Genomic DNA, 57,671 nt, shown 5'->3' with positions numbered 1-57,671 from the left:
TACAGACTGACTGACTCAGCCCTGATTGGGTACAAGCGTTATTTCCACGCGACGATTCTGAGCACGACCGGATTCGGTAGCATTGCTGGCCACCGGATTTTGCTCGCCCCCTCCCTGAATATTCAGGCGGTTATACGCCACACCATCCTGAGCCAGATAATTGCCCACTGCCTGGGCACGTTGCTGTGACAGACGCTGATTGTAGGATTCAGCACCAGTGGAGTCGGTATAACCAATAATGTTGATATTGGTATCGCCATATTCCTTGAGTACTTGCGAGACACCGCTCAAGGCATTGTTGATCTGAGGCGTCAACTGAGTCGAATCCGATGCAAAGGTGATGCTGCCCGGCATGTTCAGAACGATCTGATCGCCGACACGCGAGACGCTGACGCCGGTACCCTGCATTTTTTGACGCAACTGGGCTTCCTGACGGTCCATGTAATAGCCAATGCCGCCGCCAGCCGCAGCGCCCAGAGCGGCGCCGATCAGTGCCTTGTCGGTACGGTGATGTCCGCTTTTGGTGGCGCCGGCAACAGCCCCGACGGCCGCGCCAATTCCTGCCCCCTTGGCCAGACTGGATGTCTGCTGTTCGTTGGTATACGGGTTATAGGTAGAACACCCTGCCAGCGCAATAGCGGCACTCAGCGGCAGCACCATCCACATTGTCTTTTTCATAGTCACTCCATCAAATCCTTGACGCTGCTCAGGCGATATCACATAACGCCAGAACATCATTTAGAAACAGCAATCCCTTGTCATTCACCTGAATACGGGAGCTCTCACTACTCAGTAAGCCGCGCTGTCGGGCAGGCAAAAGATGCGCTTGAAGTTGCTCCGATGACAGCCCGGTACGTTCATACCATAACGAGGATGGCACGCCTTCAACAAGGCGCAACGCGTTCATCAAGAATTCGAGCGGCAACTCTTCGGCGTCGATGGTTCGTTGCCCGGCCAGAAAACCTCTGGGGTCGACCCGCCGTCGCAGATACGCCTCAGGCTGGCGCGTTTTCCAGTAGCGTGAAACCGTCAGCTCTCCGTCATGCCCTCGATGGGTTATCTTTCCGTGCGCTCCGGCCCCGATGCCGAGGTAGTCTCCAAAAGTCCAGTAATTCAGGTTATGGCGTGATTGACGGCCGCCGCGTGCATAGGCCGAGATTTCATAACGCGCATACCCGACAGACTCCAGCCACCGATGCCCGGATTCCTGAATATCCACCAGCGTATCTTCGTCTGGCAGATCAGGTGGCCGGGAATAAAAGGCCGTATTCGGCTCAAGGGTCAACTGATACCAGGACAGATGCTCCGGGCCCAGTGCCTCTGCCGTTTTCAGATCATCCATGGCAGAGGCGACCGTCTGGCCCGGCAGGCCATGCATCAAATCGATATTGATGTTGTCAAAGCCTGCTGATCGCGCATGGGCAAAGGCAGAAAGGGCCTCTTCACGACCATGAATGCGGCCCAGAATCCTCAGCGCCGTTTCATCAAGACTTTGTACCCCCAGAGATAATCGGTTGATACCTGCCTCACGGTATCCTTCAAGATAGCGACGCTCGGCTGTCCCGGGGTTGGCTTCCATCGTGATTTCCGCATGATCGTCAAAGGCAGCATTGGCGCGCAGCGCCTCGAAAAGGCGAGCATAACCACGATCGGAGAACAGGCTGGGGGTTCCGCCACCGATGAAGACAGCACTGATGGCTCGGCCCTGAAGCATCGGAGCATCTGCCTTGAAATCATCGATCAGGGCATCGATATATGCCGCTTCATCCATACCCGCGCCAGCATCTGCCTGATGTGAATTGAAATCACAGTAGGGACACTTTTTGATACACCACGGCACATGTATATAGAGTGCAATTGAAGGTAGGATCATGTTCTGGACAAAAGGCCGATCAAATCTCGCACGGCACGGCCCCGATGGCTGTTGTGATTCTTGTCTTCCTTTGACAGCTCGGCTGCCGTGCACCGATGATCAGGTAGATAAAAAAGCGGGTCATAGCCGAACCCGCCTGCTCCCCGGGGCGACGTCAGTATTTCTCCCTGCCAGTCTCGTTGAACAATCAGAGGCACCGGATCGTCGGCATGGGTCAGATACACCAGCACACACCAGTAGCGGGCCTGACGGTGGCCGGAGGGCACATCTTCGAGGGCCTGCAATAGCCGGGTATTGTTATCGGTATCCGTTGAATCGGGGCCTGCATAGCGTGCGGAGTAGATACCGGGCGCGCCGGATAATGCATCAACAGCCAGACCCGAGTCGTCGGCAATCGCAGGGAGACCCGTCTGTCGTGATGCGTGTCGAGCCTTGAGCAGAGCGTTTTCAACGAATGTCAGGCCGGTTTCTTCAGCGCCTGACACGCCAAATTCAGACTGAGAGCAAATCGTCAGTCCCAGCGGCAACAGCAGCTGGCTGAACTCAGCGAGCTTGCCTGCGTTGCCACTTGCCAGTACCAGTGAGGGCATGGAGTAATCACCTTGGTGGAATAGGGGGCAAGTGTAATCCGGTTGGCATCACGCCACCATGAGCCTGAAGAGCGCCATTGACGTCACATGATGGCGCCTGGTCCCATTTGTTACTTGATTCATCCTTTAGCTAACGGCTGAATAGGCCGTAATACCAGGATGAAGCACGAGGCAGACCCGACATCGAAGGCTGCATCCAGCATTAGCGTTAAGGATATCAGGGCCGAAAATACAGGCCGGTAAAAATATGCTCATATGTGAAAACCGTTACCTTAAGTTACAAAAAGGGCGTATAGTTACTCAGGCTTGTCGCTGGTTTTCTACCGAACCACCTGACGACTCCCTAGCGCCTACAGCATCCAGGAGGCTGTGTGGAAATTGAAACCAGTGTCACGGTCGTACTCGTGACTGAAATAAATCCTCAAAGCGAGCTGTTCGTACAGTACGTCAGAGACAAGCTCAGCTGCGAGGTTGAAGCTCTGGGGCCCAGAGACAACGTGCCCGATGATAATGACAGGCACTTTGTTGTCTTGCTTGATGCTGACCATGTCAATGAAAAGGATATGCATCAGTGGGAGGAGTGCGCCGCCAGTGATCAAAACAACATGACCATGGCAGCGTTCAACCTGGCTGACGAGAATCAGGCAATCACACTGGCAACAACATTTCGCCTCCAGGGCGTATTTTATCGTCGAGACAGCCTGGCACTGATCTGCAAGGGCATTGCCAAGCTCATCAACAGCGAGCTCTGGATGTCCAGAACCCTGATGACGCGACTTATCAAGTTCTACCGGCGTCAACAGGTAAACGCCTACCGCCCGGCCTGTGGATTGACACACCGCGAGCTTGAAATTCTGCGTTTGCTGGGTACCGGCGCATCAAATACCGAGATCGCAAACCAGCTGTTCGTCAGCGAACATACTGTCAAGTCTCATCTCTATAATATCTTTCGCAAGCTCAAGGTCAAAAACCGGATACAGGCCATGAACTGGGTTCGTCAGAATCTGGGCACGCCGTCCATGACACAAGGCCAGTCAAGACAGGCCGACTAGATACCTGTGTATCAAAACGAAAAAGACCGCCGGCAGTGTACGGCGGTCTTTTTTTGTCTGTCGATGCCTTATCAGGCAGCTTTCAGTGGCTTTTCTGCAACGGGGGCAAAGGTGGCGGTGACGCCATTGAAGGCTTTCAGTTCGACCGTAATATTGCGCTCTCGAGAGGAAGCCATGAAGTTATCGATATCCTCGAAAATATCCGGGTCAATGTATCCGGCACTGCCCGCATCGATGATCAGATAGCTGTTTTCAGGTACCAGATCAAGATACTGTCGCAACCGCTCACGACTCAGAAACGAAATATCCTTGTGAATCCGTAACAGACAGTGATGCCCGCTTTTGTTGAAGGACATGACCGAACGATGGTTGGAACGCAGCATGAAGAACAGGCCGCACAGCACACCGACCGCTACTCCCTTGAGCAGATCCGTCATCATGATGACCACTACGGTCGTGGCAAAGGGGGCGAAGCGTTTCAGGCCAGACCTGTACAGGGACACCATCATTCCCGGCCTTGCCAGCTTGAAACCGGTATGGAGCAGAATCGCCGCCAGACACGCCAGTGGAATCCACTCAAGCATGAAGGCAAAAAACATCACACTGACCAGCAGCAGTGCCCCATGAATAAAGCCGGCCAGTCGGGTACGCCCACCTGCCTGTACGTTGGCAGAGCTTCGAACGATCACGGCCGTCAGTGGCAAACCCCCAATCATCCCGCACACCAGGTTGCCAACCCCTTGTGCCTTCAGTTCTCGATGCGGCGGTGAGTGGCGCTTGTAGGGGTCAATCTTGTCAACGGCCTCCAGGCTAAGCAGTGTCTCCAGACTGGCTATCAGAGCAATCGTCAGTGCCGTCATGTATACAGCCGGATCCAGGAGGCCACTCAAGGCAGGGCCCTGCAACTGCCCCAGAAAGGCGGCGGGACCATCCAGGCCGGGCAACTGTACATATTGCTCACTGTTCAGAACCGAAGGCGCTTGCACAAGCACGGACAGTCGATCGATACCGATCGCCACCACAACCGCCATCAAGGCCGCAGGAATACGTCGAAGATACCCCAGCCGCTGCCCGGCCGGACTGTCCCACAGCCAAAGAATCCCCAGAGATACCAGCGTAATGACCATTGCCAGAGGAGAAATCGCCTGAACCCATGCCGCCGGAGACAGACTTTCCGGTAATGCACCGTCCGGTATACCGAATGCCGTCGGCAATTGATTCAAAATCAGGATCAAACCAATTGCCGCCAGCATTCCCTTGATAACTGAAGCGGGAACATATGATCCAATCTTTCCAAGTTTGAGATAGCCAAATACCAGCTGCATTACGCCGGCCAGTACTGTGGCCATCATCATTTTTTCAAAACCGAGCGCATTGATGGCACCAAGGACAATGACAGTCAGACCAGCGGCAGGGCCACTGACACTCAATGCCGAGCCACTCAAGCTGGCGACTACCAGTCCTCCCACGATCCCCGCAATCAACCCCGATACCGGGGGAGCGCCAGAGGCAATGGCAATACCAAGGCACAATGGAATAGCCACCAGAAATACTACTAGCCCTGCCGGAAAATCCTGAGCACTGTATTTAAGCGTAAAGGGAAATGACATTCTGAACTCCTTTCAAAATAGGTTGATGCTGAATATCAGTCCGGTGTAACCCATCGGTCCGGCCCCACATCGTAGGCTGCGATTTCACGCAGCAGCCCTTCTTCCAGTGCATAAACCATTCCATGGAGCCGTATCCCCCTTTCCGTACCGGTTGCTGCCTGTTTTATTGCTTCGAAGCCGGATAGTTTTTCTATCTGGCTTATTACATTAAGTTCGACCAGACGATTTACCCGACTATTGTCATCGGGAAGCTCTTCGAGTTCCTTTTTGTTTTTATCTCTGGTTTCCTTTATTTCAACAAGGTGATTATCAACATGGAAAAGATTTGTTTTCTCTTCTTCCATGGCAGCTTTTACACCACCGCAAAGATGATGGCCGCAGACAACAATATGTTTAATACCAAGGGCATGAACAGCATATTCAATGGCGCTGGCACACCCCGGCTGATCAAGTGAAACAATATTTGCGACATTGCGGAAAATAAATAATTCGCCTGGATCAGCGTTACATAATAATTCTGCAGGTACACGACTATCTGCGCATCCTATCCAGAGGGCGTAAGGAACCTGTTTGATGGCCAAACGTTCAAAAAAGCCGGGGTCCTCTTCCACCTTCCTGCTTGCCCATGCCTGATTTTCAAGAAGAATTCTCTTATTAAAGTCCATCACCTTTCTCCAACCACACCATGAAAATGAGTCATCTTTTCTTCTTAGCCAAAAAACAAGTTCACCACCTTTTCATTAGGCCAAAGCGCCTTTTTTGTGCTCGTTGTGCCATTTCGGTTTAGAGAATTGTTAAAAACTGCGAAATGTAACGTTTTTCTCGTATAATTTGACCCAAATTCAGGATATGAAAAAAAGATATATTTAAATGCACATATAAACCCCGCTTTAGTGCTAGGTCACCGTATAGCAAACAACTTAAACAGGGTTTAAACCCGGCACGCCGGGTGATCAGACAAAATTAATATTTTAAATTTTATTAATAAACGTTATATTTTGTTTTATCCTGAAAGGAAGCTGCACTTTATCTCATTAAACTTAGGCATCACCCCATGGATAGCGCTGTGAAAACGATTATTATGGTAACGCTCGACAATCCACAGAATGAACTCTTCCTCGAATATTTGAGAACAGAGTTGGATTGCAGCGCGTATTCCATGGAGCCAGGTCAACTGGACCTGGAATCGGTGAGTGATACACCTGTACTGGTGTTGCTTGATCAGGACTATGTAGATGACGATATAGCTCGACAGTGGTCGCAGCATGCTCAGCAGAACGAGCAGTTTATTATGGCGGGATTTAATCTCGACACCGAGGAAGATGCCGTCAAGTTAATGATGCGCTTCCCACTTCAGGGTGTTTTCTATCGACGCGACCCCCTGAAGATGATCAGCAAGGGGGTAAATATTTTATTTACCGGCGAGATGTGGCTATCCCGCGCCCTGATGGAAAAACTGCTTTCAGCTTACTGGTATCGCCAGCGCAGCGAGTCTGCACCATTTAAATCGCTGACACGGCGCGAGATGGAAATTCTTCAATTATTGAAGACAGGAGCAAGTAATCATGACATTGCTCAGCAGCTGGCCATCAGTGAGCACACTGTCAAGTCACATCTGTACCATATCTTCAGAAAGCTGAAGGTCAGAAACCGCGCTCAGGCTCTTAATCTGCTGAGGGAGCAGCTTGACGCAGCCTTCTAGACAGAAGGCCACGTCCTTTTTGGTCAGACGAGGTGCAGGTGTTCCTTGATCAGAGACACCAGCGTGATATTGGCATCTTCTGCTGTGGTATCCAGATGAACCAGATGGGCCTGCTCATCGGATGTGAATGGTTCAAGGTTGGCCAGCTGGTGCTCCAGTACCTCCAGGCCTGCATCGGAAACGTTGTCACGCGACCGACTCCGCTTGGTAATTCGCCGTACCAGCGTCGCATGGTCAGCTTCGAAGCTGACCAGCAGCACTGGTAATCCCCGGCATTCGGCCTCATGCCTCAGCAGGGTTCGCTGCGCTTCTCGCAGGCACGTACCATCGACACAGACACTGTGCCCCGCCTGTAGCATCATGCCCGACAGCTCGGCCAATCTTGCATAGGTCCTTTCAGTGGCCACCGCCGTGTAAAGGCCTGATTCGATATCAACCTGTCGGGACGGGCCGAATGGGTTCATGCCATGGAGACGCTTGCGCTCCACATCCGATCGCACCCGAATTCCACCCAGTTGACGTACCGCCTGCTCGGTAAACCGGCTTTTCCCGCTGCCTGAAACTCCTACCGAAATAATCAGATACGGCATGGAGAACTCGCTGTAGCGCTCAGCCAGCGCCAGATAACGCCGAAAATCAGCCAGTACAGCATCCCTGTCGGCAGGATGCAGATCCGGCTGCTGAAACCGGAACATGGCGATCTTGGCGCGCACCATGGCACGATAGGCCTTGTAGAAGGGCAAAAGGCGTACCAGACCATAGTCGCCACTGCGTTCGAGATAGCGATCCAGTACCCGATTGGCAAGCTCCTGCTCACCACGCACTTCCAGATCCATGACCAGAAAGGCCAGCTCGCACCCGACATCATTCCAGCGGAACTGATCGTTGAATTCGATACAGTCAAAGATCAGCGCCCGACCGTTGTGCAGCACGGCGTTGGCCAGGTGAACGTCACCATGATTATTGCGGATAAACCCTTCATCATGCCGACGCTGAAATTCATCATGAAAGCGCTCGAAGGCGTTATCCGTCCATGCCTTCAACGCCACCAGACGCTCGAGATCAGAGGCATCACTTAACAGGGGTTCCAGCTGATCAAAGTTCTCGCGAGCCGGTGCATATACCGCTGCGGCCGTGCCGAACTCGCTGTCGACATCCGCCTGTTCGGTGCCTGCGTGAAAGGCCACCAGCTGATCCACCAGATCATCCATGAGAGTCTGTGTCAGCTGTCCGGTGGCCTGCAGGGTACTGAACAGTCCTTCATTATCGAATTGCTGCATACAGACGGCATATTCGAACGGCTCACCCTCACCATCCAGTTCAGGACGCTCCGGTGTTCCCGTAATTGGCACAACGCGCAGGTAAAGATCGCCTGCGAGGCGTTTATTCAGTCGTACTTCCTCTTCACAGAAATGCCGCCTCTTTTCCAGTGTCGAAAAATCCAGAAAGCCGAAATCAAGTGGCTTCTTGATCTTGTAGGCATATCTTCCGGTCATGATGATCCATGAAATATGCGTCTCACGCACATCAAAAGCATCTACATCATGGTGATAGCAGGCTGCGTCCTGCAATGCGTTAATCAACGTCTGACTCAAAATCATGCCTCCCATGACGATGTCATCGTCATGTCAATCAGTCCGCCAGACCTGTGTCAGAAAGACCTGACGGCAGAATAATGGAATTCAGGATGTCATCTCGGCGAAGACATGTTCGGCCGCGTCCAGGGTATCCTGAAGGTCTTGTTCGCTGTGGGCACTCGACATGAACCCGGCTTCATAATTTGAAGGCGCCATGTAAATACCGCGTGCCAGCATGCCGGTAAAGAACTGCCGAAACGCTTCTACGTTGCAATGTGTCGCAGCATCAAAGTCACTGACGTCGGTAGCGGTAGTAAAGAAAATGCCGAACATCCCGCCGGCACGCTGGGTGATCAGGGGAATACCTGCCGCGCGAGCACGAGCCTCAAGCCCATCACATAGTGTATTGACACGTTGTGTCAGCTCATCATGAAAACCGGGGGTGCGAATCTTGTTCAACAGCGTAATGCCTGCGGCCATGGCCAGCGGATTTCCGGCCAGCGTGCCAGCTTGATACACCGGGCCCAGCGGTGAAATGTACTCCATGATATGACGCTTGCCACCAAAGGCGCCGACCGGCATGCCGCCGCCGACAATCTTGCCCAGGCAGGTCAGATCGGGCGTAACACCGTAATGCGCCTGAGCACCGCCAAGCGCTACCCGAAATCCGGTCATGACTTCATCGAGAATCAGAACGCTGCCGTGAGCATCACAGACTTCGCGAAGGGTTTCCAGAAATCCTGGGGCCGGAGGGATGCAGTTCATGTTGCCTGCAACCGGCTCGACGATGATTGCTGCGACCTGGTCACCTTCGGCGGCAAAGAAATCACGCACGCCATCACTGTCGTTATAGCCAAGCGTGATGGTGTGCTCGGCAAGCGATGCAGGCACGCCGGGCGAGCTCGGCTCACCGTGGGTCAGTGCACCGGACCCGGCCTTGACGAGCAGGGAGTCAACATGGCCGTGATAATTGCCTTCAAACTTGACGATCTTGTCACGCCCGGTAAAGCCACGGGCCAGACGAATGGCAGACATGGTGGCCTCGGTGCCCGAGTTGACCATTCTTACCATGTCCATGGAAGGCATGATCTCGCAGATAAGGTCCGCCATGTCCGTTTCGATCGCGGTCGGCGTGCCAAAGGACAGGCCATTGTCGAGTCGATCACGTACGGCAGAAAGTACATCGTCATCGGCATGCCCGGTAATCATCGGACCCCATGAGCCGACATAGTCAATATAACGCTTGCCTTCGACATCAAACAGGTAGGCCCCCTTGGCCCGCTCGATGAATACCGGCGCCTGATCAAGCCCCTTGAAGGCTCGCACTGGCGAATTGACGCCACCGGGAATATGGCGTTGTGCACGGGAAAAGAGTTCTTCGGAAGTCGCCATGACAGTGTCCTGAATAACAATGGGTAAAAAGGGTTACTACCGGAAAATTGCCAGAGGCAATCCAGCCTTCAGCTGTCGCACACGTTGCCCAGGATCAGGGTACCGGAACACGGCACCCACAACAGCAATCAGGTCAGCTCCGGCGGCGGCTACCTCCGGCGCAGTATCGCTGTCAATACCACCAATCGCGGCGACAGGGCAGCCAAGTTGTCGAGCCTCGCTCAAAACCGATAATGGCGCAGCCACTGCACCGGGCTTGGTACGGGAAGGATAAAAACGACCGAACGCCACGTAGCTGGCGCCATTGTCCAGCGCCTTGCGAGCCAATGCCAGATCACCATGACAGGTAGCACCGATAATGGCGTCTGTACCCAGCATGCTGCGCGCCCAGGCCACATCAGCATCATCGGTGCCTACGTGTACTCCAGCTCCCACGGCGCTGGCCAGCATGACGTCATCGTTGATGATCAGAGGGGTATTTGATGCCTGACACTGCTCGGCCAGCCAGTGGGCCTGACGATACCGAAAGGCATCGTCCGTGGATTTATTACGGTACTGAAGCAGCGCCACTCCCTCGCGGAGTACTGCCCTTATCGCAGACATGAATGTATCTTCATCTGCCAGCAGATCTGCGTCGGTGATGACATATAGCCCGGACTGCCAGGCTTTTGCAGAATCGCGCGCGTCAGTGAAGGCAGCCGTCATGAAGCAGACTCCTGTTCGGTCGGGCATCGGTTGGGAAACGCCTGACCGCCGCCCTGTTGCAGCGATCGATCAAGCGTCTGCCATGTGTAGCGCTGTGCCAGTAGGCAGGATGACACTACCGTTTCGCCACGAGCCAGCCAGACTGCGCAGCTTGCGGCCAGCGTGCAACCCGATCCATGGAACTGGCCGGGCAAGCGAGACCAGACCCAGCTTTCTACCGGGTTACCCCCTGTATAAAGCTGATGCCTGACAACCCTGTCCGCCAACGGCGCGTGATCTGTTCCGGTTACCAGCACATGTTCAGCACCCTGACGATAAATACGGTGAAGCGCGTCATCCACGTCAGGGGTGCCCGCCAGTCTGAAAAGCTCCAGATGATTTGGCGTCAACAGGGTTACCAGCGGCAATAGCCGCTCACGAAAGGCATCAACGAGAGTGTCGGAGGACAGCTCCCGACCACCGCCGGCCTTCAGTACCGGATCGATAACGACAGGCACTTCAGGATGGCGACGGCAGACCTGCTCAATGACGGTGATGGCTTCCAGGCTGGACACCAGCCCTACCTTGATCGCCTGGAGCGACATGTCCTGCTCAATGCAGTGCACCTGCTCCGCCATGACCTGTGGATCGACCGGGTAGACCGCATGCACGTCACGGCTATCCTGTACTGTCAGTGCCGTGGGCACGGTCACCGGCCAGCCCTGCTGAGCTCGAATGGCCTCCACATCAGCAACCATGCCTGCCCCTCCAGTCGGGTCATGACCGCTGAAGACCAGCACGACCGGCAATGTCAAAACGGCTTGACCACCGTCAGGATGACGACCGCCACCAGCACAAGCGTAGGCACCTCATTGAAAAACCGGTAGAAGACGTGACGGCGCGTCTTGCCGCCATTGGCAAAGCGCTTCAAATGAGCCAGACACATGTGATGAAAGCCAATGAGGACAACCACCAGTGCGGCCTTGGTATAAAACCATCCCTGCTGAAGGACAGACGGATTCAACACCACAAGCCACAACCCAAGCACCACAACACAGACCATGGCTGGAACCATGATGCCCCGATAAAGCTTGCGCTCCATCACCTGAAAACGCTGACAACCGGTTTCATCGCCCTCTTCCAGAGCGTAGGCGTGATATACAAATAGACGTGGCAGATAAAACAGCGCGGCAAACCAGGCCACGATGGCAATCAGGTGAAAAGACAGCACCCACGGATACATAACAACTCCTTCACTCAGGCTCACGGCAGGATCGGGCTATCGACGATAGCGATAATAATTTTCGATTGAATCACGGGTAATAATACCGGAAATTTTTTTGATCAGGGGCGCAGTCGTATGTTCAACGTACAGGGCATCAACACCATATTCCGTCAGCTGATCAAAGGCTTCCGACAATGTGGCCTGAAGATCGATTGGGGCCAGCTCAATCCGCTTCGCGGGTATATCCATCAGATTGATGGTATCGATGCCTTCCCACTCGTCATCCAGAAGAACACGAGCAAGATCTGCCGCACTCATGGCCAGTGGCCGCTGATCCTTGTCATCACGATCAATGACAACCCACACCGGCTTGGCCTCGAGAAAACGCTGTGCCCTGGCGCGCTCCAGCCTTTCGGGTGACCGCACAATGGCACGGTCCATCACTGCCGGGACGGCAATACGGGATAACGCCTGCATCAGAGGCTGCTGAAGCGGGTGAAGCCCCTGAGAGGACAGCGTGGACACAAAAAATCCCTGACAGTGCCAGCACTGTCGGCTGGCCAACCCGGAAACCACTACGGCCAGCATGCCATAGATGATGATGCTGGTATTATGAGTCAGCTCTATCAACACCATTATGGCCGCCAGCGGTGCCTGAAGTACGGCTCCCAGCATTGCTGCCATGCCAAGCATGGTATAAAGATCATGATTGGAAGCAATGGCCGGCAACAAGGCCTCTCCCGCTATACCACACAACGCGCCTGCCGTGGCACCGATCACCATGATGGGCCCGATCATGCCGATGGGAATTCCCCAGGCAAAGGTCAGGGCCGTCAGAATCAGCTTGCCCCCCGCCACGACAAGAAGCATGATCAGGCTGGGAGACTGGTTCAACGTGTAATCGACCGTATCGTAGCCAATGCCCTGCACTTCAGGATAAAACCACGCTATCGCCCCCGTCATGCCGCCGATAATCAGTGCCCGCCACCACCAGCCAATATGATTTTGAGTCTGGGCAAGACGCACCAGCCGAATAAATGCACCGGCCATCAAACCAAGTACCAGCGCCATCATGCTGATCCAGGGAAGGTCCGTCAGTTGACCGGTAATGTCATCAGGAATCGTGAAGGCCGGTTCTACACCATACATAAGCTGTGAAACCACAGCGCCCATGGTGGAAGCCAGAATGATCGGCATGAATCCGGTAATGGTGTATTCCATCATCACCACTTCCATGGCAAAGATCACACCCGTGATGGGCGTATTGAACGAAGCTGAAATTCCGGCAGCCGTTCCGCACCCAACAAGCACTCTCAAACTGTTGTGCGGCAACCGAAGCCGTTCTCCCATCCAGCTTGATGCACCAGCGCCTAGATGAATCGCAGGCCCTTCACGGCCCGCCGACAGCCCGCCCATTACTGACAGGATGCCCACCCACCACTGGTTTACCCAGTTGAGCAGTGGCATCTGTCCCTGATGGTAGCTCAGGCGTTCGATCACATGACCCACCCCCATTTTGGTGTGCTTTTGTGACTGCAGGGCCAGCGCGCTCATGATGAGCACCGATGCCGTGATCGGCAGCACCGAGCGCACCCAGGGCAATAGGTGCTCGAAGTCTTCCGAGCGCTGATCCGGCATCAGCATCATGGCACCAAGATCAATCAGCTCACGAAAGCCGATCAGAATGCCTCCCGTCAGCGTACCGGACAGAAACCCCAGCAGGCACAACTGTGGAAGCGCATCGATACTGGCCAGTTGACGTCTGAAATTATCCAGTGAAAATCGGGTGACGCTGGAGCGACGGTAGCGCACGCATTTCTCGCTTCATTGAAGTTAAGGTTCGGCATTGCCGGGCAAGACACAATGCACCTTTATGTGCCCATGTTTGACCCGACACAATGTAGCCAACGATAATGATATCTTCCTTCCATGCGAAAGCAGGAGTCTGCAATGAGCGGGGTTACTTCCTTTGTACCCACCCCTTTGATACTGACAGATCGTGCGGCTTCTCGCGTTAGAATGCTGACCGATGAACAGGGCAATGACGAACTCAAGCTGAGAGTTTACGTAACCGGCGGTGGCTGTTCGGGGTTCCAGTATGGATTTGATCTTGTCGACGAGCTGCAGGAAGACGATACGCTGATTGAAAACGGTAACGTTACCATGGCTATCGATCCATTGAGTTACCAGTATCTGGTCGGCTCGACCGTCGATTTTGAAGAGGGTCTGGCAGGTGCTCGATTCCTGATTCAGAACCCGAACGCCACCACAACCTGTGGCTGTGGTGCATCCTTCATGGTCTGATCAACCGATCAGATCTCTCATTTTACCGCCGTCAGGCGGTATTTTTTTGTTATACACACCCGAATTTGATTTTTTTTGCCTGTGGATAACATTTTTCCTTCATTTGCCCTTCCAGCCTGTCACAGCAGGGCATGCAGAGGATAGCTGCATGCCATTTCACCTATTGATAACCAGGCTTACAGCTACGGTATGCGGGCGTTGATAAATCAGGGATAATCCGCCCTGTGGATGAACGCTCATGTTATCCACATACTGTCAGACCTCCCCACCCAGCTTTTCAACCGTATGTCACTGTAATTGTGAACACGACACTGTTTTGTTCTAAAGCGGGAAAAATGCCTTATCCACAGAAAGTGGCGTACACAATAATCACAACCACTACAAAAATTCTTTAAATAAATTCTTTATATTTAATTAAAGACCTGAAAAGACCAAGGTGTGGAAAACACTGACGGTTACTCACAGGCACGTTATACTGCGCGGAATTCAAAGATCACTTCTTCACCTCCTGACGTAACGAGGTCACGCCGTGAATTATCCGGACCGCTTTGATGTCATCATCATCGGCGGTGGCCATGCTGGAACCGAAGCCGCACTTGCCGCCGCTCGCATGGGATGCCAAACCCTGCTGCTGACACACAACATCGAGACACTTGGTCAGATGTCGTGTAATCCTGCCATTGGCGGGATCGGCAAGAGTCACCTTGTCAAGGAAATTGACGCACTGGGTGGCGCCATGGCACTGGCAACGGACCAGGGTGGTATTCAGTTTCGAGTACTCAACGCTCGCAAGGGGCCTGCTGTACGGGCAACACGGGCACAGGCTGATCGGGTACGCTACAAGGCAGCCATTCGATCCATTCTTGAAAACCAGCCCAATCTGACGTTGTTCCAGCAGGCCGCCGACGATTTGATCGTCGATAACGATACGGTTCGTGGTGTTGTCACAAGCAGCGGTATTCGGTTTTTCGGCGAGACAGTCGTGCTGTGTACCGGTACGTTTCTGGGCGGAATCATTCATATCGGCCTTGAAAAACAGACCGGTGGCAGGGCAGGAGATCCTCCGGCCAATGCGCTGGCACAACGGTTACGTGAGCTGCCTTTCCATGTCGGTCGTCTCAAGACAGGAACACCTCCCAGAATCGATGCCAGAAGCGTTGATTTCTCGGAATTGACGGAACAGCCTGGCGATACACCACTGCCGGTCATGTCCTATCTGGGACACCGCAACATGCATCCTGCTCAGGTGAGCTGCCATATCGCGCATACCAATGAACAAACGCATGACATCATCCGCAATAACCTTGATCGTTCCCCGATGTATTCAGGCGTAATCGATGGTATAGGGCCACGATACTGCCCTTCCATCGAAGACAAGATTCATCGTTTTGCCGACAAGAACAGCCACCAGATATTTCTCGAGCCCGAAGGGCTTGATACTCATGAGCTCTATCCCAACGGCATTTCCACATCATTGCCGTTTGATATCCAGCTCTCCCTGGTTCGTTCCATCAAGGGCCTTGAGAAGGCGCACATAACCCGGCCGGGTTATGCCATTGAGTATGATTTCTTCGATCCCCGAGATCTGAAGCACTCACTGGAAACCAGGTTCATTCATAACCTGTTTTTTGCCGGACAGATCAATGGCACAACAGGGTACGAAGAAGCCGGAGCCCAGGGGCTGCTTGCCGGACTTAACGCTGCTCGTCGTGCCAAATCGCTCGAGAGCTGGTGCCCACGGCGCGATGAAGCCTACATCGGCGTTATGGTGGATGATCTGATCCGAATGGGAACGCAGGAACCCTATCGAATGTTTACCTCGCGCGCGGAATATCGGTTGCTGCTGAGGGAAGACAATGCTGATCTGAGGCTGACTCCTGTAGGGCGCGAACTTGGCGTAGTGGATGACGCTCGCTTCAAGGCATTCGATGAAAAACGCACGATGATGGAGCAGGAAAGTCAGCGGCTGGCATCTACCTGGATACAACCGGGATCACCAGAGGCTGATCGGCTCAAGGACAAGACCGGCCCGCTCGGACGGGAATATCGTTTGCTTGACCTGCTGCGACGCCCGGAACTGACTTATGACGATATAGCGCCTCTTGCAGAAGGCGGGATTGATAATCCAGACGTCATTGAACAGGTACAGATCCAGGCCAAGTATCAGGGCTACATCGAGCGGCAGCAGCAGGATATTGACAAGCTGCGTCGCCACGAAGCAATGGCCCTGCCGGCATCACTTGATTACAGTCGTATAGAGGGGCTGTCGAATGAAATTCGACAGAAGCTGGCAGCCGCACGCCCCGAAACCCTGGCTCAGGCCGGACGAATTTCCGGTGTTACCCCGGCAGCAGTATCGCTTTTGCTGATTTATCTTAAAAAGCATGGTCTTGCCACTCACCTGAAGAGTGCTGATTCGGCATGACACCGCGTTGCGAACAAATTCTTGAAAACGGACTGGCAGCCATGGCGCTGCCACTTTCCAGTACGACGCAACAGCGATTACTGGATTATGTCGCCTTGTTGCACAAGTGGAACAAGGCTTATAACCTCACCGCCGTTCGCGACCCGGAACAGATGGTTTCGCGGCACGTGCTGGACAGTTTAAGTATCATGCCCTGGGTGACTGGCCCTTGCCTGCTTGATATCGGAGCTGGCGCCGGCTTGCCTGGACTGGTGCTGGCCATGGTAAACCCGGAGCTTCAGGTAACTCTGGTGGACAGCAATGGCAAGAAGGTCCGCTTTCAGCAGCATGCCTGCCTGGCGCTGGGTATCGACAACGCCGTGCCGGTGCACACCCGCATCGAGGCCTTCAATCCGCCACGGCCGTTTGAACAGATTGTAAGCCGTGCCTTTTCCTCCCTGACGGATTTTGTAGAGCTGAGTCAGCCATTTCTGGCTCAGGGGGGCGAATGGCTGGCCATGAAGGGGCGGCTTGATACAGAAGACACCACTCTGCCTTCAGGGGTTCAGGCGCACGATAGTGTGCCCCTGAATGTGCCGGGGGAAACCGGGCAACGCCATTTGGTGCGTGTTCGGAAAACAGCTCTCTAGCGCCATGACATGTTTGGCTAAAGGAATGTAATCGTGACCCGGATTATCGCCCTGACCAACCAGAAAGGCGGTGTTGGCAAGACTACCACCGCTGTCAATCTGGCAGCAGGCCTGGCGGGCCTGAAAAAACGCGTATTGCTGGTGGATCTTGACCCTCAGGGCCATGCCACCATGGGCAGCGGCATCGATAAGCATACGCTTGAACAGGGCAGTGTACTGGACGTCCTGCTTGGTGAACGGCGCGCAGAAGAGGTCATGGTCTTCGCGCCGGCGGCAGGCTATACCGTACTGCCTGGCAATGGTGATCTTACCGCGGCCGAAGTTGACCTGCTCGAGCGAGATGGTCGTGAGCGTTGCCTTGATACTGCCCTTGGTGCCGTTGCAGACCAGTTTGATGTCATATTGATTGACTGCCCGCCATCATTGAACATGCTGACCGTCAATGCGCTTACCGCTTCCCATGGTGTGCTTATCCCCCTGCAGTGCGAGTTCTATGCGTTGGAAGGGCTGTCAGCGCTGCTGGATACGGTAGAACAGATCCGTGACAGTGTGAATCCGGACCTTGAGGTCTACGGCATTGTTCGTACCATGTTTGATAATCGCAACAGTCTGACGCGTGATGTCAGTAAGCAGCTGTCCGATTATTTTGGCGATGTGCTGCTTAAAACCGTGATTCCACGCAATGTCCGCGTTGCTGAAGCCCCAAGCCATGGTCTGCCGGTTACAAGCTACGCCAGACTGTCTCGGGGAAGTCATGCCTACAGAGTTTTGGCCAAGGAATTGAGCCGCCGTCTGTCGCTGTAATGTGAGGAAATACCATGACGCGCAAGCGTGCTTTAGGACGAGGATTGGATGCATTGATCGGAGCTGGCGCCAGGCAGCGTTCACAGCTTCAGGCACCCTTGTCACCTGCAGAAAGTGATATTTCGACGCTCGATCCCGTTGAGTCATGCGAGCAACCCGAGTCAGTCGATGAAGCGCTGCTGGCATTGCCACTGCATCAGTTGCGACGCGGCAAGTACCAGCCTCGTCGCGATATGCAACCTGAGCGTCTTGAGGAACTGGCTGGTTCGATCCGTGCTCAGGGAGTCATGCAGCCAATCGTCGTCCGGCCGGTCAGCGACCGCGGTCCGGTTTCCTATGAAATCATTGCTGGCGAGCGCCGTTGGCGCGCTGCCCAGCTGGCGGAGCTGACGACCATTCCTGCCATCGTCCGCACCATGGATGATGAGACGGCACTGGCGATGTCGTTGATCGAAAATATTCAGCGTGAAAATCTTAGCGTCATTGAAGAGGCACTGGCGTTGAAACGCTTGATTGATGAATTTGACCTGACGCAGCAACAGGCCGCCAACGCGGTGGGGCGCTCCAGAGCGCAGGTCGCCAATCTGCTTCGTCTGCTGGCGCTTGATGATGAAGTGCAAACCCTGCTGGAGCGTGGTGATCTCGATATGGGGCATGCGCGTGCGCTGCTGGCGCTTAAAGGCTTGAAGCAGCGTCATACCGCACGAGATGTGGTATCCCGGGAACTGACCGTTCGGCAAACCGAGGAGCTGGTCAAGCGTGTACAGGCAGGGCAGGCCGAAAGCAGCAAGTCATCAATACATTCTGAAAATACCGATGTCGCCCATCTAGAGACTCAACTGGGCGAATTGTTGGGAGCCGCCGTCAAGATTGCACACGGCAAGGCTGGCAAGGGAAGGCTGACCATTCGCTATACCAGTCTGGATGAGCTGGATGGCATTTTGTCGCACATAAAATGATGCGGATTAAGTGCGGTTTAATTGACATTACGCGTTGGCTGTAAATTGCTGCGTAATGTCGGCACTTTAGTGGCAATCAGGTGAAAAATCACGATATTTGACTGCTTTTACATTGAAGCACATGCAGTGCTCTCTTATAATCCGCCGAGCTTTGTCTGCCGGGCAACAGCCCGACAGATGCAAGTAACCTGGGACGTGCGACTGGTAACATGACAAACCATACCCCCGCAGCAATCAAACGCCCTGTTGTCTTTCGTTTGCTGGCAGTACAGGCACTGGTGGTCATGGTCATGATACTGGTCGGCGGATGCCTTCACGGCATCGAGGGTGCGGTATCTTCCCTCAAGGGAGGGATCGTCTGCCTTCTGCCCAATCTGTATTTTGCATGGCGCGCCTTTATCGTTCAGGGAGCACGGCATGCCCAGCAGATCATTACCGGGTTTTACCGGGCTGAAGCCGGAAAGTTTGGTTTGACGGTGGCGTTGTTCCTCGTGATCTTCGTCGCAGTGCCTCCTTCAAACCCAGCTTATTTTTTTGGCGCTTACGTGGCGGCACTGTGCGTTCACTGGCTGAGTCCATTGCTGGTAAAGCGTCCCTAGTCGCCCAAGGAACCGAGGCAGAGTTATGGCAGGCAACACTCCGACTTCATCGGAATATATTCAGCACCACCTTCAAAACCTGACCTTCGGGTACCACCCCGAAAACGGTCTGTCGCTGGCGCATAATGCAGCAGAAGCGGCGGATATGGGGTTCTGGGCGATTCACCTTGATACCATGGGATGGTCCATTGCCTGTGGCGTTCTTTTCCTTTTCGTGTTCAGGAAGGTGGCACGCTCAGCCACTACCGGTGTTCCGAGTGGCCTGCAGAACTTCGTCGAAATGATCGTTGAATTCGTAGACAGCTCCGTCAAGGAAACGTTCCACGGCAAGAGCAAGCTGATCGCCCCGCTGTCGCTGACCATTTTCTGCTGGATCTTCCTGATGAACATGCTGGATCTGGTGCCAGTGGACTGGGTGCCGGAACTTGCCAAGCGCATTGGCGTAGACTTTTTCGGTGCCGACCCGCATCACGTGTTCTTCCGCATCGTGCCGACCACTGACATCAATGCCACCTTTGGCCTGTCGTTGAGCGTTTTTGCGCTGATTCTGTTCTATTCCATCAAAATGAAAGGGTTCTCCGGCTTTATCGGTGAGCTCACGCTCCATCCGTTCTCCAGCTCCAACATGCTGATTCAGGCGATCCTTATCCCGGTCAACCTGTTGCTCGAGCTGGTAACCCTGCTGGCCAAGCCCGTATCACTCGCATTGCGTTTGTTCGGTAACCTGTATGCCGGTGAGCTTATTTTCATTCTGATTGCCCTGCTTGGGCTGTGGCAGCTGCCACTGCACTTCGCCTGGGCGACGTTCCACATCCTGATCATCGTGTTGCAAGCCTTTATCTTCATGATGCTGACGATTGTTTATCTCAGTCAGGCCAGTGAAGATCACTGATGCTGATCGGATACCCTTGACCCTTAACCAACCCTAACCACTACTTGATGCACAATCTGGGAGAGTAACCATGGATCCTTTAATTCTCGGTATGACTGCTATTGCCGTATCCCTGCTGATCGGTCTCGGCGCCCTTGGCACCGCTATCGGTTTTGGTCTGCTGGGCGGCAAGTTCCTTGAAGGCGCGGCACGTCAGCCGGAAATGATCCCGCAGCTGCAGGTCAAAATGTTCATCGTGGCGGGCCTGCTGGATGCCGTTGCCATGATCGGCGTAGGTATCGGTCTGTTCTTCACCTTCGCTAACCCGTTTGTGGGCTAATGTCGCCGAGGCCTGAGGCCATCGGAATGTTAACCACCCCCAAAACGAAGCGAGAGGTACTGGCGTGAATCTGAACCTAACCATTATTGGTCAGTCCATCGCCTTCGCCGTTTTCGTCTGGTTCTGCATGAAGTACGTTTGGCCTCCGGTCATTCAAGCCCTTCATGAGCGTCAGAAGAAAATTGCCGATGGCCTGGATGCAGCCAGCCGCGCTCAGCAGGAGCTGGACGAGGCCAGCCGGCAGGCTGAAAAAACATTGCGTGAAAGTCGCGATGAGTCTGCCCGGCTTCTGGAACAGGCGCGCAGCCGTTCCAATCAGATGATTGAGGAAGCACGTGATGATGCGCGTGCTGAAGGCGAGCGGATGATTGCCAATGCTCGCACCGAGATCGAGCAGGAAGTCAATCGTGCCAAGGAACAACTGCGTGCACAGGTCTCTACACTGGCGATTGTCGGTGCAGAGCGTGTTCTTGAGGCTTCTGTCGACGAACAGGCGCATCGCGAATTGCTGGACAAGCTCGCGGCTGAACTCTGAGGGGAAGCCCCATGGCTGATACGTCACAACTTGCTCGTCCCTATGCCAAGGCCTCCTTTGATCTGGCGCGGGAATCCTCACAGCTTGATCAGTGGTCAGCCATGCTGGCCACTGCGGCCCGTGTGTCTCTGGACAAGCGGATGCGTGAGGTGCTTTCCGACCCGCGCAGGTCTCGCAAGGACAAGGCCACCCTTCTGATCGACGTCTGCGGCGACGCCCTGGACAAGCATGGTCAGAACTTTATCCGTGTACTGGGAGATCAGAATCGTCTGCTCCTGCTGCCGGAAGTGGCTGAGCTGTTCGAGGAAGAACGCGCCGGGTTCGAGAAACGTACGGACGTCGTTATTGTTTCGGCCTATCCGCTGGACGACGAGCAACAGAACACGCTGGCAGACGCACTTAAAAAGCGTCTTGACCGCGAAATCTCTATTACTACTCGGGTGGACAAGTCGCTGCTGGCCGGTGCCGTGATTCATGCAGGAGATACCGTGATCGATGGTTCCCTGCGTGGTCGACTGGCAAAGCTGGCCAGCGCCTTGAATATCTGAGACCGAGGGACATGGCATGCAGCAACTGAATCCTTCTGAAATCAGCGACGTCATCAAGAATCGTATTGAAAAACTTGATGTTGATGCTGAAGCACGTAACGAGGGCACCATCGTCAGTGTGGCCGACGGCATCATTCAGATGCACGGCCTCAACGACGTCATGTTCGGGGAAATGATTGAATTCCCGGGCGATGTTTTTGGCATGGCGCTTAACCTTGAACGCGACAGCGTAGGTGTCGTGGTTCTGGGGAACTATCTGAGCCTTCAGGAAGGCATGACCGGCAAGTGCACCGGCCGTATTCTTGAAGTCCCGGTCGGCAAGGAACTGGTGGGGCGCGTTGTGGATGCCCTGGGTAATCCAGTCGATGGCAAGGGTGACCTTAAAACGACTGAAACCGATGCGGTTGAAAAGGTTGCTCCGGGGGTTATCACCCGTCAGGGCGTTGACCAGCCGGTACAGACCGGGCTCAAGGCGATCGATGCGATGGTGCCTATCGGTCGTGGTCAGCGTGAGCTGATCATCGGTGACCGTCAGATCGGCAAGTCCGCGATCGCCATCGATGCCATTATCAACCAGAAAGGCAAGGGCATTACCTGTGTCTATGTCGCCATAGGCCAGAAACAGTCCACTATTGCCAACATCGTTCGCAAGCTCGAAGAGCATGGTGCGATGGAACATACCATCGTGGTTGTAGCTGGTGCTGCCGATCCTGCTGCCATGCAGTTTCTGGCACCGTATGCCGGTTGCACCATGGGCGAATATTTCCGCGACCGCGGTGAAGACAGCCTGATCGTTTACGATGACCTGACCAAGCAGGCCTGGGCATATCGTCAGATTTCCCTGCTTCTCAAGCGTCCGCCTGGCCGTGAAGCCTATCCGGGTGACGTGTTCTATCTCCACTCCCGTCTGCTTGAGCGTGCTGCACGTGTCAACGAAGACTATGTCGAGAAGTTCACCAATGGTGAAGTGAAGGGTAAAACCGGTTCACTGACGGCACTGCCGATCATTGAAACACAAGGTGGTGACGTTTCCGCATTTGTTCCTACCAACGTGATCTCTATCACTGACGGTCAGATCTTTCTGGAAACCAACCTCTTCAACTCCGGTATCCGTCCTGCCATCAATGCTGGTCTGTCGGTTTCACGTGTAGGTGGTTCTGCGCAGACCAAGATCATCAAGAAGCTGGGCGGCGGTGTTCGTCTTGCCCTGGCACAGTATCGTGAACTGGCAGCCTTCTCCCAGTTTGCATCCGACCTTGATGAAGCAACCCGTAAACAGCTTGAACACGGGCAGCGCGTTACCGAACTGATGAAGCAGAAACAATACTCTCCGATGTCCGTATCAGAGATGGCTGTTTCCCTTTATGCGGCTAACGAAGGCTACCTGAACGACGTTCCGGTCGATAAGGTTCTGGATTTCGAACGTGCCCTCATCGAGTACATGCACTCCGAGCAGTCTGAACTGCTGGCGCGCATTGATGAGAAAGGCGGCTACGATGACGGAATCCAGCAGGGCCTGAAATCAGGCGTCGAAACCTTCAAGTCGACTCAAAGCTATTGATGCCGTGGTAGAGCCTGCTCCGCAGGCTCTACCTTGAGTTGCTCGAACAGGATATCGCTATGGCAGCCGGAAAAGAGATTAAGTCCCAGATCGGGAGCGTCAAGAACACGCAGAAGATTACCAGCGCCATGGAAATGGTGGCTGCATCCAAGATGCGTCGGGCGCAGGACCGCATGGCAGCCAGCCAGCCTTATGCTCGTCAGATTCGCAAGGTAGTCGGACACGTATCCAAGGCCAACCCCGAGTATCGCCATCCTTATATGCAACCGCGTGACGTAAAGCGTGTGGGCTATATTGTCGTCACGTCCGATCGTGGACTGTGCGGTGGCTTGAACGTCAATCTGTTCAAAAGTGTCATGCGTGACGCGAAGCAGTGGCGTGATCAGGGGGCTGAGGTTCGTTTTTGTGCTATCGGTTCCAAGGGCAGCGTTTTCTTCCGTAAATACGGTTCCAGCGAGCTGCTGGCTGCCAAATCCGGAATTGGCGATGCGCCTGTAACCCAGGATCTGATCGGCAGCGTGAAGGTCATGCTGGATGCATTTGATAATGGTGAACTCGACCGCCTTAACGTGGTGTGCAACGAGTTTGTCAACACAATGACTCAAACACCGATCGTCCGTCAGTTGTTGCCTCTTACGGTGGACGAGCCCGCGAAGGATCAGACCACCGATCCGTCGAGCAGTGCTCCGTGGGATTACCTCTACGAGCCGGACGCGAAAGCGTTGCTCGATACACTGCTCGTACGCTATGTCGAATCTCAGGTCTACCAGGCCGTGGTCGAAAACATTGCCTGTGAGCAGGCCGCACGCATGATTGCAATGAAAAATGCGACGGATAATGCCGGCAATATGATCGACGAGCTGCAACTTGAGTATAACAAGGCCCGTCAGGCGGCTATTACTCAGGAAATTTCCGAGATCGTCAGCGGAGCAGCTGCCGTTTAACAGGTTGAGTGAACAGGTTTTTTAGCAGGTTTAAGAGGAAACAGGATGAACGGACGTATCGTACAAATCATCGGTGCGGTGATTGACGTCGAGTTTCCGAGGGACAATGTACCCAAGGTTTATGACGCACTCGAAGTCGTCAACAGCGACACCATTCTGGAAGTACAGCAGCAATTGGGCGACGGCATTGTTCGTACCATTGCGATGGGATCTACCGAGGGCCTCAAGCGGGGTCTCGAGGTTGCCAATACAGGTGCTCCCATTTCAGTGCCGGTCGGCCTGAAAACGCTGGGCCGTATCATGAACGTGCTGGGTCAGCCCATCGACGAAGCCGGCGAAATCGGTGAAGACGAGCGGATGCCGATCCACCGTGCAGCACCCAGCTATGCGGATCAGTCTTCTTCCAGCGAGCTTCTGGAAACAGGGATCAAGGTCATCGATCTGGTCTGCCCGTTTGCCAAGGGTGGCAAGGTCGGCCTGTTCGGCGGCGCCGGTGTAGGCAAGACCGTCAACATGATGGAGCTTATTCGTAACATCGCCATCGAGCACAGCGGTTATTCCGTATTTGCCGGTGTAGGTGAGCGTACTCGTGAAGGTAACGACTTCTATCATGAAATGACCGAGTCCAACGTTATCGACAAGGTATCGCTGGTTTACGGTCAGATGAACGAGCCGCCGGGTAACCGTCTGCGTGTTGCACTGACAGGCCTGACCGTTGCGGAAAAATTCCGTGATGAAGGTCGCGACGTACTGCTGTTCGTTGACAACATCTATCGTTACACCCTGGCGGGTACCGAAGTATCTGCACTGCTTGGCCGTATGCCGTCTGCAGTAGGTTATCAGCCCACTCTGGCAGAGGAAATGGGCCAGCTTCAGGAACGTATTACGTCAACAAAAACCGGATCCATTACCTCCGTACAGGCGGTATATGTTCCGGCAGATGACTTGACCGACCCGTCTCCGGCCACCACGTTTGCCCACCTTGACGCCACTGTCGTTCTGTCGCGTCAGATCGCTGAACTTGGTATTTACCCTGCCGTTGATCCGCTTGATTCCACGTCTCGTCAGCTGGATCCATTGGTAGTAGGCGAAGAGCACTATAATATCGCCCGTCAGGTACAGAACGTACTTCAGCGTTATAAGGAGCTGAAGGACATTATTGCCATCCTGGGGATGGATGAGCTGTCTGACGAAGACAAGCAGCTGGTGGCACGTGCGCGTAAGATTCAGCGCTTTTTGTCACAGCCGTTCTTCGTGGCCGAGGTATTTACCGGTGCGCCAGGCAAGTATGTTTCCCTGAAGGAAACGATTCGTGGCTTCCAGGGCATCCTTGATGGCGACTATGACAGCATGCCTGAGCAGGCGTTCTACATGGTTGGTACTATCGATGAAGCCATCGAGAAAGCCAAAAACATGAAGTAAGCCAGCGCCTGGCGGAGAGGACATCACCATGGCATCGAAGATCCACTGCGATATCGTTAGCGCCGAGAAAAGTATCTTTTCCGGTGAGGTCGAGCTGGTTGTAGCGGCGGGTACTGAAGGCGATCTCGGCATTCGTGCGGGTCACGCGCCACTGTTGACCGCACTGGCGCCGGGTCCTGTACGTATCGTCACTGAAGAAGGCCATGAAGACATTTTTTATGTCTCCGGAGGCTTTCTCGAAATTCAGCCGGATATTGTGTCCCTGCTGGCAGACACTGCTCAGCGCGCTCGTGATATTGATGAAGCTGAAGCCGAGCAGGCACGTCAGGAAGCTCAGCGTGAGCTGGAGCAGCATGAATCGGCCGAGCAGCACTCCATTGCCCTGGCGCAGTTTGCCGAGGCCAGTGCGCGGCTCAGAACGCTTCATCAGCTCAAACGTCGTCGCTAGTAACAGCAGTAGTGTGGCACACAAACTAAAACGGCTTCCCTTGGGAAGCCGTTTTTTCGTATGGGATGATTAATCATCATCATCATTGACGACAAATGCCCGTTTATCATCAGGTACCAGAACGGTATCACCCTTGCCAAGATCCAGCGTCTGTTCATCGGGACCGCTGGCACCGATACCGATTACCTCGGCGATGGAGGTTTTACCATCGGCGCGCTCCAGTACTTTCAAACGTACGTCATGGCCCTTGTAGCGAGTCGTGATGATGCTTCCTGCTTCCGGTGCCTTCTTCAAAAAATATAAATCGTCGTAGTGTTCACGAACGCTTTCCTGCTGGGGGGTATCCCATTGAATCTGGCGTGCAGACATCCCTGTGCTCCTTTGATATTCAATTAAACCATGATGCGCCGATAAGTCAGAAAATTCCTTGAAGACTGATTTATGCGCCTTTGTTTTCTCACCCTGCCAGTATGGTGGATTTTCTCGAGCCTTGCGCTGGCCGCATCTGATTCGGGCCATTGTGATGCTACTGAAGCAGCAGCGCTTGAAGCGCAGATTGCCGTGTGGGATACAGCGTATTATCAGGAAGGCACTCGTCTCGTGAGTGATGGTATCTACGACAGTAGTCGTGCACTACTGGCGCGGTGCCAGGCTAATCATCATCTGTCACCCGCGCCCGCCTACCCGCTGCCAGAGCAACGCCTTCATCATCCCTATCCGCAGCTCGGGCTCAGGAAACTTTCTAGCAGGGAGGAATTACGTCAGTGGCTTTCACGCCTCGACACGCCGAAGTTTCATATTCAGCCCAAGGTGGATGGTGTGGCCGTTACACTGGTATATCGATCAGGCGAGCTTGTACAGGCCATCAGTCGTGGTGATGGGCAGTACGGGCAGGACTGGTCTGAAAAAATAAACGGTATTGCCGGTCTTCCCATGAAGCTTTCCCCGCCCTTTTCGGCAACCGTGGTGGTGCAGGGAGAGTTGTATGCACGTCGAGAAAATCATGTTCAACAGGAAGGAAGCAGAGGTGCTCGTCATGATATCGCAGGATGGATGAATAGGCGTGTCCTTGAAACTGCACTCCGGAGTCGTATCGGTTTTTTTGCCTGGCGCTATGTCAGTGACGAGCTTTTCGATGCACGCCTTGCGCAGCTGGGCAGGTGGGGATTTTCAACCGTGGAACAGTTCAGCCATGTGGTGAACTCGGTGGATGACATCCAGCAATGGCGAGCACAATGGTTTGAATCACCCTTGCCCTTCGCCACGGACGGTGTGGTAATTCACGCGTCTGATCCTCAGGTGGAAGAGCCTGCGGTTGCCTGGAAATATCCGGCTCTGACGGGTGTCAGTCGCGTGATTGATGTCCACTTTTCCATCGGTCGGACCGGTCGTATTACACCGGTTCTGGAAGTTGCCCCCGTAGTAATCGATGATCGTACTGTACGTCGTATTTCCCTTGGTTCCCTCAATACACTGAAGCGTCTTGGGATCATTCCAGGAGATATCGTGCGTATACGCCTTGCCGGTGCGGCTATTCCTGTTATTGACCAGCGTCTGATAGCGGCTACTGGGGCAAGGCCCTTATCGCTGCCTGATCCAGAGGCTTATAACCGGTTGAGTTGCCTTGTATTGACTGATGAATGTCAACAGCAATTCATTGCTCGTCTGGTGTGGATGTCATCCTCCAGCGGGCTCGCCATACGTGGAATAGGACGCCATAGCTGGACACGCCTTGTCCATTCGGGCGTGATTCACCGGCTGGATGACTGGCGACACCTTCGGGAGGATCAATTGCTGGCGGCGGGAATCAGTCCGGGCCTGTCAACATCACTGTCTCAGGCTTTTCGGCAGGCAGAAAAGACAACACTATTGATGTGGTTGAAGGCACTTGGAACCATATCAGCCTCGGAATATAAGTATTTCAGAATGAAGAGCCTGAAAATGAATCGAAAAAACATATTAAAGAATGTTATTAACTACCAGGAAAAAGGTAGTCAAAGCAGCATTTTGAGGGCATTCATGAACGATGGGGAGGGAGAAAGGCTGGTAAATGGCTGGTTGGATTGAGGTTTTTTGTTACAGTACGTTTTCAGGCTTCAGTGTAAATATCCCTGGTCAAAGCTTTTTTCTGGTGGTTCATCCTTGTTTATTGGGATTTTTTTGTTTTCAAGGCATTGATTTTAATGGTTTTATGGATTGTTCTAAGCTAGTGTCATGATGGTTCTGGTACAATGTTACTTTAAGTTAGTACTTTTACCATACTAACGTACAATGTATTTTTATGTATCCGGAGACTAAAGTAGGGCGGTATGTAGTCATGCTTTTGCCATGATAGAGCCATAAGCAGGTAACAAGGGTCGTTAAACCCTTTGGCAAGAATGCCGTTATTCCTGTGTGACAGCTTGCTCCTGGATCAGGCAATGAGGATCTCCTCAGGCGGGGTTGTTCAGCAAGTAACTGGTTCATTTGAACCGAGTGACTGGCAACTTTGATCGAGAAAGCGGTGGCTCCCCTATTCAATAGCCAAACTAGCTGGCTGAGGAGAAATACTATGACATTATTGATCGTTGGCGGCGCCCTTTACGCCCTTCTCATCCTCTTCATGGCAGGTGCCATGATGGTCTCCGGCCGAGCCAGTGAGCGCGAAGAAAAATTGGCATATGCCTTTACGACGTCACAGGATGGCAGTGCAAATGAATTCCAGTTCCCGAACCATCGCGATGCTGCCTGATTCTGTGGAGCTGATATAAAAAACGGGCCAATCGGCCCGTTTTTCATGAACAGCTTTCAGCATGAAGCGTCCCTGAGCGCCTGAACGGCCGGAAGCGTCTTGCCTTCTACGTACTCCAGAAATGCTCCCCCGCCAGTAGAGATATAGGAAATATCATGGGCAACATCGTACTTGTCGATGGCCGCCAGGGTATCACCGCCTCCAGCGATGGAGAATGCATCACTTTCGGCGATTGCGTGTGCCATTGCCTTGGTGCCATTACCAAATTGATCGATTTCGAAAACACCCACCGGTCCGTTCCACAAAATGGTTCCGGCCTGTTTGAGGCTTGCAGCAAAGCTGGCGGCTGTTTTAGGGCCCACATCAAGGATCATGTCATCTGAATTGATGTCTTTGAGTGACTTGACTGTCGCCTCGGCATTTTCCGAAAATTCAGTAGCTACCACCACATCTTCCGGAAGAGGGACATTGACCTTTTCCATCAGGGTTTTGGCCTGATCAACCAGGTCTGCCTCATACAATGACTTGCCTACGTTGTAACCCGCGGCGGCGATGAACGTATTGGCAATTCCGCCACCGACGATCAACTGGTCACACTTTTCTGACAGGGCGTTGAGCACTTCCAGCTTGGTAGAGACCTTGGAGCCACCTACGATGGCCACCAGAGGGCGATCAGGTTTGGAAAGCGCCTTCTCTAGTGCATCCAGTTCGCCGGCCAGCAGAGGCCCTGCGCAGGCCGTTTCAGCATAGCGAGCCACTCCATGGGTTGATGCCTGAGCCCGGTGAGCCGTACCGAAGGCATCCATGACATAAATATCGCACAAGGAAGCGTATGCCCTGGATAGGGACTCGTCGTCTTTCTTTTCACCCTTGTTGAAACGAACATTTTCGAGCAGCACCACTTCGCCGGGCTCGATCTCCAGCATGCGACCGTCCAGATAGTCCTTCTCTACCCGAACGGTAATCCCCAGCAGTTCACTCAAGCGGTTGGCTACTGGCGCCATCGAAAATTCATCGTCCGGTTCACCCTCGACAGGACGACCCAGATGGCTCATCAGCATCAGACGGGCCTTTTGTTCAAGTGCCGCCTTGATGGTTGGCAGGCATGCCCTGATCCTGGCATCCGAGGTTACTCTGCCATCCTTGACAGGAACGTTAAGGTCCTGGCGTACAAGTACTCGCTTATCGGCCAGGTCCAGTTCTGACATGGTACGAACGTTCATAACAGCATGCTCCTTGTAAATTGCATGAAGTCGGATGACTTCGAGGTTATCAAGCCGATAGCCAGCGCCTGGCCACATCGATCATACGATTGGTATAGCCCCATTCATTATCAAACCAGCACACCAGTTTCACGAGATGCCGACCTGCAACACGTGTCTGGGTGGCATCCAGAATGGATGAATGAGAGTCATGATTGAAATCAATGGATACCATGGGATCAGCAGTAAAGCCTAGTTTTCCATCAAGGTGGGTGCGAGCCGCCTCTGCCAGACGGTGATTGACCTGATCCACGGTAACCGGGGTATTCAGTGTCAGTGAAATATCCATCATTGATACATTAATGGTGGGAACGCGAACGTGCAGACATTCAAAGCGGTCTTCAAGATGGGGCATCAATCTTGAAATACCGGTCTTGAGGCTGGTGGTCACGGGAATCATCGAGCTCATGGCAGAGCGAGCCAGGCGAAGGTCGTCCGGATGGGCCGCATCAATTACGGGTTGATCGTTCATGGCCGAGTGCAGGGTGGTAGTAACGCCGTAGGTTACGCCGAATGCGTTATCCAGCTCGGTCAACACTGGTACCAGTGCATTGGTAGTACAGGAGCCTGCCGAAATGATGGTGTACCTGGGATTCAGAGCGTCATGGTTGACACCATCAATGATGGTGGCATCCACATCGTCTCGAGCCGGATGAGAAAACAGAAACCGTGAGGCGCCTGCCTGCAGGTGCTGTTCGGCATAGGCACGTGTGCCGGAATGACCCGAACAATCGAACACCATATCAATCCCCAGACTGGACCATGGGAGTAGCGTGACAGAGGGCTCACGCAACAGCGTGATGGGAGGGTTATCATCGATCAGCAATTGATCTCCCTCGAGATGCACGTTGCCCGGGAAACGGCCATGAGTAGAATCCAGTCGTGTCAGGTAGGCCAGCGTATCTGGCGCAGCAAGGTCATTGATGGCCACGACCTGTAGCTCGTCATTCAATCGACGCTCGGTGATGGCGCGCAATACACAGCGCCCGATACGACCATACCCATTGATGGCAATTCGATAGCTCATGGACTCTACAGTTAAAGGTCATGTGTTCAGGGGCCCATGGTAGCGTAGAAACCATCTCCACTGTCATGAGGAATTCCTGATATTGATGTCAGCCTTATGCTACTTTTGTATAAACTGAAACGGCTGACACGTCCATTGGTCACTCCGGCATGATAGGGTGCCACCGATACCCTATAAGGTATGCGCCATGCTGGAATGCATGGACGTTGCTGGATCAAAAAACTATTAACGAGAGAAGAGGCAGATCCCACGGATCTGTTGGTCATGTCACAACGTGATTTTTCACATGTCACATGTTCCCTGTCATAAACGCCAAGGAGTAGCATAAATGACGGATATTGCGAAGCTGTTGGGTGACGAAGCAGATCATTTGCTGAGCCATACCTGCACCGGGTTCAAAAAAGAGGATCTGTATCTGCCGGGCAGCGATTATGTTGATCGTGTCATGACCGACAGTGATCGTAGTCCGCTTGTACTGCGTAATATGCAGGCGCTGTTTGATAACGGGCGTCTGGGCGGTACCGGCTATGTCAGCATGCTGCCGATTGATCAGGGTATCGAACACTCGGGTGGCGCTTCCTTTGCACCGAATCCGATGTACTTTGATCCCAAGAACATTGTTGAGCTGGCTATTGAAGGTGGCTGCAGTTGCGTAGCTTCCACGCTGGGCGTGCTTTCAAGTGTGGCTCGACGTTATGCGCATCGTATTCCGATGATGGTCAAGCTCAATCACAACGAGACCCTGACGTATCCGGCCATTTATGACCAGACCCTGTTTGCACAGGTAGAGCAGGCGCATCGCATGGGGTGCGTCGCGGTGGGAGCCACCATCTATTACGGCTCGCCGGAAAGTCGTCGTCAGATTACCGAAATCAGCGAAGCCTTCGAGCGTGCGCATCAGCTGGGTATGGTCACGGTGCTGTGGTCCTATCTGCGTAACCCGGCATTCAAGAAAGACGGAACGGACTATCATGTGTCATCCGATCTTTCCAGCCAGGCAGTACACCTTGCCGCGACCATCAAGGCGGATATCGTCAAGCAGAAGCTGCCTGAAAACAATGGTGGCTACAAGGCGATCGGTTTTGGCCATACCCATGACAAGGTATACAGCGAGCTGACATCCGATCATCCGATTGACCTTGCGCGCTATCAGGTTGCCAATGCCTATATGGGGCGTGCGGGATTGATCAATTCCGGTGGTGGTTCCAAGGGCGAATCGGATCTGGCTGAAGCCGTACGCACTGCGGTCATCAACAAGCGTGCTGGTGGCATGGGCCTTATCTCGGGTCGCAAGGCCTTCCAGAAGCCGTTTGCTGAAGGAGTGCAATTGCTGAACTCCATTCAGGACGTCTATCTGTCGAAGGATGTCACGATTGCCTGATGGGTAACGAGTGATAAAAAAGCCCGGCCATTGGCCGGGCTTTTTCGTGAGCAGGAATCAAAGCAGTGCTTCAGCCCGTTCAACGATCTTTTCTGCAGTAAAGCCGAAGTGTTTGAACAGATCTTCAGCCTTGCCTGATTCACCATAGGTCGTCATGCCGATGACATCGCCATCGAGACCGACATACTTGTACCAGGTCGACGGGATGGCTGCTTCTACCGCCAGACGTGCACGCACATTCCTTGGCAGGACGCTGTCGCGATAGGCATTGTCCTGCTCATCAAACAGTGTTGTGCAGGGCATGGAAACAACACGTACCTTATGGCCCTTGTCTTCAAGAACCTGTGCTGCATCCATGGTGATGCCGACTTCCGAACCTGTAGAGATCAGGATCAATTCCGGCTTGCCATTGTCTGCATCCTTGAGGATGTAGCCACCACGACGGAGGTTGGCCAGCTGTTCATCGTTGCGTGCCTGCGGATTCAGGTTCTGACGTGAGAAAATAAGTGCTGTAGGGCCTTTTTCACGCTTGAGCCCTTCTACCCAGGCTGCTGCTGTTTCGGTGGCATCGCAGGGGCGCCAGGTATGGAGGCCCGGCAGGTTGCGCAGATCAGCCAGTTGCTCGACAGGCTGGTGCGTCGGACCATCTTCACCCAGGCCAATCGAGTCGTGTGTGAACACATGGAGAATACGTGTATGAGACAGCGCAGACATGCGGACAGCGTTGTGCATGTACTCCATGAACACCAGGAAGGTAGCATCATAGGGAATAAAGCCGCCATGGGTAGCAATGCCGTTGGCAATGGCACCCATTCCGAACTCACGAACACCATAGTGCAGGTAGTTGCCGCTGAAGTCGTCGCGGGTGATGGCCTTTGAACCGCTCCATAGCGTGAGGTTGGATGGTGCCAGGTCCGCACTGCCGCCCAGCAGCTCGGGAAGGCCCGGGCCCAGATCGTTCAGTACTGCCTGAGAAGCCTTGCGCGAGGCAGTTTTTTCCTGCTTTTCCTGAGCAGACTTGACCAGAGCATCACCATCAAAGTCATCCGGCAGGCGACCACTCTGTCGACGGGAAAGTTCTGCAGCAAGTTCCGGATGTGCCTTTTCATAGGCAGCCATCTGTTCCTTGTGCGCCTGCTCAAGCGCCTTGCCCTGCTCCCTTGCATCCCACGCGGTGTAGATGTCATCAGGAATTTCAAATGGGCCGTATTCCCAGCCGAGTTGTTTGCGGGTAGCAGCTACTTCATCATCACCAAGGGCAGCACCGTGAGACTCTTCCTTGCCGGCCTTGTTGGGCGAGCCGAAACCGATCACGGTCTTGCAGATGACCAGAGTGGGTTTGTCAGTAACCTGCTTGGCATCTTCGATGGCCTGATTGATCTGGTCGCGATCATGTCCGTCGATAGTATCAATGACATGCCATCCATAGGCGCGGAAGCGCCCGGCGGTATCGTCGGTAAACCAGCCTTCAACCTCGCCATCGATCGAAATACCGTTGTCGTCGTAAAATACGACCAGATTGCCCAGACCCAGCGTGCCCGCCAACGAGCAGGCTTCATGGCTGATCCCTTCCATCAGGCAGCCATCACCGGCAAATACCCAGACACGGTGGTCGATGACATTGAAATCATCGCGGTTGAACTGAGCAGCCAGGGTTTTTTCGGCGATGGCCATGCCAATACCGTTGGCCAGTCCCTGTCCCAGCGGACCCGTGGTCGTCTCGATGCCTGGTGTATACCCGTGTTCCGGGTGGCCTGGCGTTTTGGAACCCAGCTGGCGGAAGTTCTTGATCTCCTCGAGGGGGAGGTCATAACCGCTCAAATGCAGCAGGGCGTAGTGCAGCATGGAGCCATGGCCATTGGAAAGAATAAAGCGATCCCGATCTTCCCAGTCAGGGTTGGCCGGGTTGTGCTTCAGGTGATCTCTCCAGAGTACCTCGGCAATATCAGCCATGCCCATGGGCATGCCGGGGTGACCGGAATTGGCCTGCTGCACGGCGTCCATGGACAGCGCACGGAGGGCGTTGGCTAGGTGACGGCGAGATGGCATATCGGTAATGCTCCTGCAGAAGATAGAACGAGGGAAACGTGTCTTCCCGCTTTCGGATGAATCGTGCTGGATCAACAGAATAGCGTCTCATACGGTGTGGAGATAGGTCATTGCTACAATGCGGTGCACGTCAGGGTGGGCAGCGATCAGTATTGTGTAAAAGCGTACCCGGCCTTCTTACACGAACCGAAATTAATTTTTATTAATATGGATTAGTAAACCCTGTAGGATTGGGGCATACATTTAACGGGTCAGACAGCGTTGTTCCAGATACATGACCAGGCAATGGGTTTAGAACGGGAGGCCAGCGATGTCGATTGTCGAAACGTACAGCGCTGATTTTTCAGAGGAGTCCTGTCTTGCACGACTTCTTGACGATGCAGTAGATACACCCTGCACAGATGCCTTCATGGAAGATGTCCTGACACGCCTTATTACCATGGCCGGTCGTGGCATCGGTCATGTCTGGAAGGTTGAAGATAACGGTGAAGCGCTCGTTTCCAGCGATCAGTGGTTCAGTACTGTTGAAATGGTGCCCGGGCAATTCGAAAAATTTTGTAAACATGCGGTCGAAAGTGCTCTGGCAGATCCGCATAGTGCGCCTAACGAAGCCCTGTACTACCGGTATCCGGTAGAAAATGACCTTTCTGAAAAAGAAGCACTGGCCCAGCGAAATCATGTCCTGAACGAGTATGGTATCCATCATGTCACCTGTCTGCCGGTGCTTGTCCGACGCAAGGTTCGACTGATACTGGAGTTTTTCTGGGCCAATCCCGTTCTGCCCGAGTCGGATTATTCCTTTTTCCTGAAGCAGTTTGGCATTCAGCTGGGTTTCATCCTGGAGTGCCGCGAGAATGAACAGCAGCGCACCCGAAGTGAGCAAAAGCTCAAACGGATTCTGGATAGCGCGGGTGACGGATTTATAGGTATGGACAGCGAGGGCTGTGTCACCGCATGGAATATTGCTGCTGCGACATTATTTGGCTGGTCTCGAGAAGAAGCCATGCATCACCCGGTCAGTGAGCTGATTGTACCGCCAAGCTATCGGGAGGCTCACGACGCCGGGATGGCACGGTTTTTACGCACGGGGAAAAGCCTTGTGCTGGGTAAGCAACTGGAAATGCCCGGCCTGCACCGTGATGGCAGAACACTGCAGCTGGAGATGACACTCTGGTCATTGCAGGATAACCAGCAGTGGGAGTTCTACGCCTTTATTCGCGATATTTCAGGACGCAAGCAGCGCCAGAGCGAGCTTGAACGACGTGCGGATTATGATGAACTGACAGGATTGCCACGACGGGGGCTGCTGCTTAAATTACTGGATCAGGTGCTACAGGACCCCCAGTCCACACCCATAGGGCTGATGTTTATTGACCTTGATCGCTTTAAACGCATCAACGATACCTTTGGGCATGAAGCCGGTGACACTGTTTTGTGCACCATGGCAGAACGGCTTCAGAATAATGCAGGGTCGGATAACCTGGTAGCCCGTCTTTCCGGCGACGAATTCGTGGTTCTTTGTCCCGAGCTTACCTGCGAGCGGGAAGCTTCCTATCTTGCGATGCAGCTTCTCAAGAGCTTTGACAGTCCGGTGGATCTTGGCGACGACCATGTTTTCGTCTCGGGCAGCATTGGCGTAGCGCTGTCAACGTGTGAAAGCACTTCCGTTGGTTTGCTCAAATGGGCGGACATGGCCATGTACGAAGCCAAGGGCAAGGGCCGTGGCACGTTCGAAGTATTCAATGATCACATGAATTCCCGGCTGGCTCGGCGCATGATGATGGAGCGTGATCTTCACGAGGCGATTTCCCAAGGACAGCTGGAGCTTTACTATCAGCCATTGATCGCCTGTGGCAGTCGGAGAGTTGTATCTGTCGAGGCCCTGCTGCGATGGAATCATCCTGTACAGGGGCTGATCATGCCGGAGGATTTTATTCCGGTTGCCGAGGAATCCGGATTGATCGTGCCTATTGGCAGCTGGGTCCTCGAACAGGCCTGCCGTCAGGCGCGTCTCTGGTCATCGCTGGGTGATCAGGACAGTCCAATGACATTGTCTGTCAACCTGTCAGGACGTCAGCTGGCGCAAGCCAATCTTCTGGATCATATCGAGCGCATTCTCGACCAGCTGTCCTTTGATCCTCGTGAAATACGGTTTGGCTTTGAAGTGACGGAAACCGTCATGATGCGTGACCCGGCCAGTGCCGCCCATACCCTGGCTCGGCTTCGTGCACTGGGTACTTATCTCTCCATTGATGACTTCGGTACTGGCTATTCTTCCATGGCCTACCTCAAGCACTTCCCGACGGATGCCATCAAGATCGATCGATCCTTTATCAACGATATTGCCCATGACGAGCGAGATCAGGCCATTGTTGGCGCCATCGTCAACCTTGCCATGGGGCTGGGCATTGATGTGGTAGGTGAAGGTGTAGAAACCCAGGCACAGGCCGATATGCTGTGCAGTCTTGGTGTTGATTATATTCAGGGCTTTTTGTATGCCACCCCCATGCCTGTTCCGGCATTCGAGCAGTGGTACCACGACTGGCACGATAGTCAGTCGGCGAGCTAGGCAGTCTTACAGTCAGCGTGTACACTTTTTGCCATTCTACACCCCGCCTGTTCCGTGCCGTCTTCGGACGCAGCGGTCTGTTATTGCATTGATGTGAGGATCAAGGACGTTTCATGAGCGAATACTCACTGTTTACTTCTGAGTCGGTGTCCGAAGGCCACCCTGACAAGATCGCCGATCAAATCTCGGATGCCGTGCTGGACGCACTGATTGCGCGTGACAAGCAGGCCCGCGTGGCTTGTGAAACACTGGTGAAAACCGGTGTTGCCATCGTGGCGGGTGAAATTACAACGAATGCCTGGGTTGATCTGGAAGATCTGGTACGCCGGGTGATTTCCGAGATCGGTTATACGTCATCGGCTGTAGGTTTTGATGGTGCGACCTGTGGTGTACTGAACCTGATCGGCAAGCAGAGCGTAGATATTGCTCAGGGCGTGGACCGTACTCGTCCAGAAGACCAGGGCGCAGGAGATCAGGGGTTGATGTTTGGTTATGCTACCAATGAAACCCCCTCCTATATGCCCGCGCCAATCCATTATGCGCATCGCCTGGTCGAGCGTCAGTCGGAGCTTCGCAAGAATGGCACCCTGCCATGGTTGCGTCCGGATGCCAAAAGCCAGGTTACGTTCCGCTATGGTGATGATGGCAAGCCTGCTGCTATAGATGCCATTGTTCTGTCGACACAGCATGACGAAAATGTTTCTCAGGACGAGCTGCGTCAGGCGGTGGAAGAGTTGATCATCCGTGAAGTGCTGCCGGCTGACTGGATCACCGACAGTACCGAGTTTCACATCAACCCGACCGGGCAGTTCGTTATTGGTGGCCCGGTAGGGGATTGTGGTCTTACCGGTCGCAAGATCATTGTAGATACCTATGGCGGCATGGCGCGTCATGGTGGCGGAGCATTTTCCGGCAAGGATCCATCGAAGGTAGACCGCAGCGCGGCTTACGCGGGACGCTACGTGGCCAAGAACATTGTGGCCGCCGGCCTGGCAGATCGCTGCGAAATTCAGGTGTCCTATGCCATCGGCGTAGCTGAACCAACGTCTGTATCAATCAATACCTTTGGTACCGGCCTGGTCAGCGATGCTCGTATCGTTGAGCTGGTACGCGAGCATTTTGATCTGCGTCCCTATGCCATTACCACCATGCTGGACCTGCTGCATCCCATGTATCAGCTGACAGCATCCTATGGCCATTTCGGGCGTGAGCCGTTTGAACACAGCTATACCTGGACAGACGTCAACGGGCAGCAGCAGACAGAAACCTTTACGGCCTTCCCCTGGGAAAGGATCGATAGAGCGGATGACCTCAAGGCTGCTGCCGGGCTGTAAGCCTGTCAGTCAGTTTGATGGAACCCGGCCACGGCCGGGTTCTTTTGCGTTTATACCTACAAGAGGATAGCGATGTGTCGCTGGTGGAATTTGCCCGACGCAAGCAGGTCGTCCCGAGTCTGTCACTTTATGGCGTTACCTGCCTGAGCCACATGGCGCTGGGGCTCTTTGCCTCACTGATCATTGGTTTGATACTGAAAACCCTGGGGAACTCCCTGGGAGTTGCTCCCCTGGTCGATATGGGACAGACCGCCATGTCCCTGATGGGCGCGGCCATCGGAGTAGCCGTGGCCAATGCGCTGAAGGCACCACCGCTGGTGCTGTACAGCGCGCTGGTATCGGGCACGGTAGGGGCGAGCCTCGGCGGGCCGGCAGGTGCACTGGTGGCTACGCTGGTATCGGTTGAAATCGGCAAGCTGATATCGAAGGAAACAGCACTGGATATCGTGGTGACTCCTCTGGTCACTATCGGCACCGGTTATCTGGTGGCTCAGCTCATTGCTCCCCCCCTGGCTGCCGCTCTGACCGGACTGGGGCAGACCATCAGCTGGGCCACGGAGTTGCGCCCCATCATCATGGGGGTAGTGGTCGCCACGGTCATGGGACTGGCACTCACGGCTCCCATTTCGAGTGCTGCCATCGCCATCATGCTGGATTTGAACGGTCTGGCCGCCGGAGCGGCGACGGTTGGCTGTGCTGCACAGATGATGGGATTTGCAGCCGCCGGCTACCGGGACAATGGCATTGGTCCATCAATCGCCATCGGCCTTGGTACCTCCATGCTGTTGATCGGCAACATTGCTCGCAACCCCTGGATTTTAGTGCCGCCCACCGTTGCCGGAGCGCTTCTGGCTCCTTTGGCCACTGCTGTACTGGTACTGACCAGTAACGCTGCTGGCGCAGGAATGGGCACCAGTGGGCTGGTCGGCCCTGTCATGGTGCTTCAGACCATGGGGCTTTCCGCAACATCGATGGCAGGTACTGCGGTGCTGTGTATTCTGGCACCGGCCATACTGGCGTGGATTATTCATCATTTCATGCAGCGCGGCGGGTTGATCCAGCCCGGTGATCTGCGTCTGTCCGTCGAGTAACGTACATGCTTAATATTGCAGCCTTGTTCATCACGATTACGGCGTTGTTCCTGTGGTTCAACCACAAGGTTATACGATTGCCACCCACGATTGGCGTCATGGTGATCGGGCTGGTGCTGTCGCTGACGCTGGTGGGCCTGAATCATCTGGGGGTTACCGTATTGACCGATCATGCCCAGTACTGGCTGGAGCAGATCAACTTCAACACCCTGTTGATGGACGGCATGCTGTCCTTTCTGTTGTTTGCAGGCGCACTGCACGTGGATATCCACGAGCTCAAGAGTTATCGCTATTCCATCGGGTTTCTGGCGACGTTCGGCGTTATATTATCCACTGTCGCCGTAGGCAGCGCCGCATGGTGGCTGTTTGGCTGGTTCGGCATGGATGTGCCTTATATCTATTGCCTGATCTTTGGTGCCCTGATTGCTCCGACGGATCCCATTGCAGTGCTGGGTATCATGCAAAATGCCGGCGCTCCGAAGGATATGGAGATCAAGATTGTTGGTGAGTCCCTGTTCAACGATGGTGTCGCAGTCGTGGTGTTCACAGCCCTGGTGGGGGCAGCATCCGCCGGTGTTCATACGCTGACACCCTCACACGTTGGCCTTCTGTTTCTGGAAGAGGCCGGTGGTGGTGTCGTTCTGGGAGGAGCGCTGGGGGCGCTGGTGTATTTTCTGATGAAAAGCATCGATCAGTATCAGGTGGAGGTCATGCTCAGTCTGGCACTGGTCATTGGCGGGTATGCACTTGCTTCCACTCTGCACGTCTCCGGCCCCATTGCAATGGTGGTTGCCGGTCTGATCATCGGCAACATGGCACGTGTGGGGGCGATGTCGGATAACACGCGCCGCTATGTTGATGGGTTCTGGGAATTGATCGATGAAATTCTTAATGCCGTGCTGTTTGTATTGATCGGGCTTGAGCTGCTGATCATCCCTTTCAACAGTTATTACATCTGGATCGCAATGCCGTTGATCCTGTTGATTCTGATGTTTCGCTTCATCACGATCGGTGTACCGATTACCCTTCTTCGGAGGTGGTATTCCTTTCGTACCGGGACAACACGTGTGCTGACCTGGGGCGGGCTGCGTGGCGGTATTTCCGTAGCGCTGGCACTGGGCCTGCCGGATACCCCCTACCGAGAATCGCTGGTGGTGATTACCTATATCATTGTCCTGTTTTCGATACTGGTACAGGGGCTTACCATCGGTAAGCTGGTAAGTGCTGTTCTACCAGAGGATGGTTCAGTCAAATCATCAGGTACCACCAGACATCACTCCTAGGTGCAAGGATATGCGGCGTGGTGACAGCGCCGCTGCCCGGTACTTTCCTTGTGTCGTAAACTTCTTGCCGTCCGGGCCGAAGAAGTACAGGAAGGTTCGGTAAATCATTGATCTTCGTTATACTGTTATCTCGTTCCGTTCGGGTAGTAGATGCCTGATTAATGGACGATTTTTTCTGTACCGCTCGAGGGGCGCTGCAGCGGTCAAACCGCGAGGCTCGAGAGGTTCGTCTACCACTGTCAACGGCGCCCATTCGATATGAATGGAGACAAGTATGTGCGCAATGGCGTATGACACGGCATCACAGGGTGACTTCAAGGTTGCTGACATGTCGCTGGCGGACTGGGGACGTCGCGAGATTCGCATCGCCGAAACCGAAATGCCGGCGTTGATGAAGATTCGCGAAAAATACCGTGCCGAACAACCGCTCAAGGATGCCCGGATCGCCGGCTGTATCCATATGACCATCCAGACAGCCGTACTGATTGAAACCCTGATCGAGTTGGGTGCCAGCGTACGCTGGTCTTCCTGCAACATCTTTTCGACTCAGGATCAGGCGGCGGCAGCCATTGCCGCGGCAGGCATTCCTGTCTTTGCCTGGAAAGGCGAAACCGAGGACGAATTCTGGTGGTGCATCGAACAGACCGTGGAAGGCCCGGATGGCTGGAAGCCCAACATGGTGCTGGACGACGGGGGCGATCTGACAGAGCTTCTGCATGACAAGTACCCGCAGCTGCTCGACGATATTCACGGCATCAGTGAAGAAACCACCACGGGCGTTCACCGTCTGATCGATATGATGAAAAAAGGCACGCTCAAGGTGCCGGCCATCAACGTCAATGACTCGGTCACCAAGTCCAAGAATGATAACAAGTACGGCTGCCGTCATTCCCTGAGCGATGCGATCAAACGTGCGCTGGACCATCTGCTCTCCGGCAAGCAGGCGCTGGTGATCGGCTACGGTGATGTAGGCAAGGGCTCTGCGGCAGGGCTTCGTAACGAAGGCATGATCGTCAAGGTCTCCGAAATCGACCCGATCTGTGCCATGCAGGCCTGCATGGACGGCTACGAAGTTGTCTCTCCTTATGTTGACGGCAACAACGATGAGAATGGCGAGTCTGTCGACAAGGCACTGATGGGCAGGATTGATCTGGTGGTCACAACGACCGGCAACGTCAATGTCTGTGATGCCGGCATGCTGAAAGCGCTGAAGAAAGGAGCCGTAGTCTGCAACATCGGCCACTTCGACAACGAAATCGATACGGCCTTCATGCGCGCCAACTGGGGCTGGGAAGAAGTGAAGCCACAGGTCCACAAGATTTATCGTGATGGCTCACAGGATAACTTTGATCCGACCAGTAGCGACTACCTGTTGCTGCTTTCCGAAGGGCGTCTGGTCAACCTGGGCAACGCGACAGGTCATCCGTCTCGTGTCATGGATGGCTCCTTTGCTGACCAGGTACTGGCACAGATTCATCTGTTCGAGCGTAAGTTTGCTGATCTCGAGCAGGGAGCGCGTGCTGAGCGCATCACGGTTGAAGTACTTCCAAAGCAGCTTGATGAGGAAGTGGCGCGCTATATGGTGGAAGGTTTTGGTGGTGTGCTGACCAAAATGACCTCCAAACAGGCAGATTATCTTGGCGTGCCGCAGGAAGGCCCGTTCAAGCCCGATGAGTACCGTTATTGATACCTGCCTTTCATGATGTCTGAATCACAAACAGCATGATGACAATGCCGCCCTTCGGGGCGGCATTTTTCGTTTCGGGCTACAGGTGATGGCGTGCCTTGTAGTGTCGAGTGTACTGATCGACAGCAATCATGGCGCTGACCACCATATCAGGGGTGGGCTCGAACGCGAGGTTGTGGCTGGTCTCGCCTTCCTTGAGCGCAGCAGTAGCAACAGCGGTCAGCGACTCGGTATCGTCGGCACTGAGCGACAGCGCATCCAGGGTCACCGGCAGCCCCAACTCGATATAAAGTGCGAGATATCGTTCAAACTCGCTGTCCGGTGTGCCCAGCAGCATGAGCTGGGACAAGGTGCCGTAGGCCACCTTTTCGCCATGTGTCAGGTGGTGAATGTCGCCCTTGAGCGCCGTGAAGCCGTTATGAATGGCATGTGCGCAGGCCAGGCCGCCGCTTTCAAAGCCGAGGCCGCTTAATAGGGTATTGGCTTCGACAACGGCCTCGAAGGCCGGGGTCACAATGCCCGCCTGATTGGCCTGATAAGCCTGACGTGCATAGGTAAACAAGGTCTTTTCACAGGTTTCGCCGATGGCGGCACCGAGTAAAGTGGAGTGACCGCCAGCCATGGTAATGGCATTGGCAGCGATGGCGGATCGTGCTTCAACCCAGGTAGCCATGGCATCGGCAATGCCGGAGGCCAAAAAGCGAGGAGGCGCCTTGGCAATGATCCCGGTATCGACCAGTACAAGATCGGGGTTCTTGTCATAGAAACGGTAGCGGTCGAATTGCCCTTGATCGTCATAGATCACTGACAATGCACTGGTGGGTGCATCAGTGGATGCGGTAGTCGGAAAGATGGCACAGGCACTGCCGATATCATCGGCCACTGCCTTGGCGGTATCGAGTGTCTTTCCGCCGCCCAGCCCGACAATGACATCGGCATCAAACCGTTCGGCCAGCTTGCCCAGTCGCGTGATTTCTCCAGCGGAAGCCTCACCATTGAATATTTCGTGGTGGGCATGAATATCGGCCTGATCAAGGTGTCTCATCAGAGCGTTACCGGTCATGTTCCAGACAAACTCATCGGCAATGATGAGGTGACGCTGCCCTATTTTCTTGAGGTGGTCAGCGCTGTCGAGGAGAATGCCTGGGCCCTGTACATAGCGTGAAGGGCTGATGAAAACGCGGGGTATCGGCTTGCTCGGTGACATGGTGCCTCCTGGGTTTGAACGTCGGATGCCGTAGTGGGACGTTGTCTTCAGAGCATAGATGCTCGTAACAGGCAGAATCATCATGTCGCCGTGTAAAATTGACGCAGCTACATTGAACAGGAAACAACGAGAACAACCTGTGGCTCAGAGGTTGTTTTCTGCTCTTTGAAGTTGAAACAAAGGACAAGCATTAATGACGTTGAATACCGAATGCGTCGAGACCCTGTTCATTTCCGATTTGCATCTGGGAACGCCGGATTGTCAGGCCTCTCGACTGTTGTCATTGCTGGATATCGTGACGCCGACGCGACTCTTTCTGGTAGGCGATGTGTTTGATCTGATCGCGATGCGCCGGCGGGCAGTACTGACCACTGCCCAGCAGTCGCTGATCTCTCGCATTATTGATATTGCCGGGGGGGACTGTCAGGTCATTTATATTCCAGGCAACCATGACGCGTCCTTCCGACGTTTATGCGGCACTGAAATCTTCAATATCCGTATCGAGCAGGAGTACTTCCATACCCTGAAGGACGGTCGGCCTCTTTTGATCGCTCATGGCGATGAGTTTGATGATCAGATGCATGAGGCCGTAGCCCCCTGGCTGCACCAACTGGGCAGCAGGATGCTGAACGGGCTTCGCGTGATCAATCGCTGGATTACGCAAACCCGTGAGCGGTTCAATCTGCCCTACTGGTCACTCTCGGCGGCGATCAAGCGACGTTCCGAGCGTACCAAACGCTATATCAATGTATTTGAAACGGCGGCGCTTGAGCGAGCCCGAAGCGAGAAAACGTTCGGCTACATGGGCGGTCATATCCACCTTCCCAGCCTGCGTGAGCATGAAGGGTACCTTTATGCGAACTGTGGTGACTGGGTTGAACACTGCACGGGGCTGGTTGAAACGCATGATGGTGAACTTCACTTGATTGATTACGAGTTGAATATACTCGCGACTGCGCCTGTCTTCTCGGGCAGTAAAGCGGTCTGAGACATTGTTCAGGTATCTGTATGAATCGAATTAATGTTGGTGCCCAGAAACATTCATTCGTTTCCTGGCAAGGAGTTAGGCACACTACGCTGACTGACTCGACACTTGTGTCGCCATCCCTGTTTCAAGAGACCGTGCCATGACGACTGCCTCCTCTCACAGTATCAGCTTTGAATTCTTTCCCCCGCGTACGGAATCGGGTGATCAGAAACTGCAGCTGGTGCGGGACAAGCTGGCCGCTCGTTCACCGCACTTCTTCTCCGTGACCTTCGGTGCCGGCGGCTCTACACGAGACAAGACCTTCAATACAGTGGCTTCTGTGCGTCAAAGCGGCATTGACACTGCACCGCATCTGTCCTGCGTTCTGAGTGATCGCAGCGCCGTGCGCGATATGCTGCATCTGTATCGTGAAGAGGGCGTCGAGCGCATCGTGGCCCTGCGAGGTGACATGCCTTCCGGGTCGATGGGCGGCGGAGAATTTCGGTATGCCTCCGATCTGATTTCCTTCATCCGTGAGGAAACCGGCGATCATTTCAAGCTTTCCGTGGCAGCCTACCCAGAGTGTCATCCGCAGGCTGAACATCTTGAGCGTGACATCGGTCATTTTGTCGACAAGGTCAAGGCCGGGGCCGATATGGCCATTACCCAGTATTTCTTCAATGCCGATGCCTATTTTCATTTCGTTGATCGAGTGCGGGCCCACGGGGTAGATATTCCAATCGTGCCTGGCATCATGCCTATCACCAACTACTCCAAACTGGCTCGTTTTTCGGAAATGTGCGGCGCGGATATTCCGCGCTGGATGCGCCGGCAGCTGGCCTCTTATGGTGATGATAGCGCCAGCCTGCAGGCGTTCGGCCATGAGGTCGTTACAGGCCTGTGCCAGCAGTTGATCGATGGCGGTGCACCAGGGCTTCATTTCTATACGCTTAACCAGGCCGAACCCAGCCTGAACATCATTGATGAATTGCGTCTTGAGTCCTGAGTCCTGTGCTCGCGTTTTTTGCTTCTTCTGACTAGCGTTAACGTACGACGTGATACAGGAGAAGAACATGAACAGGGCAAAATGGCTGGGTCTTGCGCTGGCGCTGGGTAGCCTGCCGGCGCTGGCTGACGTCAGCGTTGACATGAACAGACTAACGGATCAGGGCACTTCAGAGGCGGTCGGAGCGGTCACGTTCAAGGATACTGACTATGGGCTTCTGATCACTCCTGATATTCACGGGCTTCCTGCAGGCTCGATGCACGGCTTTCATCTACATCAGAACCCCAGTTGCCAGCCATCGGTCTCGGAAGGCAAGACCACCCCGGGCGGTGCCGCAGGGGGTCACTTTGATCCGGCAGGCAATGGGCTTCACGCCGGACCTTATGTGAAGGAAAGTCATCTTGGGGATCTGCCGGTACTGATGGCAGATGCCAGGGGCAATGCAGCAACGCCTGTGCTGGCGCCGCGGCTAAGGGAAAGTGATCTGTCGGGACACGCCCTCATCATTCATGAAGGGGGAGATACCTACGGTGAGCCACCAAAGCTTGGGGGCGGGGGAGCCCGCTGGGCATGTGGTGTCGTCAGATGACCCATGATGCCCCTTGAAAAAACGGCGCCTCGGAATTGATCCGGGCGCCGTTTTTTTATTCACCGGCTGAACTTGTCCACACCCGGTTGTTCAGCGGTCGGGCGGGGTGATGATCCTGACGGTCTGGATCGTGTCATCAGCCGGCGTTTCCCGGGGTTGATTGACGCGTGTCTCCATTTCCGGGCTACTGGTATCTTCCACAGGCAGTTGCTCGAAGAAGTCGCAGCTGACGCATTCCCGATATAGCACACCCTCATTTTCCCAGCTGCGTATTCGATCCATTGCGGCGCAGCGAGGACAGATGGCGCCGGCAATGAACCGTTTGGGCGTTGCAGTCATACGGTCTCCAGAAAGTCAGCAAGCGGGCCTGACAGATCGGCCCGTGCAAGGTGTCATGCCGCGTCGCGCGGGGTAATACCCGTATGACGCAGCAGTGCGTCTATGCTGGGTGGCCGACCCCGGAATGCCTCAAACAGCTCGGCTGCATCGCGTGAACCACCCATTTCCAGAATATTTTCCTTGAAACGACGGCCGGTGTCCGCATCAAAGATGCCGGCTTCTTCAAATGCGGCAAATGCATCTGCCGACAGCACTTCGGCCCATTTATAGCTGTAGTAACCGGCCGCATAGCCGCCAGCGAAGATATGGCTGAAGCTGTGCTGGAAGCGATTGAAGTCCACCCGTGGCGTTACGCTGACCTGATCGCGAACATGATCAAGCAGTGCCTGGATGCCCTCGGCAGACGGTGCATCGTGCTCATGATGCAGTTGCAGATCAAACAACGAAAATTCCAGCTGGCGAGCCATTTGCATGGCTGACTGGAAGTTGCGTGCGGCCTGCAGCTTATCGAACAGATCGTCTGGAAGCGGTTCGCCGGTATCGACATGAGAGGCAATCATGTCCAGCCCTTCACGTTCCCAGCAGAAGTTTTCCATGAACTGACTGGGAAGTTCGACAGCATCCCAGGCCACACCGTTGATGCCTGACACATCGGCCACATTCTGGCGAGTCAGCATGTGATGTAACCCATGGCCAAACTCATGGAACAGGGTCAGTACTTCGTCATGGGTCAGCAGGGCCGGTTTGCTACCTACCGGCCGGGTAAAGTTGCAGGTCAGATAGGCCACGGGCAATTGCAGGCTGCCATCAGCCAGGGTGCGTCGTACACGGCATTCACCCATCCAGGCGCCACCACGCTTGCCTTCCCGGGCGTAAAGGTCCAAATAGAAACCGGCAATCGGCTGGTCGTTTTCCAGAATGTCGAAATACCGTACATCGGGGTGCCAGATGGGAACATCGTCGCGCTTGCTGAAACTCAGCCCGTACAGTTTTTCCGTGACCCTGAAAAGGCCCGCTACCGCCTGGGGGGCCGGAAAGTAAGGGCGAAGCTCTTCCTGGGAAATGGCATACCGGTCCTGGCGCAGCTTTTCACTGACATACCCGACATCCCAGGGTTGCAGATGTTCGATATTCAATTCATCCAGAGCGTACTGACGCAGCGTGGCCATGTCTTCCTGGGCCTGGGGGATTGCCTTCTCGGCCAGATCCAGCAGGAAATCCATTACCTGGCGTGGGGAGTCAGCCATCTTGGTGTAGAGGGAATAATCTGCGTAGGTATCAAACCCGAGCATGCCAGCCAGCTCCTGACGCAGGCGGACGATATCGCTCATGATGGCCGAGTTATCGAACTCGCCGGCATTCGGGCCAAGCTCGGAGGCACGTGTAGTGAATGCGGTATATACGGTTTCGCGCAGGTCCCGGTCATCAGCGTAGGTAATGACCGGGTAAAAGCTCGGAAAATCCAGAGTGATTCGGTAACCGGTTCTTTCCTTGGCTTCAGCATTGGCTCGAAGTGCATCCAGTCCGCTTTCCGGTATACCGGAAAGCCTTGATGCATCTTCAAGGTCCATCGACCAGGCCTGAGTGGCATCAAGCACGTGGTTGGAAAAGGTGTTGGCCAGTTCGGCGAGTCGTGCCTGAATATCGCCAAAGCGCTGTTTTTCAGCGGAAGGAAGATCAACACCGGCCAGTCTGAAGTCGCGCAGCGTATGATTGATGGCTGTCTGTTGTGCCTGGCTTAGCCGGGTAAATTCGTCGCTGTCCTTCAGGGCTTGATAGGCCTTAAACAGCCCTTCATGCTGGCCGATCCAGGTGCCGTATGCCGATAGTTTTGACAGGCAGCCCTGGTAGGCCTCGCGCAGTGCAGTAGAGTTCATCGTGGCATTCAGGTGCGATACCGGTGACCAGGCCTGAGACAGTCGGTCACCCAGTGCCTCAAGTGGTTGCGCCAGCCCGTCCCAGCTGTAATCGCCCTGTTCGACCAGCCGTTCGATCTCTGCCTTGTTCTCCTGGATCAATGTATCCACGGCGGGTTCGATATGTTCCGGCTCGATCGATTTGAACGGCGGAAGGACATGGGGTTCCAGCAATGGATTGTCGGACATGAAAGACCTCGTTGCCTGCGAAAAGATATACTGATAGACAATGAGGGTAGCGGGTGATGGTTTCAATCGCTGCCGGAATTTAATACCTGCGCCGACCGCGCGGCGGGCAAGGAAGACATTCAATGAGTGAAGTGGCTGAACGCTGGGGATCACGGCGCGCCTTTATCATGGCCATGACCGGGGCGGCTGTAGGGCTTGGTAATATCTGGCGGTTTCCATACATGACCGGTGAGAACGGCGGCTCGGCCTTTCTGATGCTGTACGTGATATTTGTGCTGCTGTTGGGATTGCCGGTCATGATGGCTGAAATTCTGGTCGGGCGCGCCGGTCGGCGTACACCGATGCAGGCGCTGAGCCATCTGGCCCTGGAAAATGGCCACTCCAGGCACTGGCGGTTGATAGGTCTGATGGGCGCGGCCACCGTCTTCTTCATTCTGTCCTTTTATTCGGTGGTCTCCGGGTGGTCCTTCGAGTACATGTTTGATGCGCTTGGCGGGAATTTCACCGGTATGTCACCGGCAGAGATTGGCGGATCCTTCAATACCTTCCTGGCAGACCCGTTCAAGGTCATTTTCAATCATACGCTGTTCATGCTTCTGACCATGTCCGTGGTCGCTGCGGGCATCGGCAGCGGGCTTGAAAAGCTCAATAACCTGTTGATGCCGCTGTTGTATCTGTTGCTGTTCGTTCTGGTGGGCTACGGGGCTACCACGAGTGGCTTTACCACGGCACTGTCCTGGCTGTTTACGCCCAACCCTGCCGCGATCGATATAACCGTGGTTCTCAATGCCATGGGGCATGCGTTTTTCACTCTGGCTATCGGGGCGTGTGCACTGATGGCGTATGGCGCCTACATGCCGGACCGTCAGAGCCTGCCGACGGCAGTCATCGCTGTTGCATGTCTGGATATTCTAGTGGCATTGCTGTCGGGAATTGCCATTTTTTCCATCGTGTTTTCCCAGGGCATGGATCCAGCCTCGGGTCCGGGCCTGATGTTCGTTACCCTGCCTATTGCGCTGGCGGATTTACCGGGGGGCAATATCTGGCTGGGTGGCTTCTTTCTGCTGCTGGCCATGGCAACCTGGACATCCTCGATCAATCTGGCCGAACCGATGGTTGCGATGCTTCAGTCCGCCGGGCTCAAGCGTGGGGTGGCAGCCCTGCTGATCGGGGTCGGCGTCTGGCTGATGGGTCTGCCTTCGGCACTGTCCTTTTCAAGCCTGGCCGACTGGACGCCTCTTGAAGGCAAGACGTTTTTTGATCTGGTGACATCGATCCCGACGGATATCTTCCTGCCGTTGGGCGGTGTACTGATTGCCATCTTTGCGACCTGGATCATGGATCGGCAGCGAGCCTTTGATGCGCTGGGGGCGAGTACTACACTGTGCCGCGGGTGGCTTTGGGTGACGCGATGGATTTCCATTCCCCTGGTGATCATCGTGTTGATCAGTTCCTTGTGGCATCAGGGGTGATGCTGTCTGAACATGAACAGGGAGAGTGGTATGACCATACGCAGTTTCAAGGGCACAACGCCGGTATGCGGTGAACGCGTATTCATCGACGAGGCCAGCGTCGTGATCGGTGATGTAACGCTGGGCGATGATACATCGGTCTGGCCGACAGCCGTGATTCGTGGCGACATGCATCATATTCGTATCGGAGCGCGCACCAGTATTCAGGATGGCGCCGTGCTGCATATTACCCATGCCAGCGATTACAACCCGGACGGTTATCCTCTGTTGATCGGCAGTGACGTGACTGTCGGGCATCGGGCCGTGCTGCATGGCTGCACCATTCATGACCGGGTACTGGTCGGCATGGGGGCTGTTGTGCTCGACGGCGTGGTGGTTGAAAGCGATGTACTGATTGCAGCGGGAGCAATGGTTCCTCCCGGCAAGCGTCTGGAAAGCGGTTATGTCTATGCCGGCAATCCGGTCAGGGCATTGAGACCTCTGAAGGAGGCTGAATATGCCTTCTTTGACTACTCCGCCGGCAATTATGTCAGGCTCAAGGATGATTTCCTCGCCGAAACGGATCACTAACCCGTCAAATGCAGTGCCAACCTATTGTTGGCACTGCATTTTTTGCGTCATACTTGTGTTTTTATCCAGTATGGCGACGGCATGGCCAATTTCAATACGCATCTCGGAGTAGCAACGGTAGCCGGTGTCGTGACAGCGGGACTCGGTTATCAGGCCGCCCTGTGGCCCTGGACCAGCGCCTTTACCGTGGCAGGTCTGGTGGCGTTGGGTGGCATTCTGCCGGACATTGACGCCGATAATTCCCATGCGGTGAGGTTGATGTTCACTGTGCTGGCCATTCTGTGTGTGGTAATCATGGTGGTGATGTATCAGCCCCACCTGCAAACATCGTGGCTGCTCGGCGCTGCCGTGCTGACCTTTGTCGGAGTACGCTATCTGGCAAGCCGTGTCTTCAAGCGCTTTTCGGTACATCGCGGGATCTGGCACTCATTGCTTGCCGGTGGCGTCAGCGGTTGCAGTGTGGCCGCGCTGAGTTTTCAGCTTTTTGCCCAGCCGCCAGCTCAATCCTGGTGTTATGGTCTGGCCCTGTTTATCGGCGTGTGCGTGCACCTTCTGCTGGATGAGTGCTACAGCATCGACCTGGTAGGCAGCCGCGTGAAGCGGTCTTTTGGTACAGCCTTCAAGCTGTTTGACTATTCCAAGCCGGCATCGGCCGTACTGATGCTACTGGCCTTTGCTGCCCTTGTACCCTGGCTGCCTCCCTGGCAGGCTCTTCTTGCACTGGTTCAGCACACCATCAGCCTTTAGGTCGCGATATACCGCCCTGGGCGCGTCGCATGGCGCGCTGAGCGCGGGTGTCCGCCCGCTCCATTTCCAGCAGGTTTTCCTCCACAAATACCAGATGCTCATGGGCGCAGGTCCGAGCATCCTCGGCGCGGCCCTCCAGAATGGCATCCAGCAGTTGCTTGTGTTGTCTGATTAAAAAGTCTCGGTTGCCAGGCTTGTCAAACAGGTATGCCAGATTGGCGGTGATGCTTTTTTCCAGCAGGTGAAAGATGCCCCGAATGTTATGCAACACCAGCACATTGTGGGCGGCTTCCGCGATGGCCAGGTGGAAGGAGGCATCCGCGCGCGCTTCTTCCTGGGAGCCTTCCGGCGCCGGGTGATGGTAGCTGTGCTCCAGTGCCTCGAAACACGCCCTGAGCTTGTCACGGTCAGCGGGAGTAGAGCGCAGGGCGGCGTAGTACGCCGAGATACCTTCCATGGCGTCACGAAATTCCAGCAGGTCCAGATGAAATTCCTCGTGACGTGACAGCATCTCGAGAAGGGGATCATCGTAGCGGCTGTTCAACCGGTCGCTGACATAGGTGCCTCCCCCCTGGCGGCTGGTCAGCAGGCCTCGGGCTGCCAGCTTCTGGATGGCTTCCCTCAGCGATGGTCTGGAGACCCCGAACTGCTCCGCCAGCTCTCGTTCAGGGGGCAGTTTCTGGCCGGGACTCAGGCTGCCCTCGAGCATCATGGCTTCCAGTCGTTCGGTAATGACATCCGCCAGCCGAGGCTGACGTACGGGGCGATACTCCATGGGGGCCTCTCGAGCGCAGCGCAATGGGAAGTCAGGAACGCTATTGTGTCAAATACCCTCTTTCCCGGGAAATATAAATTGGTAAAACCAATTTATATTTATTTCCTGTTATCAATACCTTCCATCTTCAGGATATTTAAAACACCTCGAATACCGTATTTAGCCGATACTAAAGAATGAATCTGCCAGCATTGACCCTCTGCGGTAAATCGCCCTACTGTGGGTAATCCTGTTAAGTAAATTGGTAATACCAATATTGTCGGCGAATGCAAACAAGCGTTCGTCGTGATCAGGGCTTTGACCGTACTGCGGCACTACAAGCGTCGTATGCCTCAATGACAACAATAAATGCCGGATTGCCGACTACCCATCTCGACTGCGTCAACAACGACAACTTGAGCGCTTGAATGCGCCTTCGACAAGGGATCATCCTCATGGGGAATGGTTTTATTCATGCCATTGCATTTACGCCATTGCTGCTGGCGGGCGTACTGTTGCTGGGGCTCAACTGGCCGGCACGACGTGCCATGCCGCTGGTACTGGCCGTCACCATCGCCATTGCCTTGTTCATCTGGCAGATGAGTGCATTACGAATAGCTGCATCCGTGATACAGGGGCTGCTGCTGACGGCGTCGATTCTCTGGATTATTTTCGGCGCCATTCTACTGTTGAACACCCTCAAGCATTCCGGTGCCATTGCTGCCATTCGCGGCGGCTTCTCCACCATTTCACCGGACCCGCGTATTCAGGTCATCATCGTGGCCTGGCTGTTTGGCTGTTTCATTGAAGGTGCTTCCGGCTTCGGGACGACCGCTGCCGTCGCTGCTCCCTTGCTGGTCGCGCTTGGTTTTCCGGGAATGGCTGCCGTGGTCATGGGCATGATGATTCAGTCGACCCCGGTTTCCTTTGGTGCCGTGGGTACGCCCATCGTGGTGGGTGTCAGTGGCGGGCTGGATCAGGTGGCCATCAGTGCCCGGCTTGAAGCGCAAGGGTCCAGCTGGGAGGTGTTTTATCACCTCATCACTTCAGGCGTTGCCCTGACCCATGCCGTGGTCGGTTTGTTCATGCCACTTCTGATGAGCATGATGCTGACCCGATTCTTCGGAAAAAACCGTCGTTGGCGTGAAGGACTTGAGGTGGCTCCCTTTGCACTGTTTGCCGGCGCCAGCTTTGTGATTCCCTACGCGCTGGCCGGAGTATTTCTCGGGCCTGAATTTCCGACGCTGATTGGTTCACTGGTCGGTCTGGTCATCAGCGTAGCGGCCGCCAGACGCGGCATGTTGATGCCAAAGACGACCTGGCAGTTTCCAGCGATGGCGGACTGGCCCACGGCCTGGCAGGGCAACATCGAGATTCGCTATGACGATGTGGCCAGTCGTCCCATGCCTCTGTGGCTGGCCTGGCTGCCGTACCTGCTGCTGGCGATGGCGCTCGTCGTGACGCGCGTGTTTCCCGACATCAAGGCCTGGTTTGTCAGTACGCTGTCGATGGGATGGACCAATATTCTGGGCGTCGAAGGTATCTCCAGTACCATTTCTCCTCTCTATCTGCCCGGCGGAGTGATGGTGCTGGTCGTACTGGCAACGCTGGGATTGCACCGAATGCGCTGGCACCAGTGCAGGGCTGCACTGGCGGAGTCTTCCAGTACGTTGCTGGGCGCGGGATTTGTGCTGATCTTTACGGTGCCGATGGTGCGGATCCTGATCAACTCCGGCGTCAATGCGGCGGACATGGTATCGATGCCGGTGGCCATGGCAGATCTGGTTGCGGGTGGGGTGGGAGAAATCTATCCGTTCTTTGCTTCGTCCGTCGGCGCTCTTGGGGCCTTTATTGCCGGGTCCAATACGGTATCCAACCTGATGCTGTCCCAGTTCCAGTTCAGCATCGGTGAGCTGTTGGGCGTCTCTGGGCTGTTGACCATCGTAATGCAGGCAGTGGGTGCTGCTGCAGGCAACATGATCGCCATTCACAATGTGGTGGCTGCCGCGGCCACGGTGGGATTGCTGGACCGCGAAGGCCAGATTCTACGCAAGACCATTATACCTACCCTTTACTACCTGGTGGCATCCGGTGTGCTGGCAATGGTCTTTACAGGCCTGGCCATGCGCTGGGATCCACTGGTAACCCATTTGTCCTGAGGAGTGATCTTTCATCATGGCTCATGCTGTCGATGCCGTTATTGAAGCCCTGTCCGGAGTCATTGATTCATCCCGGCTGATTACCGATCCGCTACGGCGTCTGGCCTATGGCACGGATGCCAGCTTTTATCGGCTGATTCCGCAGCTGGTCGTGCGGGTGGATAACGAACGGGAGCTGCAGGCGGTATTGGCAGCCTGTACGACGCATGAGGTTTCGGTAACCTTTCGTGCGGCGGGTACTTCTCTTTCCGGCCAGGCGATCACTGATAGCGTGCTGATCCAGCTGGGCAGGGCGTGGCAGCAACACCGTATTCTGGATGATGGCCGAGCCATTACGTTGCAGCCAGGGGTGATCGGTGCACGTGCCAATCAGTTGCTGTTGCCTTTCCAGCGCAAGATCGGCCCGGATCCGGCTTCGATCGACAGTTGCATGATTGGCGGTATTGCTGCCAACAATGCCTCCGGCATGTGTTGCGGTACGGCCAATAATACCTACCAGACCGTTCAGGATATGCGGATGGTGCTGGCCGATGGCACTGTGCTGGATACTGCCGACAGCGCCAGCGTTGCTGATTTTCGACGCCGCCATGGCCCGCTTCTTGCCAGACTGGAGGCGCTGGGGGAGCGTACTCGAGCCAATACGGCACTGGCTGACCGTATTCGGCACAAGTACCGGCTCAAGAACACCATGGGTTACAGCCTGAACAGTCTTGTGGATTTCAGTGACGGCATCAGTATCCTCAAACACCTTATGGTCGGCTCGGAAGGTACGCTGGGCTTTATAAGCAGTATTACTTATCGAACGATCGTTGATGAGCCCTTGAAGGCAGCAGCATTGGCTTTCTTTCCCGATATGGCTACTACCTGTCGGGCAACGCTGGCGTTGAAGTCTACGGCTGTATCCGCAGTGGAGCTGATGGATCGCGCCGCCTTGCGCAGCGTCGAGGATCAGCCGGGATTGCCGGAAAGCCTCAAACGCCTCCCTGAGGGGGCCGCAGCACTTCTTGTTGATGTACGTGGCAACGATGAGGTCGAGCTTGATAAGCGGCTGGGTGACGCAATGGCAGCTCTGGAAGGTCTGCCGACCTGCGAACCCATTGAGTTTACCCGGGATGTGTCCACTTACAGCATGTACTGGAAGATCCGCAAGGGGATGTTTCCTGCGGTAGGTGCGGTGCGTGACAAGGGCACAACGGTGGTGATCGAGGATGTGGCTTTCCCGATCGAGCACCTTGAGGAAGGTGTGCGGCAGTTGACCGATGTTTTTGCACGCCACGGGTATCAGGATGCCATCCTGTTTGGGCATGCACTGGAAGGCAATCTGCATTTTGTCTTCCCCCAGGGCTTCGAGCGTGCAGGAGAGATCGAGCGCTATGAGGCTCTGATGGAGGACGTGGTTCAGCTGGTTGGCGAACGTTATGACGGCTCGCTGAAAGCCGAGCACGGTACGGGGCGTAACATGGCGCCTTTTGTCGAACGGGAGTGGGGTGCCGACGCCTATCAGCTGATGTGGGAAATCAAGGCGCTTCTTGATCCGCGTAATTTGCTGAACCCGGACGTGATTCTGACCCGGAAGGCGACGCTCCATCTTGAAAACCTCAAGCCGTTGCCGGCAGCAGATAACCTGATTGACCATTGCATAGAATGCGGGTTCTGTGAGCCGGTATGTCCTTCACGCCATCTGACGTTAACGCCACGGCAGCGCATTGTGGTTCGGCGCGAAATGGCACGGCTGGAGCAGGAGGGGCGCCACGAAGAGCGAAATGCTCTTGATAAAGGCTGGCAGTACGACGGCCTTGATACCTGCGCGGCGGATGGCATGTGTCAGACACGCTGTCCGGTAGGCATTAATACCGGAGATCTGATCCGGGCATGGCGTCATGAGCAGCACGGTGCAGATCAACGCCTGAGTGCACCGCTAAGCCGCCATTTTGGCGCGGCCACGCGCATGGCGCGCTGGGGGCTGGGAGCAGTAAACGGTGTACACCGCCTGATTGGTACCCCACGCATGAGTAGACTGGCTTTCAAGGCTCGCCATCTGAGTCATGAACAGCTCCCCCTGTGGACTCCGGCCATGCCACGACCGGCTGAGACCACATTGCCGTCAGCGTCGTCGGGCAGGATGCGGCGGGTGGTTTATCTTCCTTCCTGTGCCACACGCATGTTTGGCCCGGCAGAAGGGCAGCAGGAATTATCGGTCATGGCGTTGACGCTCAAGGTGCTTGAACGTGCCGGGATGGAGGTTATTGTTCCTGAGCCTTTCAATCAGCTGTGCTGTGGTATGGCCTTTCAGTCAAAGGGCCATCTTGATGAAGCCAACGCCAAGGCTGATGAGGTCAACAAGGCGCTGCTGGTCGCCACCGAAAACGGACGCTGGCCGGTAGTGTGTGATACCTCGCCCTGTGTCTCGCGCATGAATGAGCGTCTGGATGGCAAGTTATCCCTGTTCGAACCTGTTGCCTTCATTCATGCCCATGTACTGGACTACCTCTCCATCGAACCTGTAGATGAAAGCATCGCTCTGCACGTGACCTGTTCAAGTCGACGCATGGGACTGACTGATACCTTCAAGGCAGTTGCACAGGCCTGTGCACGTGAGGTGGTCATGCCGGCAGGCATGGAATGCTGCGGCTTTGCCGGAGACAAGGGGTTTCAGGTACCCGAGCTCAATGCCTCGGCACTTGAAGGGCTTGAACAGGCGGTGGCCGGCTGCAAGCGAGGGTATTCCAATTCTCGTACCTGCGAGATCGGGCTGAGTCAGCACAGCGGCATACCCTACTATTCCATCCTGTCACTGGTAGAACGAGCCAGCCGAAAGGGTGCTCGAAAACCGGTTTCAAACTAATTTCATTCGAGGGGTTGTGTTCGAGGCGGTGCGAGCGTAAAGTACGCATCCGCTGCCGGGGACGTCGCAAACGGCCAGGCAGCTGAAGTAGCGCAACCTACTGATTTGGTTTTGATTTTCAGGATTGATCGAAAAGAAAAACATTGACAGGTCAGCAGGATTCGGTAGAATGCAGCGCACTTCATCGGACGTCGCTTCCGGGGGTTGAGAGCAGCACATCGCTTTCACGTCAGAACAGGTTGTTCTGGTCATCGCCGAAAAATGAAGCTTGACAGTTCGGACCGGATACGTATAATACGCATCCACTCGCTACACGGCACAGCCGGTAATGAGACGCTCTTTAACAAGTCGATCAGGTAATTTGTGTGGGCGCTTGGCTCGGGGTGATGATCACATCACCAAA

The 57,671-nt window shown here is 54.6% G+C and carries 51 protein-coding genes and 1 riboswitch; of the genes, 32 read left to right on the top strand and 19 right to left on the bottom strand.

Annotation, left to right across the window (positions count from 1 at the left end; genetic code table 11):
* Nucleotides 1-15: 15 nt before the first annotated feature.
* Genes OQ287_RS06810 through rdgB form a run of 3 tightly spaced genes read right to left on the bottom strand, consistent with a single transcriptional unit; the run spans nt 16 to nt 2,463 of the window.
* A complete protein-coding gene (locus OQ287_RS06810; protein WP_250934723.1) occupies nt 16-678 on the bottom strand; it encodes an OmpA family protein in 663 nt (220 codons plus the stop codon).
* A gap of 28 nt (nt 679-706) precedes the next feature.
* On the bottom strand, nt 707-1,873 hold the full coding sequence (hemW, locus tag OQ287_RS06805) for a radical SAM family heme chaperone HemW (protein ID WP_265895944.1): 1,167 nt from the start codon (nt 1,871-1,873) through the stop codon (nt 707-709).
* Nucleotides 1,870-2,463: an RdgB/HAM1 family non-canonical purine NTP pyrophosphatase gene (gene rdgB / locus OQ287_RS06800; RefSeq protein ID WP_265895943.1), complete on the bottom strand. Its 594-nt coding sequence runs from the start codon at nt 2,461-2,463 to the stop codon at nt 1,870-1,872. The genes hemW and rdgB overlap by 4 nt, the downstream gene beginning before the upstream one ends.
* Nucleotides 2,464-2,834: 371 nt before the next feature.
* On the opposite strand from rdgB, the gene OQ287_RS06795 reads away from it, so the two are divergent.
* Nucleotides 2,835-3,515: a LuxR C-terminal-related transcriptional regulator gene (locus OQ287_RS06795; RefSeq protein WP_322974104.1), complete on the top strand. Its 681-nt coding sequence runs from the start codon at nt 2,835-2,837 to the stop codon at nt 3,513-3,515.
* 71 nt (nt 3,516-3,586) lie between these two features.
* Here OQ287_RS06795 and OQ287_RS06790 read toward each other — a convergent pair whose 3' ends face one another.
* Together OQ287_RS06790 and OQ287_RS06785 are read right to left on the bottom strand one after the other, a co-directional pair.
* Nucleotides 3,587-5,125 (bottom strand): SulP family inorganic anion transporter, encoded by a 1,539-nt coding sequence (locus OQ287_RS06790; protein WP_265895942.1) that lies wholly within the window; start codon nt 5,123-5,125, stop codon nt 3,587-3,589.
* A gap of 35 nt (nt 5,126-5,160) precedes the next feature.
* Nucleotides 5,161-5,790, bottom strand: coding sequence for a carbonic anhydrase (locus tag OQ287_RS06785; RefSeq protein ID WP_250934717.1), 630 nt, complete (start codon nt 5,788-5,790; stop codon nt 5,161-5,163).
* Nucleotides 5,791-6,191: 401 nt separating this feature from the next.
* On the opposite strand from OQ287_RS06785, the gene OQ287_RS06780 reads away from it, so the two are divergent.
* A complete protein-coding gene (locus OQ287_RS06780; RefSeq protein WP_250934716.1) occupies nt 6,192-6,827 on the top strand; it encodes a response regulator transcription factor in 636 nt (211 codons plus the stop codon).
* A 23-nt stretch (nt 6,828-6,850) separates the two neighbouring features.
* Here OQ287_RS06780 and OQ287_RS06775 read toward each other — a convergent pair whose 3' ends face one another.
* The 6 genes from OQ287_RS06775 to OQ287_RS06750 all read right to left on the bottom strand — a co-directional run bounded on the left by OQ287_RS06775 (nt 6,851) and on the right by OQ287_RS06750 (nt 13,517).
* On the bottom strand, nt 6,851-8,437 hold the full coding sequence (locus OQ287_RS06775) for a bifunctional aminoglycoside phosphotransferase/ATP-binding protein (protein ID WP_265895940.1): 1,587 nt from the start codon (nt 8,435-8,437) through the stop codon (nt 6,851-6,853).
* 72 nt (nt 8,438-8,509) lie between these two features.
* Nucleotides 8,510-9,796, bottom strand: a complete 1,287-nt coding sequence (hemL, locus tag OQ287_RS06770) for a glutamate-1-semialdehyde 2,1-aminomutase (protein WP_250934714.1) — start codon at nt 9,794-9,796, stop codon at nt 8,510-8,512.
* 36 nt (nt 9,797-9,832) lie between these two features.
* The gene (gene thiE / locus OQ287_RS06765) at nt 9,833-10,501 is read right to left on the bottom strand and encodes a thiamine phosphate synthase (protein ID WP_265895939.1); all 669 of its coding nucleotides are present in this window, start codon (nt 10,499-10,501) and stop codon (nt 9,833-9,835) included.
* Entirely contained in the window at nt 10,498-11,280 is a 783-nt protein-coding gene (gene thiD, locus OQ287_RS06760) for a bifunctional hydroxymethylpyrimidine kinase/phosphomethylpyrimidine kinase (protein WP_265896336.1), read from the bottom strand. Before thiD ends, thiE begins: the two co-directional genes overlap by 4 nt.
* A gap of 11 nt (nt 11,281-11,291) precedes the next feature.
* Complete coding sequence (gene hemJ / locus OQ287_RS06755; protein WP_250934710.1) at nt 11,292-11,723, bottom strand: protoporphyrinogen oxidase HemJ; 432 nt, start codon at nt 11,721-11,723, stop codon at nt 11,292-11,294.
* 36 nt (nt 11,724-11,759) lie between these two features.
* Nucleotides 11,760-13,517, bottom strand: coding sequence for a chloride channel protein (locus OQ287_RS06750; protein ID WP_265895938.1), 1,758 nt, complete (start codon nt 13,515-13,517; stop codon nt 11,760-11,762).
* Between the two features lie 138 nt (nt 13,518-13,655).
* On the opposite strand from OQ287_RS06750, the gene erpA reads away from it, so the two are divergent.
* From erpA to OQ287_RS06680, 14 genes are all read left to right on the top strand, one after another.
* Nucleotides 13,656-14,009 (top strand): iron-sulfur cluster insertion protein ErpA, encoded by a 354-nt coding sequence (gene erpA, locus OQ287_RS06745; RefSeq protein ID WP_250934706.1) that lies wholly within the window; start codon nt 13,656-13,658, stop codon nt 14,007-14,009.
* 529 nt (nt 14,010-14,538) lie between these two features.
* Nucleotides 14,539-16,434, top strand: a complete 1,896-nt coding sequence (mnmG, locus tag OQ287_RS06740) for a tRNA uridine-5-carboxymethylaminomethyl(34) synthesis enzyme MnmG (protein ID WP_250934705.1) — start codon at nt 14,539-14,541, stop codon at nt 16,432-16,434.
* Entirely contained in the window at nt 16,431-17,063 is a 633-nt protein-coding gene (gene rsmG, locus OQ287_RS06735; RefSeq protein WP_250934704.1) for a 16S rRNA (guanine(527)-N(7))-methyltransferase RsmG, read from the top strand. Before mnmG ends, rsmG begins: the two co-directional genes overlap by 4 nt.
* Before the next feature lie 33 nt (nt 17,064-17,096).
* Nucleotides 17,097-17,867, top strand: coding sequence for a ParA family protein (locus OQ287_RS06730; protein WP_265895937.1), 771 nt, complete (start codon nt 17,097-17,099; stop codon nt 17,865-17,867).
* A gap of 14 nt (nt 17,868-17,881) precedes the next feature.
* Nucleotides 17,882-18,826: a ParB/RepB/Spo0J family partition protein gene (locus tag OQ287_RS06725; protein WP_265895935.1), complete on the top strand. Its 945-nt coding sequence runs from the start codon at nt 17,882-17,884 to the stop codon at nt 18,824-18,826.
* A gap of 209 nt (nt 18,827-19,035) precedes the next feature.
* Nucleotides 19,036-19,425 carry an ATP synthase subunit I gene (locus OQ287_RS06720; protein WP_265895934.1) on the top strand — a complete coding sequence of 130 codons (390 nt, stop codon included), beginning with the start codon at nt 19,036-19,038 and terminating at the stop codon, nt 19,423-19,425.
* Between the two features lie 25 nt (nt 19,426-19,450).
* Complete coding sequence (gene atpB, locus OQ287_RS06715; protein ID WP_250934700.1) at nt 19,451-20,317, top strand: F0F1 ATP synthase subunit A; 867 nt, start codon at nt 19,451-19,453, stop codon at nt 20,315-20,317.
* A gap of 70 nt (nt 20,318-20,387) precedes the next feature.
* Nucleotides 20,388-20,636, top strand: a complete 249-nt coding sequence (gene atpE / locus OQ287_RS06710; RefSeq protein ID WP_250934698.1) for a F0F1 ATP synthase subunit C — start codon at nt 20,388-20,390, stop codon at nt 20,634-20,636.
* Nucleotides 20,637-20,700: 64 nt separating this feature from the next.
* Complete coding sequence (locus OQ287_RS06705) at nt 20,701-21,171, top strand: F0F1 ATP synthase subunit B (protein WP_250934696.1); 471 nt, start codon at nt 20,701-20,703, stop codon at nt 21,169-21,171.
* Between the two features lie 11 nt (nt 21,172-21,182).
* On the top strand, nt 21,183-21,719 hold the full coding sequence (locus OQ287_RS06700) for a F0F1 ATP synthase subunit delta (protein WP_250934693.1): 537 nt from the start codon (nt 21,183-21,185) through the stop codon (nt 21,717-21,719).
* 16 nt (nt 21,720-21,735) lie between these two features.
* Nucleotides 21,736-23,280 (top strand): F0F1 ATP synthase subunit alpha, encoded by a 1,545-nt coding sequence (gene atpA, locus OQ287_RS06695; protein WP_250934690.1) that lies wholly within the window; start codon nt 21,736-21,738, stop codon nt 23,278-23,280.
* 59 nt (nt 23,281-23,339) lie between these two features.
* Nucleotides 23,340-24,224 (top strand): F0F1 ATP synthase subunit gamma, encoded by an 885-nt coding sequence (atpG, locus tag OQ287_RS06690; RefSeq protein WP_250937925.1) that lies wholly within the window; start codon nt 23,340-23,342, stop codon nt 24,222-24,224.
* Between the two features lie 45 nt (nt 24,225-24,269).
* Nucleotides 24,270-25,646 carry a F0F1 ATP synthase subunit beta gene (gene atpD / locus OQ287_RS06685; protein WP_250934687.1) on the top strand — a complete coding sequence of 459 codons (1,377 nt, stop codon included), beginning with the start codon at nt 24,270-24,272 and terminating at the stop codon, nt 25,644-25,646.
* Nucleotides 25,647-25,674: 28 nt separating this feature from the next.
* Complete coding sequence (locus OQ287_RS06680; RefSeq protein ID WP_250934685.1) at nt 25,675-26,094, top strand: F0F1 ATP synthase subunit epsilon; 420 nt, start codon at nt 25,675-25,677, stop codon at nt 26,092-26,094.
* A 69-nt stretch (nt 26,095-26,163) separates the two neighbouring features.
* Here OQ287_RS06680 and OQ287_RS06675 read toward each other — a convergent pair whose 3' ends face one another.
* On the bottom strand, nt 26,164-26,463 hold the full coding sequence (locus OQ287_RS06675) for a hypothetical protein (RefSeq protein ID WP_265895930.1): 300 nt from the start codon (nt 26,461-26,463) through the stop codon (nt 26,164-26,166).
* A 72-nt stretch (nt 26,464-26,535) separates the two neighbouring features.
* Here OQ287_RS06675 and OQ287_RS06670 point away from each other — a divergent pair, with 72 nt between their 5' ends.
* On the top strand, nt 26,536-28,161 hold the full coding sequence (locus OQ287_RS06670) for a DNA ligase B (RefSeq protein WP_265895929.1): 1,626 nt from the start codon (nt 26,536-26,538) through the stop codon (nt 28,159-28,161).
* Nucleotides 28,162-28,645: 484 nt separating this feature from the next.
* Nucleotides 28,646-28,825 carry a hypothetical protein gene (locus OQ287_RS06665; protein ID WP_250934679.1) on the top strand — a complete coding sequence of 60 codons (180 nt, stop codon included), beginning with the start codon at nt 28,646-28,648 and terminating at the stop codon, nt 28,823-28,825.
* 56 nt (nt 28,826-28,881) lie between these two features.
* Here OQ287_RS06665 and OQ287_RS06660 read toward each other — a convergent pair whose 3' ends face one another.
* Nucleotides 28,882-30,048, bottom strand: coding sequence for a phosphoglycerate kinase (locus OQ287_RS06660; RefSeq protein ID WP_250934677.1), 1,167 nt, complete (start codon nt 30,046-30,048; stop codon nt 28,882-28,884).
* A 49-nt stretch (nt 30,049-30,097) separates the two neighbouring features.
* Nucleotides 30,098-31,114, bottom strand: coding sequence for a type I glyceraldehyde-3-phosphate dehydrogenase (locus tag OQ287_RS06655; RefSeq protein WP_265895927.1), 1,017 nt, complete (start codon nt 31,112-31,114; stop codon nt 30,098-30,100).
* Between the two features lie 328 nt (nt 31,115-31,442).
* Here OQ287_RS06655 and OQ287_RS06650 point away from each other — a divergent pair, with 328 nt between their 5' ends.
* Nucleotides 31,443-32,495, top strand: a complete 1,053-nt coding sequence (locus OQ287_RS06650; RefSeq protein ID WP_250934675.1) for a class I fructose-bisphosphate aldolase — start codon at nt 31,443-31,445, stop codon at nt 32,493-32,495.
* A 57-nt stretch (nt 32,496-32,552) separates the two neighbouring features.
* On the opposite strand, the gene tkt is transcribed toward OQ287_RS06650, so the two are convergent.
* Nucleotides 32,553-34,544, bottom strand: coding sequence for a transketolase (gene tkt, locus OQ287_RS06645; RefSeq protein WP_250934674.1), 1,992 nt, complete (start codon nt 34,542-34,544; stop codon nt 32,553-32,555).
* Nucleotides 34,545-34,854: 310 nt separating this feature from the next.
* Here tkt and OQ287_RS06640 point away from each other — a divergent pair, with 310 nt between their 5' ends.
* The 5 genes from OQ287_RS06640 (at nt 34,855) to ahcY (ending at nt 42,508) form a co-directional block, all read left to right on the top strand.
* Nucleotides 34,855-37,113 carry a putative bifunctional diguanylate cyclase/phosphodiesterase gene (locus OQ287_RS06640; protein WP_250934673.1) on the top strand — a complete coding sequence of 753 codons (2,259 nt, stop codon included), beginning with the start codon at nt 34,855-34,857 and terminating at the stop codon, nt 37,111-37,113.
* Between the two features lie 113 nt (nt 37,114-37,226).
* Entirely contained in the window at nt 37,227-38,447 is a 1,221-nt protein-coding gene (metK, locus tag OQ287_RS06635) for a methionine adenosyltransferase (RefSeq protein WP_265895926.1), read from the top strand.
* Between the two features lie 74 nt (nt 38,448-38,521).
* Nucleotides 38,522-39,538, top strand: coding sequence for a PTS transporter subunit IIC (locus OQ287_RS06630; RefSeq protein WP_265895925.1), 1,017 nt, complete (start codon nt 38,522-38,524; stop codon nt 39,536-39,538).
* 5 nt (nt 39,539-39,543) lie between these two features.
* Nucleotides 39,544-40,821 (top strand): cation:proton antiporter, encoded by a 1,278-nt coding sequence (locus tag OQ287_RS06625; RefSeq protein ID WP_265895924.1) that lies wholly within the window; start codon nt 39,544-39,546, stop codon nt 40,819-40,821.
* Nucleotides 40,822-41,001: 180 nt separating this feature from the next.
* Nucleotides 41,002-41,079, top strand: a riboswitch (S-adenosyl-L-homocysteine riboswitch).
* A 16-nt stretch (nt 41,080-41,095) separates the two neighbouring features.
* Entirely contained in the window at nt 41,096-42,508 is a 1,413-nt protein-coding gene (gene ahcY, locus OQ287_RS06620) for an adenosylhomocysteinase (RefSeq protein WP_250934668.1), read from the top strand.
* A gap of 79 nt (nt 42,509-42,587) precedes the next feature.
* On the opposite strand, the gene OQ287_RS06615 is transcribed toward ahcY, so the two are convergent.
* Entirely contained in the window at nt 42,588-43,715 is a 1,128-nt protein-coding gene (locus OQ287_RS06615) for a glycerol dehydrogenase (protein ID WP_250934666.1), read from the bottom strand.
* Between the two features lie 193 nt (nt 43,716-43,908).
* Between OQ287_RS06615 and OQ287_RS06610 the strand changes: the two genes are divergently transcribed.
* The 3 genes from OQ287_RS06610 (at nt 43,909) to OQ287_RS06600 (ending at nt 46,277) form a co-directional block, all read left to right on the top strand.
* On the top strand, nt 43,909-44,703 hold the full coding sequence (locus tag OQ287_RS06610; protein WP_250934664.1) for a UDP-2,3-diacylglucosamine diphosphatase: 795 nt from the start codon (nt 43,909-43,911) through the stop codon (nt 44,701-44,703).
* A gap of 139 nt (nt 44,704-44,842) precedes the next feature.
* Entirely contained in the window at nt 44,843-45,688 is an 846-nt protein-coding gene (gene metF / locus OQ287_RS06605; RefSeq protein WP_250934662.1) for a methylenetetrahydrofolate reductase [NAD(P)H], read from the top strand.
* A 67-nt stretch (nt 45,689-45,755) separates the two neighbouring features.
* On the top strand, nt 45,756-46,277 hold the full coding sequence (locus OQ287_RS06600; protein ID WP_265895923.1) for a superoxide dismutase family protein: 522 nt from the start codon (nt 45,756-45,758) through the stop codon (nt 46,275-46,277).
* Between the two features lie 90 nt (nt 46,278-46,367).
* On the opposite strand, the gene OQ287_RS06595 is transcribed toward OQ287_RS06600, so the two are convergent.
* Nucleotides 46,368-46,616 (bottom strand): YheV family putative zinc ribbon protein, encoded by a 249-nt coding sequence (locus OQ287_RS06595; RefSeq protein WP_265895922.1) that lies wholly within the window; start codon nt 46,614-46,616, stop codon nt 46,368-46,370.
* Nucleotides 46,617-46,669: 53 nt separating this feature from the next.
* Complete coding sequence (gene prlC, locus OQ287_RS06590; protein ID WP_265895921.1) at nt 46,670-48,721, bottom strand: oligopeptidase A; 2,052 nt, start codon at nt 48,719-48,721, stop codon at nt 46,670-46,672.
* Nucleotides 48,722-48,843: 122 nt separating this feature from the next.
* On the opposite strand from prlC, the gene OQ287_RS06585 reads away from it, so the two are divergent.
* The 3 genes from OQ287_RS06585 (at nt 48,844) to OQ287_RS06575 (ending at nt 51,510) form a co-directional block, all read left to right on the top strand.
* A complete protein-coding gene (locus OQ287_RS06585; RefSeq protein ID WP_265895919.1) occupies nt 48,844-50,193 on the top strand; it encodes a sodium-dependent transporter in 1,350 nt (449 codons plus the stop codon).
* A 30-nt stretch (nt 50,194-50,223) separates the two neighbouring features.
* Entirely contained in the window at nt 50,224-50,763 is a 540-nt protein-coding gene (locus OQ287_RS06580) for a gamma carbonic anhydrase family protein (RefSeq protein ID WP_265895917.1), read from the top strand.
* An 81-nt stretch (nt 50,764-50,844) separates the two neighbouring features.
* Nucleotides 50,845-51,510, top strand: coding sequence for a metal-dependent hydrolase (locus tag OQ287_RS06575; protein WP_250934649.1), 666 nt, complete (start codon nt 50,845-50,847; stop codon nt 51,508-51,510).
* On the opposite strand, the gene OQ287_RS06570 is transcribed toward OQ287_RS06575, so the two are convergent.
* Entirely contained in the window at nt 51,500-52,285 is a 786-nt protein-coding gene (locus OQ287_RS06570; RefSeq protein WP_250934647.1) for a GntR family transcriptional regulator, read from the bottom strand. The two genes, OQ287_RS06575 and OQ287_RS06570, sit on opposite strands and share 11 nt — an antisense overlap.
* Before the next feature lie 434 nt (nt 52,286-52,719).
* Between OQ287_RS06570 and OQ287_RS06565 the strand changes: the two genes are divergently transcribed.
* Nucleotides 52,720-54,423 carry an L-lactate permease gene (locus OQ287_RS06565; protein ID WP_250934645.1) on the top strand — a complete coding sequence of 568 codons (1,704 nt, stop codon included), beginning with the start codon at nt 52,720-52,722 and terminating at the stop codon, nt 54,421-54,423.
* 16 nt (nt 54,424-54,439) lie between these two features.
* Entirely contained in the window at nt 54,440-57,268 is a 2,829-nt protein-coding gene (locus OQ287_RS06560; RefSeq protein ID WP_265895916.1) for an FAD-binding and (Fe-S)-binding domain-containing protein, read from the top strand.
* The last annotated feature ends 403 nt before the right edge of the window (nt 57,269-57,671 follow it).

It is taken from the genome of Larsenimonas rhizosphaerae, from assembly GCF_026240105.1.
GTDB lineage: Bacteria > Pseudomonadota > Gammaproteobacteria > Pseudomonadales > Halomonadaceae > Larsenimonas > Larsenimonas rhizosphaerae.
Note: the sequence above shows the minus strand (reverse complement) of the source record. Positions and strands in the feature narration are given on the sequence as shown.

What these genes read in the sequence shown, in the direction of transcription:
- ahcY (WP_250934668.1), top strand. Translation starts at nt 41,096, where the DNA reads ATGTGCGCAATGGCGTATGACACGGCATCACAGGGTGACTTCAAGGTT.
- OQ287_RS06775 (WP_265895940.1), bottom strand. Translation starts at nt 8,437, where the DNA reads ATGGGAGGCATGATTTTGAGTCAGACGTTGATTAACGCATTGCAGGAC.
- OQ287_RS06720 (WP_265895934.1), top strand. Translation starts at nt 19,036, where the DNA reads ATGACAAACCATACCCCCGCAGCAATCAAACGCCCTGTTGTCTTTCGT.
- tkt (WP_250934674.1), bottom strand. Translation starts at nt 34,544, where the DNA reads ATGCCATCTCGCCGTCACCTAGCCAACGCCCTCCGTGCGCTGTCCATG.
- atpG (WP_250937925.1), top strand. Translation starts at nt 23,340, where the DNA reads ATGGCAGCCGGAAAAGAGATTAAGTCCCAGATCGGGAGCGTCAAGAAC.
- hemJ (WP_250934710.1), bottom strand. Translation starts at nt 11,723, where the DNA reads ATGTATCCGTGGGTGCTGTCTTTTCACCTGATTGCCATCGTGGCCTGG.
- OQ287_RS06595 (WP_265895922.1), bottom strand. Translation starts at nt 46,616, where the DNA reads ATGACTGCAACGCCCAAACGGTTCATTGCCGGCGCCATCTGTCCTCGC.
- erpA (WP_250934706.1), top strand. Translation starts at nt 13,656, where the DNA reads ATGAGCGGGGTTACTTCCTTTGTACCCACCCCTTTGATACTGACAGAT.
- OQ287_RS06565 (WP_250934645.1), top strand. Translation starts at nt 52,720, where the DNA reads ATGGGGAATGGTTTTATTCATGCCATTGCATTTACGCCATTGCTGCTG.
- thiE (WP_265895939.1), bottom strand. Translation starts at nt 10,501, where the DNA reads ATGACGGCTGCCTTCACTGACGCGCGCGATTCTGCAAAAGCCTGGCAG.
- prlC (WP_265895921.1), bottom strand. Translation starts at nt 48,721, where the DNA reads ATGTCCGACAATCCATTGCTGGAACCCCATGTCCTTCCGCCGTTCAAA.
- OQ287_RS06580 (WP_265895917.1), top strand. Translation starts at nt 50,224, where the DNA reads ATGACCATACGCAGTTTCAAGGGCACAACGCCGGTATGCGGTGAACGC.
- atpD (WP_250934687.1), top strand. Translation starts at nt 24,270, where the DNA reads ATGAACGGACGTATCGTACAAATCATCGGTGCGGTGATTGACGTCGAG.
- OQ287_RS06655 (WP_265895927.1), bottom strand. Translation starts at nt 31,114, where the DNA reads ATGAGCTATCGAATTGCCATCAATGGGTATGGTCGTATCGGGCGCTGT.
- OQ287_RS06610 (WP_250934664.1), top strand. Translation starts at nt 43,909, where the DNA reads ATGACGTTGAATACCGAATGCGTCGAGACCCTGTTCATTTCCGATTTG.
- OQ287_RS06615 (WP_250934666.1), bottom strand. Translation starts at nt 43,715, where the DNA reads ATGTCACCGAGCAAGCCGATACCCCGCGTTTTCATCAGCCCTTCACGC.
- OQ287_RS06560 (WP_265895916.1), top strand. Translation starts at nt 54,440, where the DNA reads ATGGCTCATGCTGTCGATGCCGTTATTGAAGCCCTGTCCGGAGTCATT.
- rdgB (WP_265895943.1), bottom strand. Translation starts at nt 2,463, where the DNA reads ATGCCCTCACTGGTACTGGCAAGTGGCAACGCAGGCAAGCTCGCTGAG.
- OQ287_RS06675 (WP_265895930.1), bottom strand. Translation starts at nt 26,463, where the DNA reads ATGTCTGCACGCCAGATTCAATGGGATACCCCCCAGCAGGAAAGCGTT.
- OQ287_RS06570 (WP_250934647.1), bottom strand. Translation starts at nt 52,285, where the DNA reads ATGGAGTATCGCCCCGTACGTCAGCCTCGGCTGGCGGATGTCATTACC.
- hemW (WP_265895944.1), bottom strand. Translation starts at nt 1,873, where the DNA reads ATGATCCTACCTTCAATTGCACTCTATATACATGTGCCGTGGTGTATC.
- OQ287_RS06660 (WP_250934677.1), bottom strand. Translation starts at nt 30,048, where the DNA reads ATGAACGTTCGTACCATGTCAGAACTGGACCTGGCCGATAAGCGAGTA.
- rsmG (WP_250934704.1), top strand. Translation starts at nt 16,431, where the DNA reads ATGACACCGCGTTGCGAACAAATTCTTGAAAACGGACTGGCAGCCATG.
- OQ287_RS06585 (WP_265895919.1), top strand. Translation starts at nt 48,844, where the DNA reads ATGAGTGAAGTGGCTGAACGCTGGGGATCACGGCGCGCCTTTATCATG.
- OQ287_RS06650 (WP_250934675.1), top strand. Translation starts at nt 31,443, where the DNA reads ATGACGGATATTGCGAAGCTGTTGGGTGACGAAGCAGATCATTTGCTG.
- OQ287_RS06575 (WP_250934649.1), top strand. Translation starts at nt 50,845, where the DNA reads ATGGCCAATTTCAATACGCATCTCGGAGTAGCAACGGTAGCCGGTGTC.
- OQ287_RS06625 (WP_265895924.1), top strand. Translation starts at nt 39,544, where the DNA reads ATGCTTAATATTGCAGCCTTGTTCATCACGATTACGGCGTTGTTCCTG.
- hemL (WP_250934714.1), bottom strand. Translation starts at nt 9,796, where the DNA reads ATGGCGACTTCCGAAGAACTCTTTTCCCGTGCACAACGCCATATTCCC.
- atpA (WP_250934690.1), top strand. Translation starts at nt 21,736, where the DNA reads ATGCAGCAACTGAATCCTTCTGAAATCAGCGACGTCATCAAGAATCGT.
- OQ287_RS06665 (WP_250934679.1), top strand. Translation starts at nt 28,646, where the DNA reads ATGACATTATTGATCGTTGGCGGCGCCCTTTACGCCCTTCTCATCCTC.
- OQ287_RS06670 (WP_265895929.1), top strand. Translation starts at nt 26,536, where the DNA reads ATGCGCCTTTGTTTTCTCACCCTGCCAGTATGGTGGATTTTCTCGAGC.
- OQ287_RS06700 (WP_250934693.1), top strand. Translation starts at nt 21,183, where the DNA reads ATGGCTGATACGTCACAACTTGCTCGTCCCTATGCCAAGGCCTCCTTT.
- metK (WP_265895926.1), top strand. Translation starts at nt 37,227, where the DNA reads ATGAGCGAATACTCACTGTTTACTTCTGAGTCGGTGTCCGAAGGCCAC.
- OQ287_RS06785 (WP_250934717.1), bottom strand. Translation starts at nt 5,790, where the DNA reads ATGGACTTTAATAAGAGAATTCTTCTTGAAAATCAGGCATGGGCAAGC.
- OQ287_RS06810 (WP_250934723.1), bottom strand. Translation starts at nt 678, where the DNA reads ATGAAAAAGACAATGTGGATGGTGCTGCCGCTGAGTGCCGCTATTGCG.
- atpB (WP_250934700.1), top strand. Translation starts at nt 19,451, where the DNA reads ATGGCAGGCAACACTCCGACTTCATCGGAATATATTCAGCACCACCTT.
- OQ287_RS06680 (WP_250934685.1), top strand. Translation starts at nt 25,675, where the DNA reads ATGGCATCGAAGATCCACTGCGATATCGTTAGCGCCGAGAAAAGTATC.
- atpE (WP_250934698.1), top strand. Translation starts at nt 20,388, where the DNA reads ATGGATCCTTTAATTCTCGGTATGACTGCTATTGCCGTATCCCTGCTG.
- OQ287_RS06600 (WP_265895923.1), top strand. Translation starts at nt 45,756, where the DNA reads ATGAACAGGGCAAAATGGCTGGGTCTTGCGCTGGCGCTGGGTAGCCTG.
- OQ287_RS06790 (WP_265895942.1), bottom strand. Translation starts at nt 5,125, where the DNA reads ATGTCATTTCCCTTTACGCTTAAATACAGTGCTCAGGATTTTCCGGCA.
- metF (WP_250934662.1), top strand. Translation starts at nt 44,843, where the DNA reads ATGACGACTGCCTCCTCTCACAGTATCAGCTTTGAATTCTTTCCCCCG.
- OQ287_RS06640 (WP_250934673.1), top strand. Translation starts at nt 34,855, where the DNA reads ATGTCGATTGTCGAAACGTACAGCGCTGATTTTTCAGAGGAGTCCTGT.
- OQ287_RS06725 (WP_265895935.1), top strand. Translation starts at nt 17,882, where the DNA reads ATGACGCGCAAGCGTGCTTTAGGACGAGGATTGGATGCATTGATCGGA.